The 57,671-nt window shown below is 37.8% G+C and carries 49 protein-coding genes and 2 pseudogenes (1 of these 51 running past the window's edge); 36 read left to right on the top strand and 15 right to left on the bottom strand.

The annotated features are described in order from the left end of the window. The 3 genes from ACFQ3N_RS15440 to ACFQ3N_RS15430 form a co-directional block, all read right to left on the bottom strand. On the bottom strand, positions 1 to 101 hold the beginning of the coding sequence (locus tag ACFQ3N_RS15440) for a sodium/proline symporter (RefSeq protein WP_390363435.1). 1,360 nt of this gene lie to the left of the window's left edge; the window shows 101 of its 1,461 coding nt (coding positions 1–101); the start codon lies at positions 99 to 101; its stop codon lies off the left edge, out of view. A gap of 74 nt (positions 102 to 175) precedes the next feature. Then, entirely contained in the window at positions 176 to 1,138 is a 963-nt protein-coding gene (locus ACFQ3N_RS15435; protein WP_390363434.1) for an ornithine cyclodeaminase family protein, read from the bottom strand. A gap of 36 nt (positions 1,139 to 1,174) precedes the next feature. Continuing rightward, the gene (locus ACFQ3N_RS15430; RefSeq protein ID WP_390363433.1) at positions 1,175 to 2,341 is read right to left on the bottom strand and encodes an NAD(P)/FAD-dependent oxidoreductase; all 1,167 of its coding nucleotides are present in this window, start codon (positions 2,339 to 2,341) and stop codon (positions 1,175 to 1,177) included. Positions 2,342 to 2,516: 175 nt separating this feature from the next. Between ACFQ3N_RS15430 and ACFQ3N_RS15425 the strand changes: the two genes are divergently transcribed. Both ACFQ3N_RS15425 and ACFQ3N_RS15420 read left to right on the top strand, forming a co-directional pair. Continuing rightward, the gene (locus ACFQ3N_RS15425; RefSeq protein ID WP_390363432.1) at positions 2,517 to 3,728 is read left to right on the top strand and encodes a CdaR family transcriptional regulator; all 1,212 of its coding nucleotides are present in this window, start codon (positions 2,517 to 2,519) and stop codon (positions 3,726 to 3,728) included. A 510-nt stretch (positions 3,729 to 4,238) separates the two neighbouring features. Then, entirely contained in the window at positions 4,239 to 4,547 is a 309-nt protein-coding gene (locus tag ACFQ3N_RS15420; RefSeq protein ID WP_390363431.1) for an OsmC family protein, read from the top strand. A gap of 87 nt (positions 4,548 to 4,634) precedes the next feature. On the opposite strand, the gene ACFQ3N_RS15415 is transcribed toward ACFQ3N_RS15420, so the two are convergent. Further along, positions 4,635 to 4,763 carry a hypothetical protein gene (locus ACFQ3N_RS15415; RefSeq protein ID WP_390363430.1) on the bottom strand — a complete coding sequence of 43 codons (129 nt, stop codon included), beginning with the start codon at positions 4,761 to 4,763 and terminating at the stop codon, positions 4,635 to 4,637. A gap of 355 nt (positions 4,764 to 5,118) precedes the next feature. Here ACFQ3N_RS15415 and ACFQ3N_RS15410 point away from each other — a divergent pair, with 355 nt between their 5' ends. The 8 genes and pseudogenes from ACFQ3N_RS15410 (at position 5,119) to phoU (ending at position 12,936) form a co-directional block, all read left to right on the top strand. Next, complete coding sequence (locus ACFQ3N_RS15410) at positions 5,119 to 5,595, top strand: hypothetical protein (RefSeq protein ID WP_390363429.1); 477 nt, start codon at positions 5,119 to 5,121, stop codon at positions 5,593 to 5,595. Positions 5,596 to 5,693: 98 nt separating this feature from the next. Beyond that, entirely contained in the window at positions 5,694 to 6,302 is a 609-nt protein-coding gene (locus tag ACFQ3N_RS15405) for a TetR/AcrR family transcriptional regulator (RefSeq protein ID WP_390363428.1), read from the top strand. A gap of 15 nt (positions 6,303 to 6,317) precedes the next feature. Next, positions 6,318 to 7,085, top strand: a pseudogene (locus tag ACFQ3N_RS15400) (3-hydroxyacyl-CoA dehydrogenase). Positions 7,086 to 7,127: 42 nt separating this feature from the next. Further along, on the top strand, positions 7,128 to 8,273 hold the full coding sequence (locus ACFQ3N_RS15395; RefSeq protein WP_390363427.1) for an acyl-CoA dehydrogenase family protein: 1,146 nt from the start codon (positions 7,128 to 7,130) through the stop codon (positions 8,271 to 8,273). A 403-nt stretch (positions 8,274 to 8,676) separates the two neighbouring features. Next, positions 8,677 to 9,426: an SGNH/GDSL hydrolase family protein gene (locus ACFQ3N_RS15390; RefSeq protein ID WP_390363426.1), complete on the top strand. Its 750-nt coding sequence runs from the start codon at positions 8,677 to 8,679 to the stop codon at positions 9,424 to 9,426. Between the two features lie 130 nt (positions 9,427 to 9,556). After that, positions 9,557 to 10,453, top strand: coding sequence for an AEC family transporter (locus tag ACFQ3N_RS15385; RefSeq protein ID WP_390363425.1), 897 nt, complete (start codon positions 9,557 to 9,559; stop codon positions 10,451 to 10,453). A gap of 995 nt (positions 10,454 to 11,448) precedes the next feature. After that, positions 11,449 to 12,255 carry a phosphate ABC transporter ATP-binding protein PstB gene (gene pstB, locus ACFQ3N_RS15380; RefSeq protein WP_390363462.1) on the top strand — a complete coding sequence of 269 codons (807 nt, stop codon included), beginning with the start codon at positions 11,449 to 11,451 and terminating at the stop codon, positions 12,253 to 12,255. A gap of 21 nt (positions 12,256 to 12,276) precedes the next feature. Further along, positions 12,277 to 12,936, top strand: a complete 660-nt coding sequence (phoU, locus tag ACFQ3N_RS15375; protein WP_390363424.1) for a phosphate signaling complex protein PhoU — start codon at positions 12,277 to 12,279, stop codon at positions 12,934 to 12,936. A gap of 3 nt (positions 12,937 to 12,939) precedes the next feature. On the opposite strand, the gene ytaF is transcribed toward phoU, so the two are convergent. Continuing rightward, entirely contained in the window at positions 12,940 to 13,572 is a 633-nt protein-coding gene (gene ytaF / locus ACFQ3N_RS15370; protein WP_390363423.1) for a sporulation membrane protein YtaF, read from the bottom strand. A gap of 141 nt (positions 13,573 to 13,713) precedes the next feature. Between ytaF and ACFQ3N_RS15365 the strand changes: the two genes are divergently transcribed. The 4 genes from ACFQ3N_RS15365 (at position 13,714) to ACFQ3N_RS15350 (ending at position 20,011) form a co-directional block, all read left to right on the top strand. Next, the gene (locus ACFQ3N_RS15365) at positions 13,714 to 15,885 is read left to right on the top strand and encodes a DNA topoisomerase III (protein ID WP_390363422.1); all 2,172 of its coding nucleotides are present in this window, start codon (positions 13,714 to 13,716) and stop codon (positions 15,883 to 15,885) included. A gap of 381 nt (positions 15,886 to 16,266) precedes the next feature. After that, positions 16,267 to 17,742, top strand: a complete 1,476-nt coding sequence (locus tag ACFQ3N_RS15360) for a Na+/H+ antiporter NhaC family protein (protein ID WP_390363421.1) — start codon at positions 16,267 to 16,269, stop codon at positions 17,740 to 17,742. Between the two features lie 393 nt (positions 17,743 to 18,135). Beyond that, complete coding sequence (locus ACFQ3N_RS15355) at positions 18,136 to 19,509, top strand: FAD-binding oxidoreductase (RefSeq protein WP_390363420.1); 1,374 nt, start codon at positions 18,136 to 18,138, stop codon at positions 19,507 to 19,509. Positions 19,510 to 19,576: 67 nt separating this feature from the next. Beyond that, positions 19,577 to 20,011: a DUF4870 domain-containing protein gene (locus ACFQ3N_RS15350; protein ID WP_390363419.1), complete on the top strand. Its 435-nt coding sequence runs from the start codon at positions 19,577 to 19,579 to the stop codon at positions 20,009 to 20,011. Between the two features lie 48 nt (positions 20,012 to 20,059). Here the strand turns inward: ACFQ3N_RS15350 and ACFQ3N_RS15345 are convergent, their stop codons facing one another. Next, positions 20,060 to 22,090, bottom strand: a complete 2,031-nt coding sequence (locus ACFQ3N_RS15345; protein ID WP_390363418.1) for a LuxR C-terminal-related transcriptional regulator — start codon at positions 22,088 to 22,090, stop codon at positions 20,060 to 20,062. A 170-nt stretch (positions 22,091 to 22,260) separates the two neighbouring features. Between ACFQ3N_RS15345 and ACFQ3N_RS15340 the strand changes: the two genes are divergently transcribed. Together ACFQ3N_RS15340 and ACFQ3N_RS15335 are read left to right on the top strand one after the other, a co-directional pair. After that, positions 22,261 to 22,581, top strand: a complete 321-nt coding sequence (locus ACFQ3N_RS15340) for a CHY zinc finger protein (RefSeq protein WP_390363417.1) — start codon at positions 22,261 to 22,263, stop codon at positions 22,579 to 22,581. A 95-nt stretch (positions 22,582 to 22,676) separates the two neighbouring features. Next, the gene (locus ACFQ3N_RS15335; RefSeq protein WP_390363416.1) at positions 22,677 to 22,916 is read left to right on the top strand and encodes an indolepyruvate ferredoxin oxidoreductase subunit alpha; all 240 of its coding nucleotides are present in this window, start codon (positions 22,677 to 22,679) and stop codon (positions 22,914 to 22,916) included. Between the two features lie 65 nt (positions 22,917 to 22,981). On the opposite strand, the gene ACFQ3N_RS15330 is transcribed toward ACFQ3N_RS15335, so the two are convergent. From ACFQ3N_RS15330 to ACFQ3N_RS15315, 4 genes and pseudogenes are all read right to left on the bottom strand, one after another. Then, on the bottom strand, positions 22,982 to 23,131 hold the full coding sequence (locus ACFQ3N_RS15330) for a hypothetical protein (protein ID WP_390363415.1): 150 nt from the start codon (positions 23,129 to 23,131) through the stop codon (positions 22,982 to 22,984). A gap of 95 nt (positions 23,132 to 23,226) precedes the next feature. After that, positions 23,227 to 25,272 (bottom strand): thioredoxin domain-containing protein, encoded by a 2,046-nt coding sequence (locus ACFQ3N_RS15325; RefSeq protein WP_390363414.1) that lies wholly within the window; start codon positions 25,270 to 25,272, stop codon positions 23,227 to 23,229. A 619-nt stretch (positions 25,273 to 25,891) separates the two neighbouring features. Further along, positions 25,892 to 26,212, bottom strand: a pseudogene (locus ACFQ3N_RS15320) (alpha-amylase family glycosyl hydrolase); the annotation flags it as partial. A 69-nt stretch (positions 26,213 to 26,281) separates the two neighbouring features. Further along, entirely contained in the window at positions 26,282 to 28,039 is a 1,758-nt protein-coding gene (locus tag ACFQ3N_RS15315) for an alpha-glycosidase (RefSeq protein ID WP_390363413.1), read from the bottom strand. A 699-nt stretch (positions 28,040 to 28,738) separates the two neighbouring features. Here ACFQ3N_RS15315 and ACFQ3N_RS15310 point away from each other — a divergent pair. The 5 genes from ACFQ3N_RS15310 to ACFQ3N_RS15290 all read left to right on the top strand — a co-directional run bounded on the left by ACFQ3N_RS15310 (position 28,739) and on the right by ACFQ3N_RS15290 (position 35,705). Beyond that, positions 28,739 to 30,034 carry an extracellular solute-binding protein gene (locus ACFQ3N_RS15310; protein ID WP_390363412.1) on the top strand — a complete coding sequence of 432 codons (1,296 nt, stop codon included), beginning with the start codon at positions 28,739 to 28,741 and terminating at the stop codon, positions 30,032 to 30,034. A gap of 81 nt (positions 30,035 to 30,115) precedes the next feature. After that, positions 30,116 to 31,399, top strand: coding sequence for a sugar ABC transporter permease (locus ACFQ3N_RS15305; RefSeq protein ID WP_390363411.1), 1,284 nt, complete (start codon positions 30,116 to 30,118; stop codon positions 31,397 to 31,399). Between the two features lies 1 nt (position 31,400). Then, a complete protein-coding gene (locus tag ACFQ3N_RS15300) occupies positions 31,401 to 32,243 on the top strand; it encodes a sugar ABC transporter permease (protein WP_390363410.1) in 843 nt (280 codons plus the stop codon). Positions 32,244 to 32,300: 57 nt separating this feature from the next. Continuing rightward, positions 32,301 to 34,655, top strand: a complete 2,355-nt coding sequence (locus ACFQ3N_RS15295) for a glycoside hydrolase family 31 protein (protein ID WP_390363409.1) — start codon at positions 32,301 to 32,303, stop codon at positions 34,653 to 34,655. 24 nt (positions 34,656 to 34,679) lie between these two features. Next, entirely contained in the window at positions 34,680 to 35,705 is a 1,026-nt protein-coding gene (locus ACFQ3N_RS15290; RefSeq protein WP_390363408.1) for a LacI family DNA-binding transcriptional regulator, read from the top strand. Positions 35,706 to 36,000: 295 nt separating this feature from the next. On the opposite strand, the gene ACFQ3N_RS15285 is transcribed toward ACFQ3N_RS15290, so the two are convergent. Continuing rightward, positions 36,001 to 36,993 carry a C39 family peptidase gene (locus tag ACFQ3N_RS15285; RefSeq protein WP_390363407.1) on the bottom strand — a complete coding sequence of 331 codons (993 nt, stop codon included), beginning with the start codon at positions 36,991 to 36,993 and terminating at the stop codon, positions 36,001 to 36,003. 228 nt (positions 36,994 to 37,221) lie between these two features. On the opposite strand from ACFQ3N_RS15285, the gene ACFQ3N_RS15280 reads away from it, so the two are divergent. Beyond that, complete coding sequence (locus ACFQ3N_RS15280) at positions 37,222 to 37,674, top strand: flavodoxin (protein ID WP_390363406.1); 453 nt, start codon at positions 37,222 to 37,224, stop codon at positions 37,672 to 37,674. A 41-nt stretch (positions 37,675 to 37,715) separates the two neighbouring features. Here the strand turns inward: ACFQ3N_RS15280 and ACFQ3N_RS15275 are convergent, their stop codons facing one another. Next, complete coding sequence (locus ACFQ3N_RS15275) at positions 37,716 to 38,231, bottom strand: hypothetical protein (protein WP_390363405.1); 516 nt, start codon at positions 38,229 to 38,231, stop codon at positions 37,716 to 37,718. A 236-nt stretch (positions 38,232 to 38,467) separates the two neighbouring features. On the opposite strand from ACFQ3N_RS15275, the gene ACFQ3N_RS15270 reads away from it, so the two are divergent. The 14 genes from ACFQ3N_RS15270 (at position 38,468) to ACFQ3N_RS15205 (ending at position 53,443) form a co-directional block, all read left to right on the top strand. After that, on the top strand, positions 38,468 to 39,313 hold the full coding sequence (locus ACFQ3N_RS15270) for a MurR/RpiR family transcriptional regulator (protein ID WP_390363404.1): 846 nt from the start codon (positions 38,468 to 38,470) through the stop codon (positions 39,311 to 39,313). Between the two features lie 20 nt (positions 39,314 to 39,333). Continuing rightward, positions 39,334 to 40,389, top strand: a complete 1,056-nt coding sequence (locus ACFQ3N_RS15265; RefSeq protein ID WP_390363461.1) for a serine hydrolase domain-containing protein — start codon at positions 39,334 to 39,336, stop codon at positions 40,387 to 40,389. A gap of 13 nt (positions 40,390 to 40,402) precedes the next feature. Further along, positions 40,403 to 41,962 (top strand): ABC transporter substrate-binding protein, encoded by a 1,560-nt coding sequence (locus ACFQ3N_RS15260; protein ID WP_390363403.1) that lies wholly within the window; start codon positions 40,403 to 40,405, stop codon positions 41,960 to 41,962. Between the two features lie 59 nt (positions 41,963 to 42,021). Then, positions 42,022 to 42,966: an ABC transporter permease gene (locus ACFQ3N_RS15255; RefSeq protein WP_390363402.1), complete on the top strand. Its 945-nt coding sequence runs from the start codon at positions 42,022 to 42,024 to the stop codon at positions 42,964 to 42,966. A 34-nt stretch (positions 42,967 to 43,000) separates the two neighbouring features. Next, positions 43,001 to 43,828 carry an ABC transporter permease gene (locus tag ACFQ3N_RS15250; protein WP_390363401.1) on the top strand — a complete coding sequence of 276 codons (828 nt, stop codon included), beginning with the start codon at positions 43,001 to 43,003 and terminating at the stop codon, positions 43,826 to 43,828. A 21-nt stretch (positions 43,829 to 43,849) separates the two neighbouring features. Further along, a complete protein-coding gene (locus ACFQ3N_RS15245; RefSeq protein WP_390363400.1) occupies positions 43,850 to 45,058 on the top strand; it encodes an anhydro-N-acetylmuramic acid kinase in 1,209 nt (402 codons plus the stop codon). Then, a complete protein-coding gene (locus ACFQ3N_RS15240; RefSeq protein ID WP_390363399.1) occupies positions 45,055 to 46,041 on the top strand; it encodes an ABC transporter ATP-binding protein in 987 nt (328 codons plus the stop codon). The genes ACFQ3N_RS15245 and ACFQ3N_RS15240 overlap by 4 nt, the downstream gene beginning before the upstream one ends. Then, complete coding sequence (locus ACFQ3N_RS15235) at positions 46,038 to 47,021, top strand: ABC transporter ATP-binding protein (RefSeq protein ID WP_390363398.1); 984 nt, start codon at positions 46,038 to 46,040, stop codon at positions 47,019 to 47,021. The genes ACFQ3N_RS15240 and ACFQ3N_RS15235 overlap by 4 nt, the downstream gene beginning before the upstream one ends. 14 nt (positions 47,022 to 47,035) lie before the next feature. Beyond that, positions 47,036 to 48,001, top strand: a complete 966-nt coding sequence (locus ACFQ3N_RS15230; RefSeq protein ID WP_390363397.1) for an N-acetylglucosamine kinase — start codon at positions 47,036 to 47,038, stop codon at positions 47,999 to 48,001. A 12-nt stretch (positions 48,002 to 48,013) separates the two neighbouring features. Beyond that, the gene (locus ACFQ3N_RS15225; protein WP_390363396.1) at positions 48,014 to 48,904 is read left to right on the top strand and encodes a MurR/RpiR family transcriptional regulator; all 891 of its coding nucleotides are present in this window, start codon (positions 48,014 to 48,016) and stop codon (positions 48,902 to 48,904) included. Positions 48,905 to 49,133: 229 nt separating this feature from the next. Next, the gene (gene murQ / locus ACFQ3N_RS15220; RefSeq protein WP_390363395.1) at positions 49,134 to 50,045 is read left to right on the top strand and encodes an N-acetylmuramic acid 6-phosphate etherase; all 912 of its coding nucleotides are present in this window, start codon (positions 49,134 to 49,136) and stop codon (positions 50,043 to 50,045) included. Between the two features lie 157 nt (positions 50,046 to 50,202). Further along, a complete protein-coding gene (locus tag ACFQ3N_RS15215; protein WP_390363394.1) occupies positions 50,203 to 51,588 on the top strand; it encodes an ABC transporter substrate-binding protein in 1,386 nt (461 codons plus the stop codon). A gap of 94 nt (positions 51,589 to 51,682) precedes the next feature. Next, the gene (locus ACFQ3N_RS15210) at positions 51,683 to 52,576 is read left to right on the top strand and encodes a carbohydrate ABC transporter permease (RefSeq protein ID WP_390363393.1); all 894 of its coding nucleotides are present in this window, start codon (positions 51,683 to 51,685) and stop codon (positions 52,574 to 52,576) included. Between the two features lie 24 nt (positions 52,577 to 52,600). Continuing rightward, entirely contained in the window at positions 52,601 to 53,443 is an 843-nt protein-coding gene (locus ACFQ3N_RS15205) for a carbohydrate ABC transporter permease (protein WP_390363392.1), read from the top strand. Between the two features lie 194 nt (positions 53,444 to 53,637). Here ACFQ3N_RS15205 and ACFQ3N_RS15200 read toward each other — a convergent pair whose 3' ends face one another. The 3 genes from ACFQ3N_RS15200 to ACFQ3N_RS15190 all read right to left on the bottom strand — a co-directional run bounded on the left by ACFQ3N_RS15200 (position 53,638) and on the right by ACFQ3N_RS15190 (position 57,652). After that, on the bottom strand, positions 53,638 to 54,906 hold the full coding sequence (locus tag ACFQ3N_RS15200) for an exo-beta-N-acetylmuramidase NamZ family protein (protein ID WP_390363391.1): 1,269 nt from the start codon (positions 54,904 to 54,906) through the stop codon (positions 53,638 to 53,640). Between the two features lie 27 nt (positions 54,907 to 54,933). Continuing rightward, positions 54,934 to 57,021, bottom strand: coding sequence for a glycoside hydrolase family 3 protein (locus ACFQ3N_RS15195; protein WP_390363390.1), 2,088 nt, complete (start codon positions 57,019 to 57,021; stop codon positions 54,934 to 54,936). Positions 57,022 to 57,304: 283 nt separating this feature from the next. After that, complete coding sequence (locus tag ACFQ3N_RS15190; RefSeq protein ID WP_390363389.1) at positions 57,305 to 57,652, bottom strand: hypothetical protein; 348 nt, start codon at positions 57,650 to 57,652, stop codon at positions 57,305 to 57,307. Positions 57,653 to 57,671 lie beyond the last annotated feature (19 nt).

Below are 57,671 nucleotides of genomic sequence, written 5' to 3'. Positions count from 1 at the left end.
AATAGAAAATCTGAGTGTGTCTTACTTTTTCTGCTGAAATAATAACCGATGGCTAAAATAGCTAAACAGTACAGAATAAACTCGATTAGAATAATATTCATATAAACCCTCCTGAATTATTTGTAATCCCTTATAAATTTGCATAACAAATGGGGGCTGGAACAAAGAAGTATTTTTAATTTAGATCGATACCGACCTCCTTTTCAGTTGCAAGTTGATAGATTAGGTTGGCGACGGCAACATCGAATAATGCCATCCCAGTAGATTTAAATACTACGGTCTTGTTATCCTGAAAGTTAAATTCTGATTTTGCTGCTATGTAACTTGCCATTGTGAGAACAGTTTCTTGTGATATCCAGTTATTGCTAAGAGGCGTTGCTATGTCACCTGATTCAGCAATAGCGTCTACTGTGTCGATAAAAATATAATCAGCTGATTGGTAAAGTGAGCGGGGAAACTCTCTCATAGCAGGCTGGAACGAACCGACACCGATAATTAGTCTATTTGCTAATAACTCGGGTTTATCTGGAAGTACAGGAACTTTGGAAGTTGTTGCGGTAATGATAATTTCTGCATGGATTACTGCCTCTTCAGCGGAATCCTTTGGGTGAATACGAATGCTGTCTTCGATCCACTCCCTTAGGGAATTTATGAAAGAAGGAATTTTATCTGCAGAGCGATTGTACAGGTAAATATCTGTGATTTGTCGTTCTGTGCATGCTGCGATTACCTGGTATAATCCTTGAACACCAGTACCGATTATGGCAATTTTTGATGCATCTTTATTAGACAAATGTCGGATTGCAGACCCGCCAATCGCGCCTGTCCGAAAACCGGTGATAAATGAGCCATCCATTAAAGCCATTATTTCACCGTTCTCTTGACTATTTAAGATAACAAGTCCATGCAATACCGGATGGTCGGAATTGTGTGGAAAAGATGTTACTAGTTTTGTTCCGATGGCCTTATCTGTTATACAGGGCATTAATAGCAACGTATTGTCATTATCTTTTACCTGCATACGAGGTGGCATTTGGAACTGGTTAGATTGATAGATTTCATATGATGCATCAATGGCGTCTATGACATCACTCATCGTAACAGCTTCCAGAATATCCTTTTTACCTAAATATAGCATTGTATCCATCCTTCCTGAGTATCTTGTTACTATTTATTAAACTACAGCACCTTCAATAAGCAAATCTTTTTCAGCAAAACGTTCGAATCGTAGAGGTGACAAGTCTAAAGTTTGGTATTTACCTGTGCGGATTAATTCAGAAAGACCTTTCCCGACTGCTGGCGCCTGTTGCATGCCGTGCCCGCTGAAGCCGCATGCCATAAAATAACCTTTAAGATTCGGGTGTTCACCAATAATGGCATTTTGATCTTCTGTGTTGTGACTGTATATGCCAGCCCATCCACTAATAATCTTTGCATACATAAAATTATCGATCCGATTTCCTAGAACAGGCCATAGCTGTTCCATGAAAAAGTCCCGTGACCATCTAAAGCCGATGCCTGGTTCGACTTTTTCGGAAAAACCTGTAATAACACTTTTTCCCTCATGCCGAAAATAAACCCCTGTCGGATCTACTGTAAGCGGCAATTCTTTTGAAAGAGCTTCTGCTATATCAAATTGAATGATCTGTCTTTTTAATGGAATGATGGGTAAGGGACAGTTAATTTTTCTGCTTAACTCAGGCGCCCACGGACCAGCACAGTTGATCACTATGGGTGCATGATATTGATCACCATTTAAAAGCTGTACTCCTGATGCACCTTTTTCATTTTGCAAAATAGTCTGTACTGGTTCATAAATGTATGAGGCACCTAGATGTCTTGCTTTTTTAACATATCCTTGCATAACAGAATAAGGATCAAGGTATCCATCCTCAGCACAATATAATCCACCCTGCAAATCATCTGTATTTAATTCAGGTATAATGTTTAAAAGGTCTTCACATGATAATAATTCAGAAGGAACCCCGTACTGACGCTGTATATTGGATTGCATTTGCAGCTGATTAAGGTTTTCATTTTTAGCCAAAAATAAATACCCTCGTTGCTTAAAATCTATTTCTGCTCTCTCGCCATTTATTGCCATATCCTCAGGGAAGGTTTTATATTGCTGTAAGCTGTAACGGCTGATTTGAATATTAATTGCAGTTGTGAATAATTGCCTAATTCCGCCAGCGCTTCTTGGGGTTGATGAGAATTCATATATGGGATCTTTTTCAAAAATAGTAATTTCACCTGAATAACCATCTTTCAGAAGATTATAGGCAATGCTTGAACCTATCACACTTCCACCAATGATTATGATATCCATTGTCTTTTGCAAATTAACACCCCGCAGTAAATTAATAATTCCTAAGATTTAATTTATTTATACCGTACGTAACTTAGTAATTCTATGGGCATATTACACAAAAATTTATAATTGAGAACGGACTTTTCCAAATAATCTAAATTATGTTAATATAAAAAAGTAAGAGAATATGATGGGGGGTATTGATATGGAAGGGTTTGTTCAATTTGCACAAAACACTGTGAAAGCGGTTTCAGAAATTATTTCTTTTCCTATAAGTGTTAGTAATGAAAAAGGATATATTCTAGGAGATACTGACCCGACCCGATTTGGTACACTGCATAAACCATCAATTGAAGTAATAAATGCAAATGAGGTAATTCTCTTTACCGCAGAGAAAGCGTCCAGAATGGAGAATGTATTGCCAGGAGTAGCTGTACCACTTAATTTTGATGGCAGACCTGTTGGTGTCCTCGGAATCATAGGGGATCCTATTGAAGTTGAATCTTATGCACATTTGGTAAAAAAATACGTTGAGATGATGTGGCAGGAAACACTTCATTTACAAGTTGAAAACCTTGAATCCATGACACTGGAATCGTTTGTACAATATATTCTATTGAACAGATCCGTGAACCAGGAACAGCTTAACCACTACTGTAAATTGCTTCATATTAAGGCAAATTGTAATCGGATCTGCATAACAATTGATATTGGTGATTCCTTCCTAAAGAATGTACAGAATAAGCATCATACAATTGCACCCAACCGATTTAAAAAGGCACTACTGGATTGTGTAGTCCGTGCGTTTGATAATGATCCACAAAACGTTTGTGCTTTTCTTAACACTGAACGAATCGTTTTTTTGAAATATGTTAATGGTGAGGATGGCTATTTTCAGTTCATGGAAGAATTCAGGAATCGAAGCCTGCATTTGCTTGAAATGTTTCAGGTTTATAATATACATAACGCCATTGTTGCATCTGGAAACATAGCGTCTTCTATTGAGGATATGGATCAATCGTATCGTGAGTCTGATTCGATTATTAACTATGGAAACAAATTGGATCTTACACCGAAAATATTAACCTATTACGATTGGGACATTTTGCTTGAAATGCTGCCTAATCACATAGATGCAAAAATGGGGAGGATGTTGGTACAGCGCTTAAGACCGCTTTTACACAATGAGGCGTACCCTGTGCTTAAGCGTGATTTCTTAACGTATTGCATTAACAACATGAACGTCAGTAAAGCTGCAAAAGAATTATTCATACACCGAAATACGTTAATCTATCGATTGAAAAAGATAGACATTATTACTGGACTTGATACAGGGCGGTTTGACCATTGTACGCTTTTGTGTTTTGCTTTGAAAGAAGATGGGAATGTTAGTCAGCAATCAGATTATAAAAATTAATTATGAGATCATTTTTAAATAATTCATTCTTCAACTCATAAATGGTGTGACTTATCATTACTTTGTCTTCAAATAGAACAATGAAATCGGATTTATTGTTTTCATTAAATAAATCATACTTGCTTTCATAGGCAAATAGTCTGGTTCATTTCCTCTGACTTTTTTTGTATTCGAATTGGTCTAGATAATCGATCAATGCATCTATTTTTTCTTAGTACTATTATAGCTGCTTACAGTAGGAGTAGAGAGAGTCAGTCTGGTAATTTTGTTTGTATCTACTTCAAGCGTCTCCGCGAGTTCTTGCGTTTTTCCTTCCATTTGTATCGCATAGGCTGTCAACACGATAATCAAAATAATTAGTACAAAGGTGATTTTTTTCAAATTGTCCACTTCCCATTAGGTTTTCGATTCACCTTTATTATGTTGGATAGTAAATTTTTTTAAATTGATGACTTGAATCAGGTTTGAAAAACTCTGTTAATGTAAGGGATTTAGCTCCATTTATCGTTAATGAACCTGAACGGCTTGTTAGATACCAATGGAGGTCGGAATCCTTTTGAGTACCTGCTTGGCGCATTATCTACATGTACATCGATTATTGTTTCCTATGCCGCAAAAGAGCAGGATTTTGAATACAGTGGATTGGATTTTTCTGCAGATGCTACACTGGACCCGCGTGGATTCAGGGCTATAGAAGATGTGACAACCTACTTTCAAATGGTTAAAATAAATGTCACTGTGAAAACAAATGAAAACGATGATCAGCTTAGGAAATTAAAAGAAACCGTTGAGAAGAGATGCCCTATTTTTAACTATTAAAAGATGCAGTTGTTCAGTTAGAGTCCAATTGGATAAAAAAATAGTGAATAAGAAAAAAACTGATTCGCATCAGGTTTTTCTTTTATATTACTCAAAAGTTCCCTTCACAATCACTTCTTTGTCCTTAATCATCTGTTGTCCTTTTGCAACAACGTGTGCAATTTCAAGTGTATCTTTTTCCAAAATCAGCACATCTGCATCAGAACTTTCCTTCAAACTGCCTTTTGATTCAAAACATAAAGCATCAGCTGTGTTCCGTGTATAAGCGGAAGAACATCCTCAAGTTGTAATCCATGCTCCTTCACAGCAGAAACTACTTGGTTAAACTACGTCTGCTGGCTGGCAACACCTAGGCCAGAAAGCTTTCCATCTGCATCAAATTTGGGTAAACTGCCATTTCCATCAGAAGAGATAGTTAACTGTTCTATATTTCCGCCATTTTCTTTCTAATACGTAAGCCAATCACATGTATCCTCTCCAGCCGTCAGATCAACATAAGCAAAGTGATATTGTAAAATCCGGAATCACCACAGTAATTGGGCTTTTATGGACAGATGGGACAACCAGGCATATGACTTCTTTACTGGCCAAAGCGCGCGGACTGGAGAAAGAGGGTGTTACTATTTACATTTATAACGGGAATTATCATGTCCCAACTCCAACGATTACTTCGTCAGTAAAGGACGACATCATTTTAATTAACAAAGTTATTGGTGCAGGAGAGATTGCAACTTCGGATTCAAGGTCAGCACAGCCCACTGTTCATGAAATAGCAAAGCTCGTTGCCGAAGCCAGAATTGATGACTTGCTGAGCAGTAAGGCTGGTTTCACTCATTTCCATGTTGGACCTGGGGCAGATCGCTTAACAATCTTACATGAGATATTGGAAGAATATGAAATTCCACCTTCTAAAATCTATGCCACACATATTAATAGAAGTAAAGAACTAGTAAATGATGCGATCTCCTTATCAAATAAAGTTAAATGTAATTCTGGTGTTCTGGTTGCATTATTAAACTTTCCTATACTTACGGCAGAGCATAAGTAATTTAAATTATCAAAAAATTAACTTGACATTCAAAAAATAAACTTATAGAATGTATTTAATTAAAAGTAGTAGATTTTAATAGAGGAAGTGAACAACAGTTGTCATTACGTGAAAGAAAGTCAGCAAAGAAAAAAGAGGAAATCATCAGATCAGCCGTTAGTATCTTATCTGAGAAAGGCTATCATGGGACTACTATGGAGGAAATCGCCTCCAAACTGCTCATGACAAAGGGGTCTGTTTACTATTATTTCAAAGATAAACAGGATTTGTTATATCAAATTCAGTTAATGATTTTGCATCAAAGTATTACAAATATGAATGACATTCAAAAACTGGACTTACCCGTGTCAGATATATTAAGAAAAGCAATGATAGTACATATTGAATACTTGATAAGTGAAAAATCTGGTTTTGAACTGATGATTAATCCTGAAGAAATATTTTCTACCAGTCAGTTGGATGAGATCTTCCGCTTGAGAGATGAATATGGGATGTGTTTTGATCAGCTAATTGTACAAGGAATAGATAAGGGTGATTTTGTATCTGTGGATATAAAAATCGTCAGGAACATTATATTAGGTGCGATGAACTGGGTGACACAATGGTATTCGTATGAAGGGAAAATGAATAAGACAGAAATAGCAACAATGATTTCTGAGTACTTAATGCAGATTCTTATTACAGACAAGAGAAAACATACTTCATAAAAGGGGGAAGAAAAGATGGAATTTAAGCATAATACTGCGGTTGTGACAGGTGGAGTATCAGGACTTGGAGAAGCCACTGTTCGTAATTTAGTTTCACAGGGTGCCAAGGTTGCTATCCTGGATTTACAAGAGGAAAAAGGAATTCAGCTCCGTGAGGAACTTGGAAATGACGTTTGTTTTATTTAAACCGATGTTACAGATGAATCAAGTGTGCAATCTGCACTGGATAAAGTAGTAGAAACCTTAGGCAACATTACAATGCTTGTTAATTGTGCAGGTATTGGGGCGGCCAAAAAGACATGGAGTAGAAAAGGGCCACATGACTTAAAGTCTTTTTCAAAAGTGATGGAAGTGAACCTGATTGGAACGTTTAACGTTATTCGATTGACTGTTGCGAAAATGTCTGAAAATCAACCAAATGACAATCAAGAAAGAGAAGTAATTATCAATACAGCATCAGTTGCTGCATTTGAAGGGCAAATTGGCCAGGCGGCATACAGTGCCTCAAAAGGTGGCATTACAGGGATGACTTTACCAATTGCAAGAGATTTGGCAGAACATGGCATCAGAGTGATGACAATTGCCCCTGGTTTATTTGAAACCCCGTTAGTTGCAGGTCTTCCCGACAACGCACGGAATGCATTGGAAAAAATGACACCGTTTCCATCAAGACTCGGATATCCTTATGAATATGCATTGCTAGTTCAGAGCATTATTGAAAATCCTATGTTAAATGGTGAAGCAATCCGCTTAGATGGGGCAATCAGAATGCAACCACGTTAACAAGTCTACATAAAATAAACAAAATCAAACGAGGAGGTCACTATGGAACGGAAAATTCTAAAAGAAGAGCATGATATATTTCGCCGATCCCTAAAGAAATTTTTGGAAAGAGAAGCAGTGCCTTTCATTAGGCAATGGGAAGATGACAAGCAAGTATCAAGGTCATTTTGGAAAAAGGTTGGGGAACAGGGTTACCTTTGTCCCGGGCTTGATGAGAAATATGGGGGAGCCAATGCTGATTTTGGTTTTTCCGTCGTCATCTCAGAAGAGTTTGATAAAGTCAGCGTGGGATTAGTAGGATTTGGACTTCATAGTGATATTGTCATCCCTTATATTGATTCCTATGGCACAGAAGAACAGAAGGAACGCTGGTTGCCTGGAGCTGTAAATGGTGATTTAATTTCAGCGATCGCCATGACAGAACCTGGTACAGGGTCAGACTTGGCTGCCATACAGACAACAGCAGTAAAAGACGGAGACGATTATATCTTAAATGGTGAAAAAACATTTATTTCAAACGGATATTTAGCGGATCTTGTGGTTGTTGTATGTAAAACTGATCCACACGCAACCCCGCCTCATAAAGGGATAAGTCTGATTGTTGTAGAAGCAGGAACCCCTGGATTTTCAAAAGGAAAAAAGCTAAATAAAATCGGACAGCATGCGAGTGATACAACAGAACTTATATTTGATGATGCACGGGTATCAGCACATAACTTACTAGGTGAGGAAGGTAAAGGATTCTACTATTTAATGGATAAATTACAGCAGGAGCGATTGATAGTATCTATTCAGAGTATAGCTTCTGCAGAAACGATGTTGAACCAGACGATTGAGTATGTGAAGCAACGAAAAGCATTTGGTAGAAGTATCAGTAAGTTTCAAAATACACAGTTTAAAATTGCCGAATTAAAAACTGAAATGGAGATCGGCAGGAATTTTGTTGACCGGTTAATCGAAGAACATATGGCAGATAAACGGATTGAAACAGAAGTATCAATGGCTAAATGGTGGACTACTGACTTGGCCAAAAAAGTGGCTGGGGAATGTTTACAATTACACGGAGGCTACGGATATATAGAAGAATATGAGATTGCTAGAAGGTTCCGTGACGTAGCAGTGTCATCCATTTATGCAGGAACCAATGAAATCATGAAACAGATTATCGCAAAAAAGATGGAACTATAAGTTTTTGAAGAGTTCATTGCGTGATCAAATAAAATATCATCTGCAAGTAGTTAAACCAATTATATAATGTTTAAGGTAGTGGGTGCATCGTTATTGTACCTGCTACTTTATTTTAGTCTAGGAAATTATAAAATTAGCAGCTTGTGGATAATTTATTGACTGTGTAAGCCGCGTTCAGCTCCAGCGCCCAGCGACTAGTGGGCTTCCTGATCCTCCTTACGATAAGTCAACATCGAATCGCTACCGCTCTTCGTGTTTCCTTTATCTCATGCGGATAAGTCCAGCCCATACGTCGCTAAACGGGCGCTTGCGCTTTTGTTCTTTCTCCCCGACGAAGATTCGACAGACTTATATGCCTGAACCGTCTATAATGTACGAGATTATAAAAAAGGGAGTGTTTTTTATGAGAATCGTTAAAATGTTGGTATTACTTTTAGTTGTTAGTTTGCTATTTTCCACTTCTACTTTCGCAAAGAGTGGAAACGCTAAGGAGTCGCTTGTATCCCTAGGTGACTCGATTCCATACGGATATAACCTTACTAAGAACGACAATGCCTCTACTTCCAAGTATGCCTTTCCGTATCTGATCGGGGACGATGGTGATGTACGGGTGCGTAACCTTAGTGAGCCAGGTTGGAAAACAGAACAAATGCTATCATCTTTGCAATCCGATCAAAAGTTTCGCCAAGCAGTTCGTCACGCGGATTATATTACCTTGAATATTGGTAATAATGATCTATTGCAAGCTTTAGAAGTTGCTCAATTTAAGAGTGGGGGAGATCCGGTTAAATTTGTGGATTTTTTACAGGAAGAAATTACAGACAGTAACTTGTTTGGAAATATTGGTGAAATTATCATAGAAACTCGTACACTAACTGATGCTCCTATAGTAATTTACAATGTTTATAATCCATTTCAATTAGATGATCCTTTACATTTGATTGGTTCACAAGTACTGCCGGGAATAAATACACAGTTTACAACAATAGCTACTTATTTTAATGCTCAGTATGGGGATGTTGTCTTGGCAGATGCATATTTAGCATTTGGTCAGGAACAAGCGAAATATGTAATTCCTGGAGATATTCATCCAACCATAGAAGGGCAGATCAAACTAGCTGAAATTGGTTTGGATGCGCTAAATCTATACTAAAATAAACACATAGGCACCTATGGTAGGTGCCTTGGTTTTTCTTGCGCTTTTCTAATTCTACCTCAAACTAGAGGAGACAACTGTAAATATGGTAGACTTATAGAATATTTAAGTCACTGGAGTTGTCAATATGCAATTATTTTTTGAAGTTGTTTTACCGATTATCGCTGTGTTTGGCGTAGGGTTTTTATTGCAACGCATTCGAGTTCTTGATGTGAAGTCACTTGCAACTACATCCATCTATATCTTTATGCCAGCATTAGTATTTACATCACTATATGAGTCTTCGTTTAATCAGGGATATACGATTATTATTATATTTGCTTTCTTTCTATTGTTTGCAATGGTTATGGTGAATAAAGTTTTAGCATATATTTTTAAATGGCCACAATCTGTTGAAAGTGGCTCTATTTTAACGACGGCATTCATGAATGGCGGTAATTATGGGGTACCTGTAATGATTTTTAGTCTGGGTGAGGCTGCAATTCCATATGCGGTGTTCTTTATGGTGCTTCAGTCGTTGATCATGAACTTTTTTGGAGTATATTACGCGTCTAGAAGTACGAGTGGATTTGTAAGAGCGTTTAAAACTATTTTTAAAATGCCTGCGACATATGCAGCAATTCTAGCGTTTGTTCTCCAAGCAATCCCATGGGAAATTCCGAGTGCAGCTTATTCTACGTTAACGATGGTTGGGGATGCAGCAATTCCGCTCATGATGGTGATGCTTGGCATGCAACTTGCGTCCATTACATCGTTGAATTTTAATTGGCAGGTCATTTCTTCTGCTGTAGTGACTCGCATGTTGTTGTCTCCGGCGCTTGCCTTTTTATTTATTTGGATCATACCGGTTGATCCGATAATCGGGTCGGTAATCGTTATTGTTGCAGCAATGCCTAGTGCTGCGACGACAACCATGTTTGCGATTGAATTTGACACAGAACCAGATCTGGTTTCGAGTATTACACTCGTAACCACACTTATTAGTATTGTATCTGTAACCGTACTCTTGAATATACTTGCTTAACGTTAGTTTATTAATACACATGTTTTCATTTAAATTTATGTGGGTAAATTTATGTGTACGAATAATTTAAAGAGCTCATGAAAGGGTGAGGTAATGATACGTACGATATTAATGGTGATTGGTGCAATTGTGGTCATTGGTTGGATTATTTCAATGTTATAAATCTAAAATGAACTGCTATTCGAGATGTTAGTCTTGATTAGCAGTTTTTGTTTGCTTAAGGAACTATAAAATGTGGAGCCTGCGAATAATTTATTAACTGTTTTAAGCCACGTCCAGTACAAGCGTGTAGACACTCGAGGCATAAGCAGGTCGTGCCTTTCAAGGTTCCTGTTTAAGAGACTATGTGCCATGTCCAGAACCGACACACTTGACATGGCGTACTTAGCTTGAAGGGACGGATGCAGTTTACGTTGGCAACTGACTGCATGGTTGATTCCGCGGATTTGTCCGGTTATTCCGCGATTAGTATAATAATTCCGCGCTTTTATCGATTATTCCGCATTAATGGACTGGAATTCCGCGCTTTCGTGCGTTTATTCCGTGTTTAGGTCTGTTTGCTTTGGAATTTGCTCCTGTTTCATACTGTTTAATTCATTTGTTAATAGATAATGTACATATTCCATCATTAATCCAAAAGTATGCAGGGGCTCTAATAACAATCCTTTTATGGAAGTATTTTTCCCAGCGAAATTGGATAATTCCTCGATCAGAGGGCTGCTTTCTACTTCTTGTTTAAGAATTATTTGGTTTTCTTGACCATGTTAAGTACTAATTGAGTTACTCAGGTTAGTGACGACTTTATCCTCATTTATTATTGGAATTGCATCAATTTCATTTCCTGTTTAGTAACGATTGCGGGATTTAAAATTTACATAACTTTTACATTCAATTTATTCTTTCTTAATAAATCTTTTGTAACATGAAAATGTAAGGATATATATAAACCCATTCTAGAAATCAATAAGAGTTTAAGGGGAGGGTACACATTGAATATGGTAATGGAAAAGAAAAATGTAGATATACAACCTAATATAAAAAATCCAGAGAAAAGCATATATTCGATTGAAAACTTCAGTTTATGGTATGGCGAGACACAAGCATTACATGAAATTCAACTGGAAATACCGAAAAATAAAGTTACGGCAATAATTGGGCCATCTGGATGCGGAAAGTCAACGTTTATCAAGGCGCTTAATCGGATGGTTGAAATGGTTCTAACTGTAAACATGGAGGGAAGCATTTATTATAATCAAGAAGATATTCTTAACTCGAAATATAAAGTAGAAGAACTACGCACCAAAGTGGGTATGGTATTTCAAAAACCGAATCCATTTCCAAAGTCAATCTATGAAAATGTAGCTTATGGTCCTAAGATACACGGGATTAAAAAGAAAAAAATATTAGACGAAATTGTGGAAAAAAGCCTTCGTGAAGCAGCACTATGGGATGAAGTAAAGGATCGATTGAATGAAAATGCATTTGGATTATCAGGTGGTCAACAGCAGCGCCTTTGTATTGCACGGTGTTTAGCTATTGAACCAGATGTGATCTTGATGGATGAACCAACATCAGCACTGGATCCGATAGCTACATTAAAGGTTGAGGAATTAATTCAGAAATTAAAAGAAGAATACAGCATCATTATTGTTACACACAATATGCAGCAAGCAGCTCGTATTTCTGATAAGACAGCATTTTTTCTTCATGGAGAAGTGGTTGAATTTGAAGACACAAATCAGCTATTCTCGAATCCAGTAGATAAACGAACAGAGGATTATATTACTGGTAGATTCGGATAATAATATAAGGGAGTGAATAGATTGGTAGTTCGTGAAAATTTTGACGAACAATTGGACGACTTAAAGTCCCAGTTGGTTCATCTTGGTAAATTAGCAAATACGGCAGTAGAACGATCGATTCGTGCATTAAATAATCAAGATATTGAACTGGCATTACAAATTATTGATGATGATTATAAGATAAATGTACTTGAAGAAGAAATTAACGAAACAGCAACATGGCTTATTGCTAAAGAGCAACCACTTGCCACAGATCTGCGAAAGTTAATTACAACCTTAAAAATAACAACCGATATTGAACGAATAGGTGACCTTGCTGTTAATATTGCAAAGTCAGTGATTCGAATTGGTGAAAAGCAGTTAATGATTCCAGTGGATAGAATACCTGAGATGGTGGATATTACACAACAGATGATAGAAAAGTCGTTACTTGCGTATTATGAGGAGGATATTCATAAAGCGAAAGAAGTCGCAGACACAGATGATCATGTAGACCAAATGTATGGTAGTTTGATTAAGGAATTGCTGGAATATATGACGCAAAATCCGCAACACATTTCACAAGTAACACAGTTAGCATTCATATGCAGATATTTGGAACGAATTGCTGATCATACGACGAATATATCTGAAGGTATTATTTATTTGGTAAAAGGAAAGCGATTTGACTTGAACCAATAAGACTTACAACATGTTTATGATGCCAAGGGCGATCAGCAATAATGGGGGTAGGAAAGTCATTTGTTCCATTTGTTTACTTTTGGATAAAATAATTCCTGTGTTTATTCCGTAATACAGAAATATGCCGCTCATTAAGGCGATTGAAATGGCTGTTAGTAATGGTGTGTAACCAAGCATTGCTGCACCTAGACCAGCTGCGAATGCATCCAATGCAAGTGCAAAGCCAAGGATAAGTGCTTCGCTTATAGAGATGGTTCCAGAGTGGTCTAAGTCTGCTTGCTGTGGTTCTTTTATAACTGTTTTTATCTGAGTCAATCTTTTGGTTTCCTGGTGAGCGTGTTTAACATGATCCTCTACAGATTGTAATTTCGATCGAATTACATTAAATAGGCAAAAAATACCTAATGCAATTAAAATACTACCGCCAATTACATTAGCCATACCCTCAGAGATAATGCTACTGAGTAACTCCCCAATCGTCATGGAAGCAAGAACCGTCAATCCAGAACAAAGCATAATAATGAAGAGCGCGTTAAATGGTACTCGTATTTTCCTCATGCCATAGGTGATACCAACCCCAAAACTGTCTAAACTTACCGCAATTACTAAAATAAAAAATCCCGTATAAAAAAGCATACCGACCAATCCTTTATATATATTTCTAAATTATTGTATGGATAAGTGAGTGAGATGTGCTTGTGTTGGCCTAATGCTATGAAGTAGAAAATATGGTAAAGTAGTCCTAGATGTTTTTTAACTACAGAGAGGATTTTTTTTATGAGTAAAACCGTTGTATTAGCAGAGAAACCATCTGTCGGTAGAGATATTGCAAGGGTGTTAAATTGTACCAAGAAAGGCAATGGCTATATCGAGGGTTCTAATTATATTGTGACATGGGCGCTAGGGCATTTAGTTACACTAGCTGACCCAGAAGTATATGAAGATAAATATAAAACGTGGCGCTTAGACGATTTGCCTATGCTGCCAGGCCATTTAAAACTGGTTGTTATTAAAAAAACAGGTAAGCAATTTAATATAGTAAAAACGCAATTAAATCGAAATGATGTTAATCAAGTGGTTATTGCTACTGATGCAGGCCGTGAGGGGGAACTAGTAGCACGATGGATTCTGGAAAAGGCTCGTGTGAAAAAAACTGTGAAACGACTTTGGATTTCCTCTGTTACGGATAAAGCAATACGTGATGGTTTCAAACAGCTGAAGCCTGGTGGGAAGTATGAAAATTTATATTTATCAGCCGTCGCCCGCTCTGAAGCGGATTGGTATGTAGGGTTGAATGCAACAAGAGCACTGACAACTAAATTTAACGCACAACTCTCAACTGGTCGTGTACAAACACCAACACTTGCCATGATTGCAGCAAGAGAAAAGGAAATACAGCAATTCCAATCCCGTAAGTTTTATGGAATTCAAGCAAAGACAGCTAAAGGATTCTCCCTGACATGGCAAGATGCGAAGAATAATAGTCGGATATTTTCTAAGGATAAAGCTGATGCACTATTATCGCAGCTGAAAAATAAACCGGCAAAAGTCGTAAATGTTGAGAAAACATATAAAAAGAAACATGCTCCTCAATTGTATGATTTAACAGAGCTACAACGTGATGCGAATAAAATCTTTGGTTTTTCAGGAAAACAGACGTTATCCCTGATGCAAAAGCTTTACGAACAACATAAAGTTTTAACCTATCCACGTACAGATTCAAGGGTAATTTCAACGGATATCGTGCCAACATTAAAAGATCGTGTTAAGGCTTGTGGAGTTGATCAGTATGCGCGTTTTGCTGGAAAAGTGGTCAAACGTGATATGAAGCTTCCGAAATCAGTTGTTGATGATACAAAAGTATCCGATCACCACGCGATTATACCTACAGAACAATCAGTGATGTTAAGTGAGTTGAATGATAAAGAACGCAAGATTTATGATTTAGTTGTGAAGCGATTCTTAGCTGTATTGTCTGATCCGCATGAGTTTGAGCAGACTACATTGACAGCGCAAATCGAACATGAACGTTTTGTAACAAAAGGTAAAATAGTTAAGAAACAAGGGTGGAAGGAAATTTACGATAATCGCTTTGATGATTCGGAAGATAGTGGCGATCAACGTTTACCGGCTGTAGAAAAAGGAGATACATTTTCTGACGTGCGTGTTTCCATGACTCAGGGTGAAACGAAGCCACCTGAACGTTTTACCGAAGGCGCACTGCTGCAGGCGATGGAAAATCCAGTGCGTTATATGAGCTCTGAGGAGAAGCATTTAGCTAATACCATTAATCAAACAGGTGGACTCGGTACTGTAGCAACACGTGCTGATATTATTGAAAAGCTGTTCAATAATATGTATATGGAAATGAAAGGAAAGCATATTTTCTTAACCTCGACAGGCAGGCAATTGCTCGACTTAGTTCCGGAAGATTTACAGTCACCTGCTTTGACAGCGGAATGGGAGCAAAAGCTCGGTCAAATTGCAGAAGGAAAACTAAACAAAGATCGATTCATTTCCGAAATGAAAGGCTATGCAAAAGATGTCGTACAAGAAATAAAAAACAGTGACGAGAAATTTAAACATGATAATATGACTGGAACCAAATGTCCGGATTGTGGAAAACTTATGCTGGAAATCAAAAATAAACACGGAAAAATGCTGGTTTGTCAGGATCGTTCATGTGGTCATAAAAAAAATATAGCAAAACAAACGAACGCACGCTGTCCGAATTGCCATAAACGCCTCGAGCTTCGTGGTGAAGGAGAAGGGCAAATGTTTATGTGTAAATGTGGACACAGGGAAAAGCTATCTACATTTAATGCACGGAAGGATCGTGAGAAAAAGCATAAAGTGTCGAAAAAAGATGTGAATAAATATTTGAAGAAACAAGATGATGGTTTTAAAAATAACGCCTTGGCAGATGCATTGTCGAAGTTGAAGGAATAGTTAATGTAGATATAAGAACAAAAGCGTAAGCGCCCTTACAGGCTAAGTTCGCCACGTCCTTGAAAAAGAAAAGAACTTTTTCTTCGTGGGGTGTTTCGCTGTCGTAGCATTCCTTATCTTGTGCGCTCATAGCTGGACACGGCTTACACAGTCAATCAATTACCCACAGGGTTCAAATTTTATAATATTGAAGAAGTGGTTTTGGGTAATCCGAACCACTTCTTTATTACTTTAAAATGTAATTGTGTATATTTTATGACAATAAAATTATTTTTGTGATAAACTGTTAGACAAGAATAGACATTTTATTAAATCAATACGTTTTATTCGATTCAGGAGCATTTTTAAATTGGTGAATTTATACAAACTAGGAGGGAGAAAATGTCTGAAAATGAAGAATTAGAAAGGGCAACCGGAGAAAAAGAGATCACTAGGTTAGATTTTAGGTTAGGTGCCTTCGGGGCAGCAGTCCCATTAGTCTTTTTCGTGGTGTGGGCTATTACAATAAGTGTTCTTCAGTTATCGTCTGAAATTGGTCTAGTAATGGGGGCAGTTATTGGACTAACACTTGGTTTGTTGTTTTGTAAAAGTAAGTGGGCTGATTACGCACAAGGATTATTTGATGGATTGGCTCAACCGGTTGGGGTTATTGCAATGGTGGCATGGTTCTATGCTGGCATGTTCGCTCAAGTACTTCAGGTTGGTGGATTAGTCGAAGGACTTGTGTGGATTGGTGCAATTACTGGATTAACTGGTGGGTTATTTGTGGCATTGACCTTTTTACTAGCAGCTACTTTTTCGACAGCAGTTGGTACTGGTTATGGTACGACAGTAGCTTTTTGTACGCTTATGTTTCCAGCAGGTATAGCAGTTGGGGCAGACCCGGTTATCATGTTCGCAGCAATTCTAGCTGGTGCGGTGTTTGGTGATAACTTAGCACCTGTTTCTGACACGACAATTGTTTCTGCTACAACACAGGATGCAGATGTGCCAGGCGTTGTTCGTAGTCGTTTCAAATATGCTGTTGTGGCTGCAATTCCTTCAACAATACTATTTGCAATATTCGGTGGCGGTGGATCAGCACAGGCTGATCAGGCTGTATTGGATGAAATGATCGCATCAACAAGCCCAGGTGGTTTGATTATGCTGCTGCCATTTGTGTTAGTACTTATATTAGCATTATCAGGACACCATTTAATTACGTCATTAACGTGGGGGATTATTTCTGCGATACCACTTATTGTCTTTTTAAACCTAGGAACATTGGGAGATATCATCCGTTTCAACCCAGAATCTGATGCGATTGTGGAAGGTGCATTAATTAACGGGATTACAGGCTATGTTAACATGGCAATTCTTATTCTGTTAATTGTTGCTGCTGCCCATTTATTAAAACTGGGTGGTACTATGGAAGCAATTACGAAGGGGCTTGTTAAATGGATTAGAAGTTCCATTCGTAAGGCAGAGTTTGCAATCTGGGGAATAGTTGCTTTACTAAATAGCGCAATTACCATTAACACAGCGGCTGAAATTGCTGCAGCACCATTCGTTAGAGAGCTAGGTGAAAAGTATAAAATACATCGTTACAGACGGGCGAATATGCTTGATGCAGTAACATCGGCTCTAGGGTATATCTTCCCGTGGGGAGCACCAGTATTATTAGGGTGGTCAACCATCAGAACCATGCAGGAAACGTATACGTGGTTACCGATCGTTGAGCCAACAGCCGTATTTCCATTCGTTTTCCAAGGTTGGTTCCTCGTAATCGTTATGCTTATTGCAGCACTTACTGGATGGGGATTACGTTATGAAGGGAAAAATGGAGAAGAGTTAAAAGAGGCTCCTACTAAGGATTAAATTAAATTGAATTGAATATAAGAATTACATGTAGGGATGAAGAGCGTTTTTATAACGCTCTTCATCTTTTGTTAATGGTTTAGAAAACTATAAAATCAGGATTCTGTAAATAATTTATTGACTGTGTGAAAGCTCCCCTGAAAAGCATCGCACGAAGAAAAAGTGCTTTTCTTTTTCAAGGACGTGGCGAACTTACCTGTAAGGGCGCTTGCACTTTTGTCCTTTCTTTTTACACAAAAATTTCCTGGAATTTAAGTCCAAACTGATTCACCTGGGATGTTAAGGTCAAAAATATATACTCAAGTATACATTACAGAAATGCAGAGCTATGATACGATTCTATTACCTTTAAAGTACATAGTACCGGATATAAATGTTTGGAGGGCTCGGTAAATGGAAGAAAAGTTACAAACTGGCCATATTATTTTACCAGATCATGAGCTTTATGAAGAGAAAAGAAAGGTATGGAACGGATTAATTAATCGATATCCTGCTGCAATATTCGAGTGTAAGTCCGAAGAGGATGTTGTGTCGGCTGTTATCTATGCCCAAAAAAAGAATCTAGAAATATCGGTTCGCGGAGGTGGCCATCATCTTGCGGGAACTGCTGTGTGCGATGATGGGGTAATGATCGATTTGTCCAGCATGAATGCAGTTGCCGTAGACGCGAAAAGGGGATTCGTAGAAGTAGAGGGTGGAGCAACACTTGCGGATGTTGATGCTGAAACGCAACATTATGGATTAGCTACACCGACTGGAACTGTATCAAAAACTGGAATTGCAGGATTGGCACTCGGTGGTGGCTTTGGGTATTTACGCGGCAAGTATGGATTGACTTCTGACAATATTATTTCTGTCAGGATGGTAACAGCTGCAGGGGACGTAATTTATGCAGATAAGGATGAGCACCCTGAACTTTTCTGGGCAGTCCGTGGTGGCGGTGGAAACTTTGGTGTCGTAACAAGTTTTATATTTCAGCTTCATGCAGTTGGTCCGGAAGTATTAGCAATTGATGTCATGTATGATTATAAGGATACGAAACAAATTATACGAAATTTAGAAGAGTATATGGAAGATGCACCAGATGAAGTTTCTGTAAACCTGGCAATTATTCAACTTCCTCCAGCCCCTATTCTACCAGAACATCTTCATAACAAACGGGTCGTTACTATTTCAGGTATGTATAGTGGTAATCCAGAAAAAGGGGAGGAAGTTGTAAAGCCGCTACGTAATTTGGCGGAGCCCTTAATAGATTCTACAGGTGTTATGCCATATACTGCACTGCAAAAGAAACTAGATCCCATGGTACCAACAGGGTTACCAGTGGATGGTACGTCATTATTTTTTAAAGAACTAGATGATCAAGTATTAAATATACTTATAAAAGGCATTGATGATTCCAAGTTACCTATGGTAATGGTACAACTTTGGGCTTTACATGGTGAGGCAAATAGGGTCTCATCTCACCATACGGCTTTTGCAGTTAGAGATGCACGTTTTCTCCTCATCATTGATGGAGAAGTTCCGAAAGATGGTTCTAGCGAAGATTTAGGGTGGATAGATGCTATGTACGAGAAGTTGTTACCATATTCTTATGTAAAGTCTTCTTATTTGAACGGTGTAAAACCAGAAGAGCAAATAACGAAAAACACTTACGCTGAAAATTATAAAAAGTTATCAGAGATTAAAGAAAGATATGATCCTGACAACTTATTTTGTCATAATCATAATATTGAACCAAGTAATTTTAAGAAAGCGAATAACTGATACTTTTTCCCCATACTTTATAAAAGGTAACTAAAGTAACAGAAAACTTTTTAAGGAGGTGTTTATTATGCCAGAAGAAATAAATGCAGAGGATGCAAATGAAGAAGTGGTGGAAGAACAAACAGAAGAACAACCACAAGAGGAATTACAGGAAGAACAACCACAAGAGGAATTACAGGAAGAGCAACCACAAGAGGAAACCGCAGATGTGAAAGAAAATAAGGGTATGGCTATCTTAGCTTATATTATTTTTTTCATACCGCTTCTTGCTGCAAAGGATTCAAAATTTGCTATGTACCATGCGAATCAGGGACTTGTTCTATTTCTAACTGCGATGGCAGTCTATATTGTTGGGACAATAATTCCAATTATTGGGTGGTTATTAATCTTGCCAATTGGAAGTTTGTTAATGCTAGTGCTTGCTGTAATTGGGATTATCAATGCAGCAAATGGAAAAACGAAGCAGTTACCTATGATTGGGAAAATCCAAATTTTAAAATAAGAATAAAAGGGAAGACAGGTACTACCTGCCTTCCTTCCCAAAAAGCATTTATGTCAACTCCAAAATTCGTTTGATTAACTGTGATCTGTTTTTTACATTGACCTTTTTGAAAATACGGGTAATATGTTTTTTAACCGTAATTTCAGCAACATACAATTCCTCTGCTATTGCCGCATTACTTTTTTCATCAACAATCAGTTTGACAATGTCTTCTTCTCTGTCTGTAAGCGAGAAGGTCTTTGTAATTAACTCCATATCATTATTTGTTTCCATATCACCAGTTAATTGTTTTAAATAGGAAGCAAGTTTTGCACCTCGAACATCCAATATATACGTTGGGGAAGGATTATTTTTTCCGTAGTCATAATGAGTAGCATTAGGAACCTGCTCAAATCCAAAATTCTGCAATAATTCTTGGAAAAAAGGCAATGGATTTGATACGATAATTCTTTCACCCGACAGTAATAATGGAAAAAGACTATATAACAAAAAGGATCTCGCAGCTGTGTCAGTCGGATCTAGATAATCTAACATTCGGATGAACCATCCCGCATTTGTATTTTCTGAAACGGAATAAGCTCTTTTTTCTTTAGGACTTAACCTGCTGAAATATGCTCTGGAAACAGGTTCGTGTATTAAGTGTTCTAATGTATTTTCATTAATAGGTACTATAATCGATAGACCGATAGTTTTATTTTGGTTGTTTTTTAATAAATGAGATCCTTTGTAACCAATTTTTTTAAGATAAGTATCATTGATTAGTTCTAATTCCCTCTGATTATGTTCAGAAGATGCATAAAATCGATAGGATTGATTGGACTGCCTATTATAAAATTGTGCTTCACTATCTGAGGCATCTTTTTTCCTGTCTTCAAAAAATTGTGTTACCTCCTCGAAATTATATGCTGCAATTGGTTCTAGGTACATTGATATATCAATCGTGTCTTGAAAGAATACGGATTGTATAAATTCGTCTCCAAGATGATAGAAAATGGCAGCTATATCATCTGCAGAACGTGTTAAAAGTGTTCTACGATAAAAATATGCAACACTTCGTTGGTTTAATAGATGGTAGCGTTCAGGATTCCGGTGCTTCAATTCAATTCTGATGGCGTCTCTTATTAGATCATGCATGGACCATCCATTTTTTAATGTTTTTACAAAGGACAGGCCAGTAAGTACTTGGAATGTTTTTAAATCGACATCCTTTTTTAAAATGGATGAAATACTTGATTGGTCAAAGCTGTGTAATACGGCAGCAGCTTCAATGATCGTATGCAAATCAGTATATTGTAATTCATTCAACCACCGGTGTGTAAGTTCTTTTAGTATATGTGGTGTTTGTTCTGATAATCGCTCATTAGCATTTTTAGATTGTTGCTTTTGTTCAGTCAGCGCTGCTAGTGAAAGTGCTAATGGATGTCCATTGGTGAAGTTCCACATCGTATTAACTAATTCTTCATTTTCAATGCCATAGTAATCCAGGTATTCACGAGTTTGGGATAACGTGAAGTCTTCTAGTTCGATTTGCTTTGTGAGTTTTCGCCAAGCAGGTGATTCTATCCATTCACCAGTTAAAGGCTTTCGACCTGCAAGAATGACAAATAAAGTCTGAGGCATGTAAGCTAAGAAAACCTGACGAAACCAGCGGTCAAGATCCTCCATATATTCGTATGTATCAATTGCAATTATAATTCGACGATTTGCTGCAAATTCTGTAAGTGTATGAAGGAGGTTTCGCAACGTATACTCTTTTATATATAGTTGCATTTGAGTACTTGTTTCGATCAGGGTTATGATGTGTTCGGTAAATCCTTCTGGTGTATGTGGGAAATCTCTGCTATCCAATGTTAAAAAAAGTACTTGTTCTTTCTTGGCAACACGGCTGTATTCATGAATCAAATATGTTTTACCAATACCACCTGCCCCATATATATACAGTACTTTTACTTCAGGTTCACTTTGTAGATATTGTGAGAATAAATTAATTTCTTTTTTTCTGCCTACAAAAAACTCTCCCTCTACTTTCTGGATCACATCATTTAAGTTTTCGATCTTTTTGTTTGTATTTAAAGTCACTAAATAACCCCCTCCACAATCATTTGTTTGAAAAGTCCAATTATTATAAATATATAGACTTAAAGACCCTATGTCAATTGACTTTTGCAAAGTTTTAGGATAAACCATGTAGTTAGAAGTAAATAAATCCTTTATAATAAGAGATAGACTTTAGTTGAAGGAGTATTTCAATGAACAGACATGCTGTTACAGGAGCTATTGATAGCGAAACACGCTGCGAACATTACCATGAAGAAAATGATCGAATCGCGATAAAGTTTTATTGCTGTATGGCGTATTTCCCGTGCTATTTATGCCATCAAACGCACGGCTGTGGACAAAAGCGAGTATGGCCAAAAGAAGCGTTTAATCAATATGCATTACTATGTGGTGGATGTGGCGTGGAACTGACAATAAATGAATATTTGAATAGTCATTATTCGTGTCCTTCGTGCAATGCTGCTTTTAATCCTGGTTGTTCATTACATGCACATCTGTATTTTGCAAGGTAAAGCTCTAAGGTTACACTGTTTACAGGAACTTGCAATGTCATGTATCATGAAATAGAAGCGCTATTTTATCTAGCAAATTAGGAGGTATACGATAGATGGCTTTTGTTATTCTAGATCCATGTGGGCCAGAGAAATCTGCAGAATGTGTAAGTGTCTGCCCTGTTGATTGTATTGAAGAGGGAAAGGATCAGTTTTACATAGATCCGGACATTTGTATTGATTGTGGTGCATGTAAGGCAGTTTGCCCAGTGGACGCAATTGAGGAAGAGTATGATTTGTCGCCTGATCAGGAAGTCTTTTTAGAGAAGGCAGAAAAGTTTTTTGCTGACAAATAGCAAAACATATATATATGAAATCCCCGCTACGATCTTAGTTACCTTAGCGGGGATTCTTTTATAGTTTAGCTATCTGGCTTTTTCCCATCGTCCGGAGCAGCTATTTTACTAGCAATCCAGCGCTTTGCTGTCGTTTCATCAATCTCATAAACTTTCCCTTCACGCAGTAATTCACCGTGATAGGCTGTTTGTACATTCATTTTTATTGTCAGCATGGTTGGCTCGCACCCCTTTGTAATGATGTAACTAATTATAGCACAGGCGTTATTTCAGAAAAAATGGAACTTTCTACTTAAAGAATCATCTAGAATTATTTTCCCGTAATCATTTGTAGTGCTTTATCTATATCTGTCGTCGGTTGTTGACAGGAAAAGTTTTCACAAACATAAACGGTTGTTTCCTGATCAATCTGCTTATATTCAGCTGCGAAAGGGGAGATGTTTTTAAAATTTTCAGCGTTATTGCTGGCAAGCAAGGTTATATGGGGTAAGAATTCCTCTTGTAGTCTACTGATGAAACTATTATCATTCCCCAATACTACTACTTCTTTGGTTGGATGTTCAGTCAACAACAGGCTTTGGATGAAAAAAGTACTTGCTGAGGGAACCTGCTTTATATCTGCATAAAAAGTGCGATACATTTCCTCAAGTTTATCAAGATAAGATGTTTCACCTGTAGCATTTCCAAATCGAGCTAGTATTACTGATGCTACGCTGTTTCCCGATGGGATCGCACCGTCGTAAATTTCTTTTTCCCGTGATAAAAGTTGCTCACTGTCACTTCCAGTAAAATAAAAACCACCTTGGTCATTATCCCAGAATAAATCAATCATGCTATCCAACAGATTTCGGCCTTTCTCTAAAAAGGCTAAATCAAACGTTGAATCATATAAATCAATATATGCCCACAGGAGAAATGCGTAGTCATCCAGATAAGCATTATATTTCACTTCTCCGTCACGAAATCGTGCCATCAGCCGGTCATTTTCAAACAAGTTATCCTCAATAAAGGACAATGCTTGCTGAGCCGCTTCTGTATACTTCGGATTGGCAAATACCTTACCAGCTTTCGCTAATGCTGTGATCATCATAGCGTTCCAAGCTGTTAAAACTTTATCATCAACATGCGGATAGATACGTTTTTCGCGCTCGGTTAACAATATTGAACGAGCTTTTTCCATTTCTTTTTGTAATACATCAGTGGAAATAGTATGTTCTTGAGCCACTGTTTCTAAATTTGATTTAATGAGATTCGGAATATTTTTCCCTTCAAAATTCCCTTCAGGCGTAATATCATACATGGCCGTGTAAAGTTTTCCAAGATCTTCTCCAAGAATAGCCATGACCTCATCGTAGTTCCATACATAATATTTCCCTTCAACACCCTCTGAATCAGCGTCAATCGCAGAGAAAAAAGCACCTTCAGGACTTGTCATTTCTCGTTTCACAAACGTAATAATCTGCTCACTTATTTGTTTGTAAAGTGCGTTTTTCGTTATTTGATAGCATTCCGTATAAACAATTAACAGCATCGCGTTATCATAGAGCATCTTTTCAAAGTGTGGCACCAGCCATTTTTGGTCGGTGGAATAACGGGAAAATCCAAATCCGACATGGTCATAAATACCTCCAGATGCCATGGATTGAAGTGTGCTTTCCACCATTTTGAGAGCCGCAGTTTTACCAGTAAAATGATACTGCTTTAGTAGAAAAAGGAGATTTTGTGGTTGTGGGAATTTTGGTGCATCGCCAAACCCACCATATGAAAAGTCAAAGCTCTTTCCTAAATGCTTAAATGCCTCGTCAATAATATCCTTTGACAGTCGGGTGCTGCTTTTAGCTTGTACAGCCCTTTGCAATGCATCCGTCACACTTTGGGTTACTTCGTTAATATGGTCTGGATCAGTTTTATACTTTTTATGGAGTTGTGTGATGACTTCCATAAATCCTGGCATACCATATTTACTTTTTTTCGGAAAATAGGTACCAGCGTAATAAGGAATTTTATCCGGTGTCATAAAAACGGATAATGGCCAGCCGCCATGTCCAGTCATCATCTGGCACACCTTCATATACACGGAATCGACATCTGGCCGTTCCTCCCGATCAACTTTTATCGATATATAATGCTCGTTTAAGTATGTAGCGACTTCTTCATCTTCAAATGATTCATGTGCCATGACATGGCACCAATGGCAAGTGCTATAACCTATTGACAAAAATATAGGTTTATCTTCTTTTTTGGCTTTATCGAATGCTTCCTCACTCCATGGGTACCAGTCAACAGGGTTATGAGCGTGTTGTTGCAGATATGGAGATTTTTCATTTATTAAATGGTTTGTATTTGGATCGGTCATGTTTTCAGCTCCTCTAAGCTTAGTTTTAGACACGGTGTATTTACTATACGTATTTAAGTAAGAGGATACTAGTTGGGGGAGGGGATGTCTAATAGAGAGGGTGTGTAAAGTGAAATTGAACTCGGGGCACATGCACCGCAACTCGGGAGAGAGCAATCAACTCCATTCACCAACCAAAAGTGCTTAGCGAATCGATGTTGACTTACCTAGGAGAACTTGACATAAACAGTAGCAAATTCCAAAGCAAATAGGCCTAAATGCGGAATAAATGAACGAAAGCACGGAATTCCAGTACATTAACGCGGAATAACTGACAAAAGTACGGAATTATTATATAAATCGCGGAATAACAGGACAAATCCGCTGAATTAACTTGTGTAGGCAGTCGGTAGTGTGAACAAAAGCGCATCTATCCTTTGTAAGCTAAGTACGTCATGTCGAGTGTGCCGGTTCTGGATGTGGTACACAGTCTATTAAACAGGAACAAAAGCGCAAGCACCTTGTGTCTAGTCTCCTTACGCCGGACGTGGCTTAAACAGTTAAACTATTCGCATGCTTCTAATTCCTAAGCTAACAAAAAAACAAGAGATCCAAATTAGGATCCCTTGTTTTCATCTCAACTGTCGATGGATTTAAGTGATTCAGCAAACCAATTGTGCTCATCTGATGTATGATTGATGACGAGATCCATGATTAACTTCATATTACGTACATGAATTTCGTTCAATATACGATCCCAATCTTCCATCGTTCGAAATTCAGACATGGCAGCCTGGTAATCACTAATATCATAACCATTGTCATCATTGGAGGATCCATAGACAGGGGAGAGTCAGATCACATCAATCCCCAGATCCTTTAGGTAATCGAGTTTTTCAATAATCTCGTTGATATCGCCAATACCATCCTGGTTACTGTCGTTAAAACTGCGTGGATAAATTTAATAGATGACACTTTCTTTCCACCATTGTCAGTTCATTAGTTCCCCTCTTAACCTTTTAGCTATTTTCTAATAAGCTTTAATAATGAAGAAGTCGTTTGCGCCCAATTCAATTTTGATCGAGTTCTTAATCGGTGTAATGGTTTCATTTGTCCATACGTTTTTGGCATACGTACCATAAACATCTGGAATCGAGACGGTAATTGGTTTCTCGGATGGATTTATGGCAACATAAACAACTTCATTTTCATATGATTTGGAATAGACGAGATGGTTTGTTTCTATTCCAGATTCCATAAATCTGAATTTCCCTCTACTTCCAAATGCTGCTTCTGTTTTACGGAAATGAATTAACTTTTTAATAAAGGATTTTAATTGTAAATCTTGTTTACTTTTATCCCAAATCATACATTTTCTACAACCTGGATCATCTCCGCCGGTCATTCCAATTTCATCTCCATAATAGACACATGGAGTTCCTTTAAAAGAAAATTGTAGTACGTATAACAATTTTGCTTTTCGACTATCTTCGTTACATAGCGTAAGTACACGTGCAGTATCATGACTTCCCAACAGATTAAAGGCAACTTCATTAACATTTTCAGGATAGGAGCAAAGAACTTTGGTCATCTGATTTTTAAACTCATTGGCAGTGATTGTTCCTGTTGCGAGATAATCGAGAGCAGCAAGTGTAAAAGGATAATTCATCACAGCATCAAATTGATCTCCTTGTAACCAAGGCATGGAGTCGTGCCAAATTTCTCCCAGGATGTATACATCTGATTTAATTGTCTTTACTTTTTTTCTAAAATCTCTCCAAAATTGATGGTCAACTTCGTTAGCAACATCAAGCCTCCAACCATCGATATCAAACTCTTCGATCCAATAGGAAGTAACATCAAGTAAATATTGTTTTACTTCAGGGTTTTCAGTGTTTAATTTTGGCATATGAGGTGTGAATGCAAACGAATCAAAATTAGGTCTTGGTTCTGTTTGAACTGGAAATTCTCTGATGTGAAACCAATCTTTGTATTGCGAGCTTTTACCATTCTTTAAAACATCTTGAAATTGTGGGAAGTAATATCCGCTATGATTAAAAACAGCATCAAGCATCACCCGAATTCCTCTTTCATGACACTTCTTAATAAGTTCCTTAAATGTCTCTTTATCACCAAATTGTGGATCAATCTCCATATAATCAATAGTATCGTATTTATGGTTAGAGTATGCTTTGAATATAGGTGTGAAATAAATGCCAGTTATACCTATATCCTCTAGATAATCAAGGTGTTCCATAACACCTTCAAAATCACCACCGAAATGATTATCATATGAAGGATCAACACTTCCCCATTCAAGTGTTCCTTCTGGGTCATTTTCAGTGTTTCCGTTTGCAAAGCGTTCGGGGAAAATCTGATACCAAACCGTATTTTTAACCCACTCAGGTGCTTGAAATACATCAATAGAGTTCAAAAACGGGAAACAAAAATAAAGTTTAACATCAGAAGGCGCAACGTTATAAAATCCCGTTTCCGTATAAACAATCTTTTCTTCTTCATTAGTAAGTTCAAACCCGTAACGTAACCGTCTATATGGAGGAGATATTTCTACAAGCCAATAATCAAAAAGTTCATCAGATGCTTGAAGATACATATCCTTTTTATGCACTTGCCACTTATTCTCCGACCAATCATAAGGGTCTCCGTGTATAAGGGTTACCTGCTCCATATCATTTCTCTTCGTTTGCAGACGGATGTGTAACGTTTTCTCATCATAGGCATAAGCAAAATTGTTTTTCGGACGGTGATAAATCGATTCTTTTATCAATGATTTCGCTCCTTTTTCATAGTTTAGGGAATTATAAAATCTGACCCCTGCGGATAATTTAATGACTGTGTAAGCCACGTCCAGCTCCAGCGCCCAGCGACTATTGGGCATCCTGATCCTCCTTACGATAAGTCAACATCGATTCGCTTACGCTCTTCGTGTTTCCTTTAAGATGAACTTGACTTATTGCCAATAATGGCAAAAGTTAAAGTGAATCTTATACTCTGGAGTGAATCTCATGCGGATATAAGGAAGATCGACTAACTTCGCCGCTATGCGCGGCAACGTCGATCCACCCGCGATGCACGGGCACAGCCCATACGTCGCTAAACGGGCACTTGCGCTTTTGTTTTCAAAATAGTAATCTTTAATCTTCATCATACCATGGACGAAAGCAATAAAGATAAGAGTCCTTGATAGGAAACTATAATTATATGCAATCGATTGCGCAAATAAAACCAATTACCTAAAGTTATTCTAGTCTTGCTAAATAAAAAAACATAAGAAGTGGTAATCTAGCCTATAAAATGTAAGCGTTTTATATGCAATAATCATAACACATAAAAAATAATCTTGTAATCTATTATTTTTTATTGTGTTTGGGTTTTTATTGTGTATAATAGTAACTAGTAGTTGTGCAATCGTTTTCACAGATAAAATGAAAACGCATTCAGTAAGCTAAAATTAGGAGGGGAAAAGATGAAAAAGTGGATTGTATTGTTACTTTCGTCACTATTTATAGTTGGAGTTATGGTGGCTTGTTCACCTGATAGGGAAGCCAATGAAACAGAGGAAACGGATAACGGAACAGAAGAGTCTGACAACGAAAATGCTGAAGAAGAAAAGCCTGAAAAACTGGTGATTTGGGAAGATAAAGATAAGGGTGTTGGCTTGGATGCAGCTATTGCTAGTTTTGAAGAAGAGTACGGTATCCCTGTTGAATATAAAGAATTGGACATGGCTACAGAAATTCGGGAGCAAATCCGTTTAGATGGACCATCAGGTCAAGGGCCAGATGTAATAACTTTACCCCATGATCAAATAGGGCAAGTAGTAACAGAGGGAATAATTGCTCCATTAGATGTGGATGAATCTGTAACAGCTATTTATACTGAATCATCTTTGCAAGCTCAAAATTATGATGGAAAATTGTATGGTTTGCCAAAAGCAACAGAAACGCCGGTTTTTATATATAATAAAGAATTGATGTCAGAACCAGTTGAAACATATGATGAGCTATTTGAGTTTTCGAAGGAATTCTCTGGTACTGAACAATATGGTTTTCTTGCTTTGTGGGATAATTTTTACTTTGGTAATTCAGTAATGTCAGGTTATGGTGGCTATGTATTTGGTAGTGAAAATGATGTCCCTAATCCACAAGATCTAGGTGTGAATAATGAAGGTGCTGTTGAGGGTGCAAGGTATATTCAAAAATGGTATGAAGAAATTTTCCCTTCAGGCATAATTGGTGAAAGTGGTGGATCTGCAAAAGATGGTCTATTTCAAGATGGAGATGTTGCTTCTGTGATGGACGGTCCATGGGCATTTCAAACACTTAATGAAATTGGCATGGATTATGGTGTAACACCACTTCCTAAACTTCCAAACGGAGAATACCCAGAGACTTTTATGGGTGTTAAAGGATGGCACTTATCTAGCTTTTCTAATAACGAAGAATGGGCAACTGTATTAATAGAATGGATTGCAAACGAAGAAAACGCTAAGATACGTTTTGAAGAAACAAGTGAAATACCACCTGTGAAATCATTAATTGATGATCCTATTATTGCTGATAATGAGGGAGCGCAGGCTGTTGCAATTCAATCGCAACGAGCAGTTCCAATGCCAAACATACCAGAGATGGCAGAGGTTTGGGAGCCGATGGCACAAGCATTACAATTAATAGCGACTGGAGAATCAGAACCCCAGGAAGCATTAGATGAAGCGCAATCAACTATCTTATCACAAATTGAATTGAACCACTCTGGCGAATAAAAGTTTAACAGTGTAGGCAGTACCTCGATCTTTCGAGGTACTGCCTACCGTTCATAAGGTGATAGAGGGGGGAGGTTAGTCATGAAAGAAATGAAAAAGAAAACGAAGCAGAGAAAAGTGGCTTTGACTTTATCTATTGTTCCTGGTCTTGGTCAAATATACAATAAACAATTCATAAAAGGGTTCATATTTCTTGTTTTAACAGGTGCGTTCTTTATTGCTTTTGGTGATTTACTTCGTTTTGGCTTTTGGGGATTAGTTACATTGGGCATTGATCCCCAATACGATCATTCTATATTTTTATTAGTAGAAGGGATTATCACGGTAATTGTTACCATTTTATTTTTGGGTATTTATATATTTAATCTGTTTGATGCCTACAGAACTGGGCGAAAACGTGATAATTCTGAAAAAGTAAATAATCTACGAGAACAATACCATTCGTTGATTGATAATGGATTTCCGTATTTAATGATGTCACCAGGATTTCTATTACTAATTTTTGTTGTTATTTTTCCAATTTTGTTTGTGGTATTGCTTGCATTTACTAATTATGATTTATACCACACTCCTCCCGCCTCATTAGTTGATTGGGTTGGGTTTAAGAATTTTGTAGATATATTTGAAATACCAATATGGCGTGAAACATTCTTTAATGTACTTGCATGGACTATTGTTTGGACATTTGGTGCTACTACACTACAAGTCGCTTTAGGTATAACACTAGCCGTAATTATGAATCAACCTGATTTAAAGTTTAAAAAAACAATACGGACAATTTTTATATTGCCCTGGGCAGTTCCGGCGTTTGTTTCTATTTTAGTTTTTGCTGGAATGTTTAATGAAACATTCGGAACAATAAATGAGGATATTTTAGCTTTTATTGGAATTGATCATATACCATGGATGACTAACGCAATGTTTACAAGACTTGCCTTAATTTTCATTCAAACATGGTTAGGTTTTCCTTTTATATTTGCTATGACAACTGGAGTATTACAGTCTATACCAAATGAATTATACGAAGCAGCAAATGTTGATGGTGCAACTATTGTTCAGAAGTTTAAAACAATCACATTACCACTTGTTCTTTTTGCAACTGCACCAATTCTGATCACACAGTACACGTTTAACTTTAATAATTTTAATGTAATATTCCTTTTTAATGGTGGTGGACCTGCTATGGCGCAGCAAAATGCAGGTGGAACAGATATATTAATTTCATGGATCTATTCGTTAACGATGACATCTGCACAATATGGAAAAGCAGCAGCGATTACCATGATCCTTTCACTAATTGTTATTTCGGTTGCTCTATGGCAGTTTAGAAGAACAAAATCATTCCAAGAAGAGGATATGATGTAATATGAATACAAAAAGACATAAAATTGTTCGTTTAACTCTATCTTATTTTGTGATTATAACGATGATAGCTATTATTCTATATCCAGTTCTATGGATTGTTGGTTCATCATTTAATCCTGGAAATAGTTTGTCAGGGTCATCTATGTTTCCAAAAGAAGCTACTTTAAAACATTATAAAGAGTTATTTGATTTGCAAAGTAGTGACTATTTAATATGGTACTGGAACACATTAAAAATTTGTATAGTAACGATGGCTCTATCCGTAACGCTTGTTAGTTTTACTGCTTACTCATTTTCAAGATATCGTTTTGTAGGTAGAAAAAATGGATTAATGACCTTTTTAATTTTACAAATGATACCTAACTTTGCTGCATTAATAGCAATCTATGTATTAGCTGCACTCACTAATTTGCTAGATACACATTTAGCTTTGATTTTAGTGTACACTGGCGGTGCTATTCCGATGAACACCTATTTAATGAAGGGATATTTAGATACAATTCCTAGAGAGTTGGATGAATCGGCACGTATGGATGGAGCAGGACATTTGCGTATTTTCTGGCAAGTCATTATGCCACTTGCAAAGCCAATTATCGCTGTAGTTGCGTTATTTACCTTTATTACGCCATTTACGGATTTTATCCTAGCTAGAATTTTACTTCGCTCAGAAGAAAACTACACACTGGCTGTAGGACTCTATCAAATAGTTGCTAAGCAATTTGGAAACGAATTCACTTTATTTGCAGCGGGATCTGTATTGATTGCTATTCCGATTTCGATTTTATTTTTAGCATTGCAAAGGTATTTCGTGACAGGTCTGACTGCTGGCGGAATAAAAGGATGATTTTAATTATAAATTATACGTTTAACATATGAACAAGTTAAAACAGGAGGCACACCAATGCATGAAGATACTAGCTTTGCCATTCATCCCGGAAAAGTACAGCAAACTAATGCGAGTAGTTTCCGAGATATTGGTAACTTAATTACTCATAAAAAAAATGAAAGTACCTACTATTTTCAATGTGATAACTGCGAAGTTGCTATGAGTTTTTATACAGAGTCCATTGTTCGTATTGTGATGAATCATGAATCAAAACCAAGATTACAAGATTCAAAGGCTGTTATAGCAACACCTAAAACTGTAAGCTTAACGGAACATGCGACATCTGAACAGCTTTCATTTAAAACTAGTAAGCTAGAGGTTTACGTAAACAAGCAGCCATTTCGCATCACGATTAATGATCAAAATGGAAATGTACTATTACATGAAGGTGACAGGGGAATGGCCTTTAATGAAAAAGGGGAAGTGATTTCATATAAAGCAATGTGTGAGACCGATCACTTTTACGGGTTTGGTGAAAAATCCGGTTTTCTGGATAAGCGTGGTGAAAAATATGAAATGTGGAATTCAGACGTTTACGCACCACATAACCCGGAAACTGATCCTCTTTATGAATCTATTCCTTATTTTATGACATTACGTGAAGGACGCGCGCATGGGGTATTCTTTGATAATACGTTTCGAACTGTATTCGATATGAAATCAGAAGAAGATGGTTATGCGTTTAGTGCAGAAGGTGGTCAGCTTGACTACTATGTACTGGGAGGTCCAGATCCAAAATCTGTTTTAGAGCAATACACGTATATCACTGGAAGAATGCCACTCCCACCGAAATGGTCGTTAGGGTATCACCAATCACGTTACAGCTATGAATCAGAAGCAGAAGTACGTGAACTTGCTCAAAATTTTGTGGAACGTGAAATTCCTGTGGATGTGATTCACTTGGATATACATTACATGAATGGATATCGTGTATTTACGTTTGATAAGGAAAAATTTCCAAATCCTGAAAAAATGATAGCAGATTTACGTGATATGGGTATTCGAATTGTGCCGATAGTTGACCCAGGTGTGAAGAGGGATCCTGAGTACTCTATTTATCAGGAGGGTATTCGACAGGATCAGTTTTGTAAATATATCGAAGGAGATGTTTACTTCGGCGACGTTTGGCCTGGGGAGAGCGGTTTCCCGGATTTTACCGATGAAAAGGTACGTAAGTGGTGGGCTGACAAACACACTTTTTATACAGATATTGGAATTGAAGGTATTTGGAATGATATGAATGAACCAGCAGTATTTAATGAAACAAAGACGATGGATGTGGAAGTTATCCATCAAAATGATGGGAACCCCAAAACCCATCGTGAACTTCACAATGTTTACGGATTACTGATGGGACAATCCACTTATGATGGCATGAAAGAACAACTTCACGGAAAACGTCCATTTCTGTTAACACGTGCTGGGTATGCGGGAATCCAGCGTTACGCTTCTGTATGGACTGGCGATAACCGTAGCTTTTGGGAGCATTTAGCCATGTCGTTACCAATGTGTATGAATCTGGGGCTTTCTGGTGTTGCTTTCACCGGTCCTGATGTCGGTGGTTTTGCTCATGACACAAGTGCTGAATTGCTTGTACGTTGGACACAGGTAGGTGCGTTCACGCCATATTTCAGAAACCACTCAGCGATGGGAACGTTATACCAGGAGCCATGGCAATTTGGTGAAAAAAATGAAGCGATTATAAAAAAATATATAAACATGCGCTACGAATGGATGCCTCAGCTATATTCATTGTTTTATCAGGCTAGTGTGAAAGGACTCCCGGTGATGCGTCCATTGTTAATGGAATTCCCGGAAGATGTGAAGACGTATAATTTACATGATCAATTTATGATTGGTGATAATGTTATTATAGCGCCAATATTAGCACCTTGTATTACCAATCGTGCTGTCTATTTACCAGCTGGTGAATGGGTGGACATTGTAACTGAAAAAGTATATGAAGGTAACCATACGCATCTTGTTCATGCTGCATTAGACCAATTACCGATTTTTGTGAAAAAAGGAACGGCAATTGTGCGAGGTAATACGTTATCATCAAATGCAGATAAAACACCAAAACGTATGAACATGGATATATATGCAAGTTTAAAGGATGAGATATATCGCTTTACCTTTTATGATGACGATGGAGAAACTTTTGCATATGAAAATGGTACGTTTATCAAGCTGGATATAGAAATAGCTTCCACTCCAGATGCTATCAAGGTAACAGTAGTTGACCAAAATGGTAAGTTTGTGCCAACATATGAGCAGATAAATGTAAGAATTCTTGGTTTACATGAAAATCAACGTGTTATAATTAATGGAGAAGTAAGTCGTGAAGAACCTGTTATTTTATTAAAGTAGCAAAAAAAGTAGAGGGTGAAGAGAATGGTAACTATTAAAGACGTAGCAAAGGCAACAGGTGTGTCGCCCTCCACTGTATCCAGAGTTATTGCAGATAATCCAAGGATCAGTTTAGATACGAAGAAAAAAGTGCGTAAGGCAATGAAAACACTGGGTTATCATCCCAATATCAATGCCAGAAATTTAGCTGTGAAATCAACTAAATCAATCGGCGTAATTATGCCCTCCTCAGCGAACAAAGCATTGCAAAACCCTTTCTTTCCTGAAATTTTGCGCGGAATTGGGTCAGTTATCCATGATGTGCAATATTCGATGTCATTGTCTACCGGAGAAACAGAGGAAGAGATTTTTGAAGAAGTTCAACGAATGGTTTACGGGAGTTATGTTGATGGTGTTATTCTGTTGTATTCTCGTGTGAATGATAGAGTTACCAGTTTTTTGAGAGAAAGAGACTTTCCTTTTGTTGTAGTCGGTAAACCGTATGATGATATTAATGAGGTTACACATGTAGATAACGACAATTATAAAGCTGGACAAGAAATAACAAAGCACTTAATCGAACTTGGTCATAAAAAAATTGCTTTTATTGGTGGATCAAAGGATTTGTTCGTTACAATGGATCGTGAAGCAGGTTATGAAGCGGTATTAAATGAAGCGGGCTTGGAGAACTGTGAGGATTATAAAGTTCATACAGAGTTTTTAAAGTCGGGTGGACGAGAAGCGGTGGAGCGATTGCTTTTTCTGGATACACCTCCAACAGGAATGGTTGTGAGTGATGACCTTATGAGTCTTGGTGTACTGAGTACGTTAGAGGAATTAGGTTATTCCGTACCAAAAGATATCTCACTTGTCAGTTTTAATAACGTTTATCTATCCGAAATTACACGCCCGGCATTAACAACTGTGGATGTTCAAATTCATACACTTGGTGCTCAATCAGCTAAAGCATTAATCGAGAAAACACAGAATAAATCAGAACCTGCCAAGCGGATTATCATTCCGCATAAAATTGTTTATAGAGATTCAGTCAGTAGAAGAGGAACCTTGTAAAAAGGGTTCTTCTTTTGATTTAAGTAGTACAAAATACTTCGACATCGAAACATCGCACGCAGAAAAAGCGAACTTCTTTTTCAAGGACGTGCTAGTGCTGATGATGCCACAGGATAAGGAGAGCGCCAATGAAAAACATTGCACGCAGAAAAAACGTTTTTCTTTTTAACACTGGCGACTGTGTTCACAAGTTGATTCCGCGGTTTTGCCCGGTTATTCCGCGTTTCTTATAGTTATTCCGCGATTTTTTCAGTTATTCCACATTAATGTACTGGAATTCCGCGGTTTCGTGCATTTATTCCGCGTTTAGGTCTGTTTGCTTTGGAATTTGCTCCTGTTTCACACTGTTTAATTCATTTGTTAAGAGATATTGTACATATTCCATCACTAATCCAAAAGTATGCAGGGGCTCTAATAGCAATCCTTTTATGGAAGTATTTTCTTCCGCGAAATTGGATAATTCCTCGATCAGATGGTTGCTTTTTACTTCTTGTTTAAGAATTACTTGACCCTGAGTACCAATTGAGTTACTCAGGGTAGTGACGACTTTATCCTCATTTTTTATCGGAATTGCGTCAAGTTCATTGTTCTGATCAGTAATCATTGTGGGGATTGACCTATTTACATCTAACGTGACAGCGCGTTTTCCCATGGAAGCCCAATTATATTCAAATAATTCCCGGTCGTAATATTCTTCTCCACCTGTGTATGGGTCATTTACAATGATATCTTCTTCATTTATCCCTGTTATGACAACTGCATGTTCGTAGCGGTTCCATTCAATTTGGTTCCCTTCATCATCAGTCCATGTCTTGCTATGGAAAGTTCTTTTTTGTTCAATCGTAGTCCAGGCCATAACTGGTTTTCCAGATCGAACTATGTCTAGTAGAGGCTCAAAATCCTGACCTGTTAGATTGATTCCTTTGTCAGGCAGAAATGTATCTATTGTTTGTAAGATTGGTTCTTCAAATACACCAAAAGTACCTTCCTCATCAGAATACGGATCTCCAACAAATTCCTCGTGTGGATTGGCACCGACCCACTCTCCATCTACTAAACTAACTTTATCACCTTTAGGTAATTGGTTCACTACATCATATTTATCTACCGGTAATCCGGCCCAACCTAAGAGCATAGCTAGTGATGTTGACTCACAACCAGCTGGCAATTCAGGAAATTGATTATATACAGGTACGCCTTCAATTTTTAGTCCCAAAGCATGTGCTTCCATGCTTCCAATAAAGAAAACTAGGAGACAAGCAATTATTATATATAATTTTTTTCTCATAATTTTCTACACCCCAATGTATGTAGCGTTTCTTCTTTGTTCATCTATATGATAGTTTATGAGAAAAGATGTTTATTTGCGTCTATTTGTCATATGAATGCTGTGAATTGCATAGGTCACATTTCATACACAATTTGTAATCTTTATTCGCCTTATTAATTGAAAACCATTCTCAATATCCGGTACAATTATAGTAAGAAATGTTGTTGTCATCGGAGGAATAATGCTATGAGTAAGATATTAATGCTTTATGCAAGTACAACAGGAAACACGGAATTGATGGCTGAAGCTATGGTGGATTATCTTGAACAGGAACAACATGAAGTCGTAACGAAAACGTTTGATTTTGACCCAATAGATGTAGAAGAACTGTTAGAGTATGATGGTATCTTGGTTGGCACGTATTCATGGGATGATGGTGCAATTCCGTATGAAGTAGAAGACTTCTATGACGAAGTAGAGGATGTAACTATAACAGGGAAGCCAATTGGCGTATTTGGTTCTGCGGATTCATTTTACGATACGTATGGTGGAGCAATTGATCTGATGGGGAAAAGACTGGAAGAATTAGGTGCTAAGGTAATTCCAACTAGGTTAAAGGTGGACCTTGAGCCAGATGCAAAGGATGTTGTCCAATGTCAGGCATTTGCTGCGATGTTGACTAAAATGATAGACGAGTAACATAAACGAAGGCTGTGCTTACTGCACAGCCTTCGTTTATGCTATTCTTGAATTTTTAATACTGATAGGGTAACGACGGTTTCATTTTCTGCTTCAACAAGTGCATAAATAGTAATGGCCTCTTCAGCATTTTTCATCGTTAATGAAAAAATTTCTTCGCTTTTCATTTCAGATTGGCTCTCATAGCCATTTTCATCCATAAAATTAATATAGAGTTCTTCCACACCTTGTAAATCTGATTTTTCCATACTATATACAACCGTTGTACCTTCCCCTTCATTTTCTTTATAAGTTGTTGAACTTATTAATTGATGATCGTCAGGGAACGGGATGTAAGATGGGAAGTCCTCAGGAAGTTCCATAGATTGATCAATCGAGAATTCTTCTCCGTCGTTATTTTCAGCTGAAAACGTAAATCCTTCTTCCTCATTACCACCAACTGATATACTTTCACCATCTTCACCAAATGGGATAGAAATACCGTCGTCAAAACATCCGCTTAATAAGAACATCGTTAAAGATAAGGGTATAATTAGTAATATTTTTCTTTTATACATCGTTCACCCTCCAACTAATTTTTCAGGTAATATTTCGTTCTATTAAAAGTTTACGTTGTGGACGAGCTACTTGGAAAGTATACTTGAGGATAGTTTTTTTAAAACTGTTACAACTTAGGAAAATGACTAAATTACCATTGACAGACAAAAGTAATTAACTTAAAATGTAGCTTAACTACATAAATAATATGTTTTTTAGAAGTAAAACTTCCTTAAAAACGAAAAGGATGAAACCAATGTATAATGGGATGGAACGGATTCGACAGGGGATTTCCTCGTTAAGACCTTCTGAACAGAAAGTTGCTCAGTATATTGTGAATAACCCAAAGGATATATTGGATATGCCTATTGCCTTACTTGCAAAGAATACAATTACCAGTGAGGCTACCATCATTCGCATGTGTCGATCATTACATATTAAAGGGTTTAGAGAACTGAAATTGAGTATTTCCGCATCCATCAATCAGGATGTTATGGGCACGGATCGATATGAGGATATTTCTGCTGATGCAGATTTATCACAAATTATTAATTTTGTTTCACACAATAATTTTCGCTCCATCAAAAGTACGTTGTCTTTGATTGATGAGGAGACTATTGGCGAATCTATAAGTCTATTAGATAATGCCCGCAAAATCATTGTAATAGGAGTAGGGGCATCGGCAATAGTTGCGTTAGATTTTGAACAGAAATGTAAGCGGATTAATAAATGGTGTGAAGCGTTGACCGATAGTCATACACAACTTACATCAGCTGTACATTTAACTCCAAAAGATGTGGTCATTGCGATCTCTTATTCAGGGGAAACGAAAGAGATTATTGATACCGTTAAAATAGCAAAGCAAAATCAGGCTAGTATTATATCGTTGACTGGATACGGAACAAACACCGTCCAAAACCTTTCGACGATAAATTTGTACGCTTCACCACTGGAAAAGAGTATAAGAAGTGGAGCTACTGCATCTAGAATTGCTCAATTAAATATAATAGATATCCTGTTTACAGGACTTGCTTCTTTAAACTTTGAACTATCGGTAGATTTATTAGATAAGACAAGGGAAGCAATTCAGAGCAGGGATTAATAATGGAGTGATACATAGTGATGTTTAACAATATCGATTCTATTTTTAAAAAATATATGTCAGAGGATTTCTTTACAGGAGGAGTTTGTTCTATTTCGGTTAATGGTAAAAACGTATTTCACCGGGCTTATGGGGTATCAAATATAAACGATAAAAATCCCTGTGAACAAGAAACCGTTTTTGATCTTGCAAGTTTAACAAAACTAGTGACCTCTACGATTATTTTAAAAATGAATAATGAAAACGTTTTATCATTGTCTTCAAGGCTGGAAGACTGCCTGCCGCAAACGAAACGAAATAAATTATTAGCACCAATTACCATTAAGCAGCTTTTAACCCATAGTAGTGGTTTGAAAGCATGGCATTCTTTTTACTCCCATATACCTGGAGATACCGTGTTTAACATACTGAACCATATAGAAATTACTCACAATAAAGGGAATGAAGTAGTTTATAGTGACTTGAATTTCATTCTACTAGGTGAAGTTATCAAGCATCGTTATCATGACAGTTTACAAGGGGTAGTTCAAAAGCAATTAGTAGAACCACTTGGTTTAAAGACGCTTACTTATAATCCGAGTGATCAGGAAAATATTGCAGCAACCGAATTTGGAAATAGAATTGAGAAAAAAATGTGCAGGGAACGAAATTTTTATTTTACCAACTGGAGAGATGAAGAAGTTCCGATGATTGGTGAAGTAAATGATGGCAATGCGTATTACTTTTTTGGTGGAGAATCTGGTCATGCTGGAATCTTTTCTAACGTAAAAGATATTGTAGCGTTAGGTGAATTGTACGTGAAAGGGGGAGTCCATAACGGAAAAGAACTAATTTCTAAAGAATTAATAGAAGAGTCTTTGACAGTACAAGTAGGCAAGAGGGGATTAGGCTGGGAAGTATCAGATATTTACCCAGAAGGATTTGGTCATACAGGATTTACTGGAACAGCATTATGGGTTGAGCCAAAGCGAAAACTAACTGTAGGATTATTAACCAATCGTTTAAACGTTGCCGCTCCAAAAAATGTTAACCCATTTAGAAAAGAAGTTTTTAATGATATTTTAAAGGATATATAAAGGGGGAGTTATTATGTTTAAAAAGAAGTTTTTATTTATTCTAATACTGATTATTGCTGTTATAGCAACTGCATGCTCAGATGATAGTGAAACATCAGGTGATAACGATAGTAATAGCGATAATGATAGTGAATCAAATGTAGAGCAAGTACTTAAGATTGCAAATGATCAGGAACCAGCAGGATTGGACCCACACACTACACCTGCACATTCATCTGTTAGAGTTTACTCTAAAGTATATGAAGGGCTAGTAACGTTTGATGAGAATATGGAAGTTGTCGGACAATTAGCTGAAGACTGGGAGCAGCCAGACGATTCAACCTATATTTTTAACCTAGTGGAAGGTGTTACGTTCCACAATGGGGAAGAAATGACTGCTGAAGATGTGCTATATAGCTTTGAACGTATATTAGATGAAGCAACTGCATCACATATCGCTTCTTATTTTTCAGATGTAACCAATATAGAAGTAATGGGTGACTATCAAATTAAATTTGAATTAGAGGAACCTAATGCGACATTTTTAACGAATTTAACAAACTCAAGTGCAGCTATTGTATCTCAACAAGTTGTGGAAGAAAATGGTGACCTGCAACAGGTAGCTGTAGGAACAGGACCATTTGTTTTTGAAGAATGGGTACCAGATAATAGTGTAACACTGTCAAAATATGAAGATTACTATGTAGAAGATGTCCCGAAACTTGACCGAGTAGAATATTACACCATGAAGGAAGAATCATCCAGATTATCGGCGATTCGTACTGGTGAAATAGATATGACAACCTTAACTGCCAAGTCTTCCGAATTACTAGATGGTGAAGAAGAAATAAACATTATGGATTATCAATCACTAGAATATAGTTACGTCGGTTTTAATACAGACAAAGAACCATTTAATGACGAAAGGGTTAGACAGGCACTAAGTATGGCAACAGATCGCGAGAGTATTGTAGATATCGTTTGGGATGGTGACGCACTTGTCTCTGGCCCGATCGCTCCTGCTATGGGTGACTGGTCTATCGATGTAGAACAAGAAGCAATATACCAACGCAATATAGATGAAGCGAAACAACTGCTTGCTGATGCTGGTTATCCTGATGGATTTTCTACTGTTATCACGACAGCATCAACCTACGCTGACATGGTAGATACAGCTCAACTCCTGCAGCAACAATGGAAAGAAATTGGTGTGGAAGCAGAAATTGAACAAATCGAGTGGGGCGACTATATTGATACATGGTCAAATACGTCTGCTGATATTTTAATAGGAAGAAATGGCTCCGGTACAGATCCGGATCGTGCCATGAATTATTTCTTTAACACGGAAGGTTCAGCGAATGTTTGGAATTTCTCAAATGAAAATTATGATGAAATGGTTGCTAAAGGAAAACGTACTATTGACCAAGCAGAACGAAAACAAGTGTATGTAGAAGCACAAGAGGAATTGCTTCAGTTATCACCTAACCTATTCTTAGTTTCTCCTAAGAACTATGTAGCGGTAAGAGATGGTGTAGAAGGCTTCACGCCATATGCCCATAATGGTGAAGATATAGATAACGTTTATAAAAAATAATAATGGAAGTGCTGCTTTTTAGCAGCACTCTTCTATTCTCTTATTAAGGGTGAATAACGATGTTTACATATATTATGAGAAGAATTTTGATGTTATTTCCAGTGCTGTTCGGAGTATCTGTATTTATTTTTGTCGTCATGCGTGTCGTCCCTGGTGATGTGGCGCAGACCATTTTAGGAACAGATGCAACACCTGCAGCATTGGAACAACTTCGAAATAGGTTTGGATTAAATTTACCGCTGCATGAACAGTATTTTAATTGGATCGGTGGAGTTCTGACCGGTGACTTTGGTGAATCGATGCGAACCGGAAAAGAAGTTTTGCCAGATATTCTAAATCGTTTTAAATTAACATTTGAATTAACAATGCTATCGGCGTTTATTTCATGGATTATAGCAATACCTTTAGGGATTGTAGCTGCCATGAAACGTAATAGTAAAACCGATTTTGGTGTACGTATTATCTCGCTTTTAGGTGTCTCAGTACCAAACTTTGCTCTAGCAACGGTGCTTATTTTAGTTTTGGCATTAGCATTCTCCTATAGTACGCCTGTTGGTTATGTTGGTTTTTTTGAAAATCCAGTACGAAATTTGGAGATTATGATTATCCCAGCGATCGTGTTAGGTACATCGATGGCGGGTGCTGTCATGCGGATGACGCGTTCATCAATTTTAGAAATTTTACGACAAGACTTTATTCGTACGATACGGGCTAAAGGGGCAAAAGAGAGAATAGTTATTTTCCAGCACGCTCTTAAAAATGCGATGATTCCGATCCTTACCATTATTGGGTTACAAATAGGAACACTCCTTGGCGGAACGGTAATTATTGAACAAATATTCTCATTACCTGGCCTAGGACAACTCGTGCTAACTGCTATAACACAACGTGATTTTATGGTGGTACAAGGAGCAGTCCTGTTTATAGCGTTCGTATTCGTCATGATAAATTTACTAGTTGATATTCTTTATTCTTATTTAGATCCAAGAATAAGTTACAAATAAGTTGCGAGATAAAGAATATAGAAAGAGTGATCCAATGAGAAAGTTTCTGAAACGATTAATACATGATAAAGTAGGGTTAATAGGATCTGTTGGTGTGCTATTGGTTGTTATTATTGGTCTGTTAGCACCAATTATTGCCCCATTTAGTCCGGAGCAAATGTTTACAGAACATACGATGGAAGGTCCAAGTGGACAATTTATTTTTGGGACAGATGAGTTTGGTCGTGATATATTTTCAAGAATTATTTATGGTACTCAAGTTTCGTTGCAGGTTGGGTTAATTGCAGTTGGCATAGGCGCAACATGCGGTCTCATTTTTGGCTTAATTGCTGGTTATTTTCAAGGTAAAGCCGATCAAATTATTATGCGGATTATGGATGTGTTCTTTGCATTTCCTGATATCCTGTTAGCATTAACGATTGTTGCTGTACTTGGACCAAGCTTAACCAATACGATGGTCGCAATTGGAATCGTATTTACTCCAGTGTTCACAAGGATTGTGCGCGGAACGGTTATTAGTGTTAAAGAGAACGAATATATTACGAATGCTGTAGCGATTGGTGTTTCACCGATCAACATTATTTTAAAACATATTACCCCTAATATTATGGCGCCATTTATCGTACAAATTACATTAGGACTCTCAGGTGCTATCTTAACGGAAGCAGCTCTAAGTTTCTTAGGACTTGGTGTTCAGCCACCAGACCCATCTTGGGGTGTGATGCTAAATTCAAGTCGTGCCTATATGGAATTTGCACCTTGGACGATTTTGTTCCCAGCCGGGGCTATTGTGTTTACGATATTCTGTTTTAATTTATTTGGTGATAGTTTACGAGATTTATTAGATCCAAAACTAAAGTAAGATATTATGGAGGTGAATAAGATGACGAAAACAGTGGGTATAGGATTAATGTCTGGTACGTCGCTTGATGGAATAGATGCGGTACTTGTTGAAATAGATGGAATGGATGAAAATGTAGTCGTTAGAATGATCGATTCGATTACCAGAAGCTATTCTAAAGAAATAAGAGAAGAATTATTACAATTATGCGATCCATCTAGTGCCAATTTACAAAAGATATGTTCTGCCAATATGTTTCTAGGAAAAGAATTCGGTAGTGTTGTTAATGAACTTCTGGAAAAAGCAAACCTAGTAAAAGAGGATGTTCATTTCATTAGCTCACATGGACAAACGATTTATCACCAGCCGTTTAACGGGGAAAATCAAGTTGATGTAGCAAGTACGTTACAAATAGGGGATCTATCAACCCTGTCAGAATCTACTGGCATAGCGGTTGTTGGTGATTTCCGTACGGCAGATATGGCTGCAGGTGGCCAAGGTGCACCACTCGTTTCCTTTGTTGATTATTTGTTATTTAATAATCCTAACAGTTCTCGTGCCATCCAAAATATTGGTGGGATTGGAAATGTTACCTATGTACCGAAGAACAGTCCTAGTGATGTAACGCAATCGTTTGATACAGGACCTGGTAACATGGTGATCGATGAAATTGTTTTCCGAGTAACAGACGGGGAACGTCATTATGACAAGGACGGGGAAATGGCTTATCAGGGCCAGATCCATCAAGATTTGTTAACCAAACTAATCAGTCATGAATACTTCCAGATTGAACCACCAAAAACAACAGGTCGGGAGCTATTTGGGAAACAATTTGTGGATGACATTTTTAACGAATATAATCAGTTATCACCAGTTGACTTAGTTGCGACGGTGACGGAATGGACAGCGGTCTCAATCGCACATAGCTATAAACAATTCTTAGTGGATAAAGGCTATGAAATTAATGAAGTAATCGTAGGTGGTGGGGGTAGTTATAATCCATTTCTAATCGAACGATTAAAGCATCATCTACCTGAGATGACTATATATACACATGAACACTTTCATATATCAAGTGATTTAAAAGAAGCTATGGCGTTTGCGGTATTAGGGTATCAATGTATTTTAGGCAAGTATAACCAAATCCCTTCAGCAACAGGTGCACAAAAGCAAGTAATTATGGGGAAAATTGCGTATACACAACCTGATGCCCTCAAACGGATAGATGACTTGAGGAGCGTTTTACAATGACTACACTATTAGATATTAACGACCTATCAATTGATGTGGAAATCGATAAACAAACATTTAACGTTGTAAATAATTTAAATTTATCCATTAAAAAGAAACAAAAATATGGGATTGTTGGGGAATCAGGTAGTGGTAAAAGTTTAACATCTCTATCGATTTTAAGCTTGTTACCTGATGTATTACGGGTAAGTAATGGAAACATTGTACTTGATAAGACCACCGATTTAACGAAGCTATCCAAAAAAGAGATGTTGAACATTCGTGGTAATGAAATTTCCATGATTTTTCAGGAGCCGATGACAGCATTGGATCCATTATTTACAATTGAGCACCAAATCTCAGAGGTACTGCGCTTCCACGGGAGATATACCAAGAAACAAATGCAGGAAATGATCATTGATATTCTTGATAAAGTTGGATTTGCTCAACCAAAGAAATTGCTGAAGAGCTATCCGCATCAGCTTTCTGGTGGGATGCGTCAACGGGTCATGATTGCCATGGCATTAATATGCAAACCGAAACTATTAATTGCTGATGAACCAACAACTGCATTAGATGTGACCATTCAAGCGCAAATCCTTGATTTAATGAATGGGTTAACAGAGGATTATGATACATCTATTCTGTTAATCACACACGATCTTGGCGTAATAGCGGAGACTTGTGAACGGGTTGCGGTTATGTATGCTGGAACGTTAGTAGAAGAAACGACGGTTAAAGAATTGTTTAGAAATCCGACACATCCATACTCAGTAGGTTTACTGGATTCTGTTCGATCATTAGGTGATAAGTCACAGAAATTGTACTCTATACCAGGTAATGTTCCTACACCGACAGAGTTAAATGAATCAGGGTGTCGCTTTGCTTCTAGATGTCCACATGTTATGGATATATGTCTGGCTCATGATCCGCCACTATTTCCGATTGATGAAGATCATACAAGTAAATGCTGGTTGTATAAAGATGGAGGGGAGAAAGAATGAGCACAGATCATGTCTTATTAAAGGTTAACAATTTAAAAAAGCACTTCCCTCAAAAATCAGGTATTTTTAAAAAAACAAAGAACTATGTTCGTGCTGTAGATGGAATTAGTTTCGAGATTAAAGAAGAAGAAACGTTCTCACTTGTTGGTGAGAGTGGGTGTGGTAAATCCACTACTGGCCGTTCCATTTTACGATTACATGAGCCTACATCTGGAGAAATTCTATATGATGGGCAGGATATTCTGGAATTTTCAAAAGGGGATTTCCGAAAACTTCGTAAGGATTTACAGATGATTTTCCAGGATCCATACAGCTCGTTAAATCCTCGGATGACAGTGAAGAAATTATTGATGGAGCCACTGCTCACACATCATGTCTGTACGAAAGAGGAAGCAGAAAGTCGGATCTTGGATATTGCCCAAAAGGTAGGACTGTCAAAAGAGCAGATCAATCGTCATCCTCATGAATTTAGTGGAGGGCAACGGCAACGAATTGGTATTGCCAGGGCACTAATTTTAAATCCAAAGGTTGTTATTTTGGATGAAGCAGTATCGGCGTTGGATGTTTCGATACAAGCACAAATCCTCAATCTACTCATTGATCTTCAAAAGGATTTAAAGCTCACGTATCTTTTCATTTCACATGACTTAAATGTAGTGAGACATGTTAGTGATCGTGTAGGTGTTATGTACCTCGGGCAAATGATGGAAATGGCTCCAACAGATGAGCTGTACAGTAACCCATTGCATCCCTACACAGAATCCCTGCTCTCAGCGATCCCTTCGAGTGATCCGTTTAAGAAGAAAGAGCGCATTATTTTACAAGGGGATGTACCGGACCCAGCAAATCCGCCGTCGGGATGTCCGTTTAGATTAAGATGTCCACATGCGCATGAACGTTGTGTGGTCGAAAATCCTAAGTATCAAGAAGTAAAAGATGATCACTGGGTGGCATGTCATTTGTATGATAACAACGAGTAAGGGATGGTAAAAATATGGGCTACGTAATGGGTATTGATGGTGGAGGGACGAAAACGATTGCGATGATTGCAGACATGGATGGGAATGTTGTGGCAGTTGCCAAAGCAGGGGCTACTAATCCAAATGTATTGTCTCGGCAAGCTATTAAGCAAACGTTTCATAACATGCTGGATGATTTAAAAAAACAGGCATCATCATCATTTGAACGTGTAGACACACTCTTTGCAGGCATATCAGGGGCAGGAAGTGAACGATCACAACAAAATTTAAAAAAGATACTAAAGGAGGTAGCGCCACATATACCAGCTATTGGTGTTGAACCTGATACGATTAATGCATTATATTCAGGGACATATGGTGAACCAGGGATCGTTCAAATAGCAGGAACCGGATCGATTACGTATGGTATTAATAGTCAAGATGTCCATGAACGTGTTGGAGGCTGGGGATACCTGTTTGGTGATGAAGGAAGTGGCTATGACATTGGAAGACGTGGTGTCATTGCTGCACTAAAGGCCTATGACGGACGTGGTGCGGATACGATGTTACTAAACATGATGTACCAATATTTTGATGTAACTAATCCCCGTGATTTAATTGAGACTATTTATGCCAAAGAGACACCTAAAAATGAAATATCACCACTTTCCAAAATTGTATTGGAAGCATATCAGCAGCATGATGCGGTAGCGAAGGATCTATTAATCGACGTGGTCGATGAACTAAGCAATAGTATTAAGACGTTGTATAAAAAATTGTTTGCTGACCAAGAAGGTGTAACAGTAGTATTATGCGGTGGTATTTTTAGTGAAAAAGAAATTTTACCTTCTTTAATTATTAATAAATTACAACAGTGTGATACGATAAAGATAGTTTTACCAAAAATGTCTCCTGTTGGGGGAGCATTAATTGGAGCATATATGATGCGAAATCGTGTTCCAAGTCAAACAGTAATCGATCATATCGTTAAATCAATGTAGAAGGTGATAATGGTGTCTCATGTTAAAGGTGGACTTGTAATTTTAAAAGAAATGTTTAATAGCTTGCCACCATCGGAGAAAAAAATAGCAACGTATATATTGAATAATCCAGAGGAATCCATATTATTAACCGCATTAACGTTAGCCGAAAAGAGTCAAACGAGCAGTGCTGCGGTGATTCGTTTATGTAAATCACTTGGGTTTAATGGTTTTCAAGAGCTGAAAATCCGTGTGGCGGGTGATTTACAGGCAAAAGTTGTTAAAGGTTACCGGGATATTGAACCAAATGAAGAATATAGAAACATCATTGATAAGGTAACGTCTAACACCATTCAAACACTTAAAGAAACCGTAGACATTATGAGTGAAGAGAGTTTGAAGGAAGCTGTTAACAAGCTTGGGAAGGCTAAATCAATCGTGTTTATCGGATTTGGGGCATCCTATATTGCAGCAAAGGATGCAGAACAGAAGTTTATTCGGATTGACAAAAATGCACAGTCTTTTTCAGATGTGCACATGGCAGCAACAGCCATTGCCAATAAAGGCCCAGAAGATGTTGTTGTGGGGGTTACTTTTTCAGGAAATACAAAGGAAGTTGTCAATTTATTAGAACTGGCCAAACAAAAAGACTCAACGACAATTAGTATTACTAAATACGGACGATCAGCTGTTACGCCTTTTTCTGATATACAACTACATACCTCAGCAGCAAGGGAGGCGACGTTTAGAAGCGGGGCAACGTCATCCAGGATTGCACAACTCCATGTAATTGATATTCTGTTGATGTGTTTAGCATCTGAGGAGTATGAGGATACGATTAAGCATTTAGACGAAACAAGAGAAGCCGTGTCATTTTTAAGAGATGGTGTAAAAGAGAAGAAGCGCTATATCCTTAAAAAATGATCGATAGCGATTCATAATCGGCTAGGTTTGTACAAATTGAAATTTTATTACTACTTTTTAACGATTCATTGACAAAATAGTTCAGTATGACTATAATGAAGCTAACTACATGAAAGCGCTTTTACATACAAATGAGGTTGATATGTCGCTTTCATTAGCGATTACTACTAATCTATCGAATCTGTTAAAAAGAAATACGACATTGTAAGGTTAGGAGATTAACATGCTAATGGAATTATCGAATTTAGTTACAGAGCAGAGAAACGAAAATAGTATGAATATGGATCAAATGTCAACGATAGAAATTTTAAAAACGATTAATGACGAGGATCAAAAAGTAGCAAAAGCAGTGGAGGCAGTGTTGCCTCAAGTGGATACTGCGATAGAGCATATTTACAAAGCCTTGGCGAAGGGTGGCCGACTCTTTTACGTTGGAGCTGGAACAAGCGGTCGACTAGGCGTAATAGATGCTTCTGAATGTCCACCAACATTTATGACACCACCAGATATGGTGCAAACCGTAATGGCGGGTGGAAATGGTGCATTCTTTAATGCTGCAGAAGGATCTGAGGATGATGAGGCACAAGGTGAAGTAGATTTAAAAGCTAGAAACTTCACAAAAGACGATGTCGTAATCGGAATAACAGCAAGTGGCAGAACACCTTATCCGATTGGTGCACTAAAATATGCTCGAGAAATGGGAGCGTATACCGTGTCATTATCTTGTAACGAAAATTCATTGATTAGCAGTTTTGCAGACTGTGAGATAGAGGTAATAGTCGGTCCGGAAGTGTTAACAGGATCAACCCGTATGAAAGCAGCTACATCACATAAAATGATTCTTAATATGATCAGCACGACAACGATGATCAAATTAGGCAAAGTACATGAAAATCTTATGGTCGATGTACATGCAAGCAATTATAAATTAATGGAACGTGCAAAGCGAACTATTATGGAGATCACAAATGCAGCGTATGAGGAAGCAGAACGAGTGCTTCATATAACTGGAAATGAAGTAAAACCGGCCATTGTTATGATTGAAGCCGGAGCTACATTAGAAGAAGCCAAACATGCTATCGCCGAAAGTAAAGGTTATGTGCGAGAAGCAATTGATTATGTAGTGGATAGGAAAATATAAAACATTCTTATCTAGGTGCAACTTAGGCTTTCTGCGATAAGCCAGGTTTTCTAAAGGTAATCATATTTTCAGAAACCCCATTAATAGTTAATAGGTTACATGAACTATTAATGCGTTTCATATATATTAATTAAAAAACAAAAAGGGGGCAAATAGGTTGAAAAATTTACTTAAAGGTCGTTTATTCTTTCTTATGGTAGCGATTTTAATGCTTGCATTAGTCGTAGCTTGTTCATCAGATGATGCTGATTCAGATGATGGTGCAACAGATGATGACAGTGGTACCGAGGATACATCATCAGATGATGATGGAAGTAGTGAAGGAGATGGAGGAATTTCAGGAGATCTTGAAATTCAATACTTCGTAGGTGGTTATGGTGATTCTTGGTGGAAAGAAGTTATTGCTGATTTTCAAGCAGAATATCCAGATGTAAATATTATTGAACATGCTGGTCCGAACATTAATGATGAAATGCGTACGCGTTGGGTATCTGAGGATCCACCTGATGTTGTATACATTGATGGTGCTGGATCAAGTGAAACTCAAATGGTAGAAGATGGACAGTTAATGAATCTATCAGAATGGGTTGAAGGTGTTGAACTGGAAAATGGTGATAAATTAGTAGATAGCTTCATCGTTGAACCAGGTAAGTTTGATGGCGAAATTTACTCACTACCACTTGTTTTTGATACATGGGGAACTTGGTATAACAAAAATCTAGTAGGGGAAAACGGCAGCTATGACGTTCCGACTGATTTTGAAAGCTTTATGAGCTCTATGCAGGAAATTAAAGATGGAGAAGGAATTGATCCGTTTGTAACAACTGGTCAACACCCATATTACTTCCTACGTGGAATGCTTTACCCCGCATTTGGTGCAGCTGGTGGCGATGAGTTACTTGCTGATTTGATTACTGGTCAAGAAGGTGCATGGACTAGTGATGTAGTACTTGAAATTATGCAACGTGTAGAAAGAATGCAGACAGAAGGTATGATTGATTCTGGTGTTGGTGCATTAAACCATACCCAATCACAAATGAATTTCCTACTTGGTAACAATGCATTTATTCCAGTAGGGTTCTGGTTACCAAATGAAATGGCAAATGATACTCCTGAAGACTTCGAATTTGGGTTTATTCCATCTCCTATGCAAGGTGAAGGAGAGCCATATGCGGTTGTTCCAGATTTACGTCCATTAGCAATTGCTGAACAGGCTGAGAATCCTGAAGCAGCAAAAGCATTTGTAGAGTTTGCTTTCACAAGAGAATATGCAATGTCATTCTCTGAGCATACTGGAGCAATTATGAATATCACTGGTGTGGATCTAACTGAAAATGAAAACGTTCCTGGTTATTTAATCGATGCAAACGCAATGATCAATGATCCAGAACAAGTTCAAATTTATGAAAAACCACATCCAATGAGTTCTGATTTGGAAACACCTATCAGTAACTCACTAATATCCTTAATGCTTGGTAATATTACAGCAGAGGAATTTGTGGAAGAAGCGGAAGCAGCAGCAGCTGAATATCGCGGAGAATAAGTAAGTCATGTAAGTCGGTATGGAATGTAAAGGCAATTTACGCCGCCTTTATGTTCCATACTATTTATTTCACAAGTATAGAAAGAGTGATTGGATGGTACAGTCTAAAAAACAAAAATATATATTTCTAGCTTTTTGTTTGGTTCCGACCTTTATTATGTTTGCCATTTTTACCCTTTATCCATTGTTTAGTGGTTTGTACTATTCCTTTTTTGATTGGTCCGGGTCGTCACAGAATAAAGAGTTTGTTGGACTAAGCAACTACATAAAATTGATTAATGATTCCATCATCCCCGATACCATTGTCCATGATTACTTCCTTGTTGCAACAAAGGTTATTGGTATTATGATTCTAGCCATGTTTTTTGCTGTTGCTTTGACACAATTAAAGATTAAAGAGGCTCCATTTTACCGCATTGTATTTTTCTTCCCAAATATTATGTCCGTTGTGGTTATCGGGATTTTGTGGACGTTTATCTACAATCCGAGCCTAGGGCTAGTTAACTCAGGGCTTGAATTTATTGGTTTGGAGAGCTTGACTAGACCATGGTTAGGTGATGAAACCTGGGCACTACCTAGTCTTGTTTTACCATCTATCTGGGCTGGTATTGGTTTATTCATGCTTATGTTAATGGGTGGTATTGCAAATGTCTCAAAAAGCTATTATGAAGCAGCCGAAATTGATGGCGCAAATGAGTGGCAGCAATTTTGGAAGGTGACATTACCGCTTGTGTGGCCGCAAATAAAAATTTCCGTCCTTTATATTGTTATCACTACATTAAATGGTTCCTTTATCATTGTTCAAGTCATGACAGGGGGAGGACCAAATAACGCCACACATGTTATGGGGTCCTATCTCTATCAGCAAGCATTTGTACAATACAACTTTGGTTATGGAGCCACAATTGGTGTAATGATTTTAATTCTTTCATTAATAACCGTGTTGATCTTACAGTTATTTATGCGAAGAGACAAGGTTGAGTATTAATGAAAACAGGAGGAGGGAAATAACGTGAAACGTAGTGTAGGTGAGATATTAGGACGAACTGGAATACGAATTCCATTAGTCTTATGGTCAATCGCAGTGTTATATCCGATCTTTTGGATGTTCCTAGGTTCGTTTAAATCGAATGCCGAGATATATGCTAATCCCTGGGGTATTCCAGAATCATTCAGCTTTCAAAATTTCGTCAGTGCATGGTCGAATTATAATATTGATACAAGCGTTTTTAATAGTTTAATTGTTACAGTAGTAGGAGCGTTTCTAACGTTGGCACTAGCCATCCCAACTGCTTATGCAATTGAGCGATTAAAGTTCCGCGGCAGTAACTTTCTATTCACATTGTATGTATCTGCTATGATGATCCCAATGGTGTTAGGATGGATTCCATTATTCTTCCTATTAATGGATTTTGGACTCCTAGATAATATCTTTGGTTTGGCAATCGTATATGCAATCAGTCAGTTGCCGTTTACGATATTTGTGTTAACCAGTTTTATGAGCACCATTCCAAAGTCACTCGAGGAATCGGCAGCAATGGACGGCATGTCCCCATACGGAGTGTTACTAAAAATCATCACTCCATTAAGCATGTCGGGTATCATTACTGTAACGATTATGAATGCGATTCAGTTTTGGAATGAGTACTTTATGGCATTAATCTTTTTACAAAGCGAAGGGAACTACACCTTAGCCTTGGCAATTGATTTCATTAGTAGTGAAGCACAATATACCAATGCCTGGGGAACGCTGTTTGCCAGTCTAGTAATTGCGATCGTGCCTGTTATTATTCTGTATGCTATTTTCCAGCAAAGAATTTCAAAAGGTATGACAGAAGGTGCTATAAAGGGTTAAAAGCCAAAGTTTTGTGAGAAGTGGCCGAAGTTTCATACATACTGGCCAAAGTTTTCGGTAAACTGGCCAAAGATTAGTATGAAGAAGCCAAAGTTCACAACAATTTAGAATAGGGCAGGGTGCTCCGGCTGAGGAGCATCCTGTTTTTAATTCAAAAAGCGACAGCCACTATTCCAAGGCTGTCGCTTTTCCTATTAATATACTAAATAGTTTTCACGAACATTTTTAAACTCTTCCAGTTCGCCTCCCCATTCTTCTTTCATGCTTTCTACTGATTCGCCATTTTCAATTGCTTCCCGTATCCAGCCGTTACCGATTAGGTTATCAAAGAAGGATACGCCTGCGCTATTTTCAGCACGGAATGCGAAGTCTTCTGGGTACATATCATGAAGTGTCTTCACGATGTGTAGTCCAGTTTCCACAGGATGGAACGACTGTTTGTGATCAACATGAATCTGTACACCGTTACTTAATGTAGCGCTATGTTTTGAAAAGGACGGTGTAAAGGAAGCAGCTCTAAATGATACTCCTGGTAAATTTAGATCGTTTAACGCTGCTGCAAATTCAGTACTGTTTACATATGGTGCTCCAATTAATTCAAATGGTTTAGTTGTGCCGCGACCTTCTGAAAGGTTTGTTCCTTCTATTAATGCTGCACCTGGATAAACCATTGCTGTATCAAACGTTGGCATGTTAGGTGATGGCAATACAAATTCTAGAGGTGTGTCATCATAGTACATGTTGCGTTTCCAGCCATTCATTTCAACTACAGTCAAATCTGCACCGATATCAAATTCTTTATTAAATAACTTAGCCAACTCACCAACGGTCATACCGTGTCGAAGCGGAATCGGATAGTTGCCTACAAATGAGGCATAATCAGGATCAAGTACAGGACCTTCCACCTTAGCACCGCTTAACGGATTTGGACGGTCAAGTACCATGAACTCAATATCGTTTTCTTGTGCTGCTTCCATTGCATATGCCATGGTGTAAATATACGTGTAAAATCGTGTTCCAACGTCTTGGATATCAAATAAAAGTACATCTACATTCTCAAGCATTTCAGGTGTTGGCTTTCTAGTCTGTCCATATAAACTATAGACAGGCAATCCTGTTGTTTCATCAATATAATATTCTACGTAATCACCAGCCTGCGCATTACCACGGACACCATGTTCTGGGCCGTATAATGAAGTTAAATCAACATCTGGGTCATTGTGCAGGCGGTCAACAATACTGTTGAGTTCCTTATCCACACCAGTAGGATTTGTGATAAGGCCCACACGCTTGCCTTCAATTAAATCTTTTTGTTCATCCAGTAAAACTTCAACACCTAACTGGAATTGTTTATCTTTTCCTTTAGCTTTTCCGTTATTGTTGCTATTATCTGCGAAAGCGGCCACGGTTAGTGAACCAGCCACAAAAACGAGTGCTAGACATGCTAAAATTAGTTTTTTCATGATATATACGCTCCTTTTAAAATATATTTAGTAGGATAGACCATGATCATAATCAAATAATACACTTTCACCATCTGCACCTGGAATGGTTACTGGTAAAAGTCCTGATGGATTATTTTCACCAAATAGTGTTGCTGCTGTAGCGTCAAAGCTTGCTTCTCTAAATCCGTATTGAGCTAAATATCCATCAATTTCCGGAAATGCCATAATGTCGTACGGGTTACGGATCCCAACACCAATGACAGGCACATCCAATTCTTCAATCAGTTGATTGACCATCTGCATTTGTGGACTACTTTCTGATCGTCCGTTGACGTTGTACGTATACGTTCCAACAACAACTGCATTTGCATCCTCTAGTTCTGCCAATTGATCATCAGTCAATGGACCAGAAGCAGTTACAAGGTCTGTATTTTCGTGATAAGAACTTACAGATTCGTACAAGCTGCTGATAAAGGTGTTCCCAACGACTGCAAGTTTATCTTCATTCGTAAACTTGAAAGGAAGGGCATCCTTATTTTGTACGAGTGTAATCGATTGATTAGCAGCTTCTTGTTCTACCTGTTTATGTTCTTGGGCTCCAACTACTTCCTCAGCGTTAGCTACCATTTCATCTACGGAAGGTGGATTCTCAGATTTAATTACCCCGCGATTAATTTTTAATGTTAAAATTCGTTCCACTGATTCTTCAATGCGCTCTTCACTTATTTCTCCTGTTGCGACTGCATCACGTAAGCCATCAGCCACTTCTTCTAAACCTACAGGCATTAAAATGATGTCTGTACCTGCTTTAACAGAACGGATAACGGCATCGACAGATCCAAAATGATCGGTAATAGCGTTCATGTTTAACGCGTCGGTGATAATGACACCATCATAGCCCATTTCTTCACGCATTAACCCAGTAAGCACTTTATAGGATAGTGTTGCTGGTAAAGAAATTTCTGTGCCATCTTTTTTCGAAATAACTTTTGTATCATCTATCTTTGGAAACGTGACATGTGCTGTCATGATCGCATCAATTCCAGCGTCCATTGCTTGCTGGAACGGATAGAGCTCCACATCCATTAAGCGATCCTTATCATGTGGTACTTCTGGTAATCCAAGGTGGGAGTCAACTGCTGTATCCCCGTGACCAGGGAAATGTTTTGCAGTTGCTGCAACTCCAGTACTTTGTAGACCTTGTGTATAAGCAATCCCTAAATCTGCTACTAAATCAGGGGATTCTCCAAATGAGCGAACACCGATTACCGGGTTGTCCGGATTGTTATTGACATCCATAACAGGCGCCAGATTCATATTGATGCCAAGTGAGTTTAACTCCTGGCCAATTGCTTCACCGACATCATGTGTAATGTCAGTAGAGCGAGTAGCTCCAAGTGCCATGTTTCCTGGCATGTCTGTTCCTGATTGAAGACGTGTGACAATGCCACCTTCTTGGTCAATCGTCATCAGCAGTCCATATTTTTCAGCTGCCTCTTGATAGGCTGCTACTAATCTAGTAGTTTGCTCAGTTGTAACCACATTTTCACGGAATAATATAACACCGCCGAGATGATAATCATCGATCACCTGTTCTATTTCAGGTAGCATTTCTGTGACATTTTCACCATCCCAGTTTCTGAAATCTGGCATGAGCATTTGTCCAATTTTTTCATTTAACGTCATCCCATCTATGGCACTTTCAATAACGTTGTAACGCGCATCATCTTCTTTTACGGTGGCCGGATCTTCATGCGGCTTGTTGTGTACAGCGATACGGTCTGTAAAATTTCCGTTTGTAACACTGATAAATGAACGGCCATTTTGACCTGTAAAGGTAACAACACCATTTTCATCAACAGTAGCTACATTCTCATTGTTTGAGTCCCAAGTAAGATTTTCAGAGACGGTTTTAAAGTGTCCGTCATCATACACGTTTAGTGCATTTAAATTTACTTGGTTATCCTCTACTTCTGTATTAGCTTGTGGAATATTATCAAACAAGATAAGGTCATCCACATTCTCATCCTCCGCTGCCTCAGCCGTGTTACTAGAGAAGTTAAATGGACTGATGATTAAGCTTAAAATGGCTGCTAGAATAAATGGTGTTTTTATTTTGCGAATAGCTTTCATGTTTCTCCTCCTTATATATGTTTTTTAATAAGGCTGTTTTTGCTTTTTCAACTGCATAGTTGATAAAGAATGCGACGCAACTTACCGCTCTGGAAATACACTTCGCTCACCTTAGGGTGGCTGGTGAGCTTCTTCATGCTGACGCATTTTTAGAATCTCACCTATGCCTGTCCTGCGGGCACAGCACGTACCTGAAGAACCCCGCAGCGTAAAATCAACCTGCCAATTACGTCGCATTTTATATCTATTCTCTCAAAAGCAACAAACTTTATAAAAACAGCCTTTAATAATCACGTTTGATCCATTCATCACTGAACAAATCCAGTTGTTGTCCTTCTAGTTCAACATTTGTCACATACCAGCCACGACCATTTGTGTAGGCATCTGTGTCATAGCGGAAGCGGATATGTGTTGTGCTTGCTGGAATTTGTATTTCTTTTGAGTTCCAATCGACACTGCTACCTGTAAAGGGTTCTGTAACTGTATTCCAGTTTTCCCCGTCGCTGGAGACTTCGACGAATCCATAATCGTAGTTGGACTCAATTCGATGCCATGTATCAAAGGAAAGTGTTGTGTCTTTTTCAAAAGATAAGAAAGTATATAATTTTACCCCTACAATGGTGTCTTTCACTGTGGTATTTTAAATGTAT

Origin of the sequence: Virgibacillus byunsanensis (assembly GCF_042675965.1) — a bacterium.
GTDB classification, from domain to species: domain Bacteria; phylum Bacillota; class Bacilli; order Bacillales; family Amphibacillaceae; genus Virgibacillus_R; species Virgibacillus_R byunsanensis.
Note: the sequence above shows the minus strand (reverse complement) of the source record. Positions and strands in the feature narration are given on the sequence as shown.

Excerpts from the sequence above, each read along its gene's own strand:
- ACFQ3N_RS15230 (WP_390363397.1), top strand. The coding sequence starts at position 47,036 with ATGGGCTACGTAATGGGTATTGATGGTGGAGGGACGAAAACGATTGCG.
- ACFQ3N_RS15305 (WP_390363411.1), top strand. The coding sequence starts at position 30,116 with ATGAAAGAAATGAAAAAGAAAACGAAGCAGAGAAAAGTGGCTTTGACT.
- ACFQ3N_RS15350 (WP_390363419.1), top strand. The coding sequence starts at position 19,577 with ATGCCAGAAGAAATAAATGCAGAGGATGCAAATGAAGAAGTGGTGGAA.
- ACFQ3N_RS15395 (WP_390363427.1), top strand. The coding sequence starts at position 7,128 with ATGGAACGGAAAATTCTAAAAGAAGAGCATGATATATTTCGCCGATCC.
- ACFQ3N_RS15275 (WP_390363405.1), bottom strand. The coding sequence starts at position 38,231 with ATGTATAAAAGAAAAATATTACTAATTATACCCTTATCTTTAACGATG.
- ACFQ3N_RS15360 (WP_390363421.1), top strand. The coding sequence starts at position 16,267 with ATGTCTGAAAATGAAGAATTAGAAAGGGCAACCGGAGAAAAAGAGATC.
- ACFQ3N_RS15325 (WP_390363414.1), bottom strand. The coding sequence starts at position 25,272 with ATGACCGATCCAAATACAAACCATTTAATAAATGAAAAATCTCCATAT.
- ACFQ3N_RS15335 (WP_390363416.1), top strand. The coding sequence starts at position 22,677 with ATGGCTTTTGTTATTCTAGATCCATGTGGGCCAGAGAAATCTGCAGAA.
- ACFQ3N_RS15310 (WP_390363412.1), top strand. The coding sequence starts at position 28,739 with ATGAAAAAGTGGATTGTATTGTTACTTTCGTCACTATTTATAGTTGGA.
- ACFQ3N_RS15365 (WP_390363422.1), top strand. The coding sequence starts at position 13,714 with ATGAGTAAAACCGTTGTATTAGCAGAGAAACCATCTGTCGGTAGAGAT.
- ACFQ3N_RS15285 (WP_390363407.1), bottom strand. The coding sequence starts at position 36,993 with ATGAGAAAAAAATTATATATAATAATTGCTTGTCTCCTAGTTTTCTTT.
- ACFQ3N_RS15210 (WP_390363393.1), top strand. The coding sequence starts at position 51,683 with ATGGTACAGTCTAAAAAACAAAAATATATATTTCTAGCTTTTTGTTTG.
- ACFQ3N_RS15270 (WP_390363404.1), top strand. The coding sequence starts at position 38,468 with ATGTATAATGGGATGGAACGGATTCGACAGGGGATTTCCTCGTTAAGA.
- ACFQ3N_RS15240 (WP_390363399.1), top strand. The coding sequence starts at position 45,055 with ATGACTACACTATTAGATATTAACGACCTATCAATTGATGTGGAAATC.
- pstB (WP_390363462.1), top strand. The coding sequence starts at position 11,449 with ATGGTAATGGAAAAGAAAAATGTAGATATACAACCTAATATAAAAAAT.
- ACFQ3N_RS15265 (WP_390363461.1), top strand. The coding sequence starts at position 39,334 with ATGTTTAACAATATCGATTCTATTTTTAAAAAATATATGTCAGAGGAT.
- ACFQ3N_RS15355 (WP_390363420.1), top strand. The coding sequence starts at position 18,136 with ATGGAAGAAAAGTTACAAACTGGCCATATTATTTTACCAGATCATGAG.
- ACFQ3N_RS15255 (WP_390363402.1), top strand. The coding sequence starts at position 42,022 with ATGTTTACATATATTATGAGAAGAATTTTGATGTTATTTCCAGTGCTG.
- ACFQ3N_RS15245 (WP_390363400.1), top strand. The coding sequence starts at position 43,850 with ATGACGAAAACAGTGGGTATAGGATTAATGTCTGGTACGTCGCTTGAT.
- ACFQ3N_RS15290 (WP_390363408.1), top strand. The coding sequence starts at position 34,680 with ATGGTAACTATTAAAGACGTAGCAAAGGCAACAGGTGTGTCGCCCTCC.
- ACFQ3N_RS15260 (WP_390363403.1), top strand. The coding sequence starts at position 40,403 with ATGTTTAAAAAGAAGTTTTTATTTATTCTAATACTGATTATTGCTGTT.
- ACFQ3N_RS15385 (WP_390363425.1), top strand. The coding sequence starts at position 9,557 with ATGCAATTATTTTTTGAAGTTGTTTTACCGATTATCGCTGTGTTTGGC.
- murQ (WP_390363395.1), top strand. The coding sequence starts at position 49,134 with ATGGAATTATCGAATTTAGTTACAGAGCAGAGAAACGAAAATAGTATG.
- ACFQ3N_RS15390 (WP_390363426.1), top strand. The coding sequence starts at position 8,677 with ATGAGAATCGTTAAAATGTTGGTATTACTTTTAGTTGTTAGTTTGCTA.
- ACFQ3N_RS15425 (WP_390363432.1), top strand. The coding sequence starts at position 2,517 with ATGGAAGGGTTTGTTCAATTTGCACAAAACACTGTGAAAGCGGTTTCA.
- ACFQ3N_RS15295 (WP_390363409.1), top strand. The coding sequence starts at position 32,301 with ATGCATGAAGATACTAGCTTTGCCATTCATCCCGGAAAAGTACAGCAA.
- ACFQ3N_RS15280 (WP_390363406.1), top strand. The coding sequence starts at position 37,222 with ATGAGTAAGATATTAATGCTTTATGCAAGTACAACAGGAAACACGGAA.
- ACFQ3N_RS15235 (WP_390363398.1), top strand. The coding sequence starts at position 46,038 with ATGAGCACAGATCATGTCTTATTAAAGGTTAACAATTTAAAAAAGCAC.
- ACFQ3N_RS15420 (WP_390363431.1), top strand. The coding sequence starts at position 4,239 with ATGAACCTGAACGGCTTGTTAGATACCAATGGAGGTCGGAATCCTTTT.
- ACFQ3N_RS15330 (WP_390363415.1), bottom strand. The coding sequence starts at position 23,131 with ATGCTGACAATAAAAATGAATGTACAAACAGCCTATCACGGTGAATTA.
- ACFQ3N_RS15195 (WP_390363390.1), bottom strand. The coding sequence starts at position 57,021 with ATGAAAGCTATTCGCAAAATAAAAACACCATTTATTCTAGCAGCCATT.
- ACFQ3N_RS15250 (WP_390363401.1), top strand. The coding sequence starts at position 43,001 with ATGAGAAAGTTTCTGAAACGATTAATACATGATAAAGTAGGGTTAATA.
- ACFQ3N_RS15300 (WP_390363410.1), top strand. The coding sequence starts at position 31,401 with ATGAATACAAAAAGACATAAAATTGTTCGTTTAACTCTATCTTATTTT.
- ACFQ3N_RS15200 (WP_390363391.1), bottom strand. The coding sequence starts at position 54,906 with ATGAAAAAACTAATTTTAGCATGTCTAGCACTCGTTTTTGTGGCTGGT.
- ACFQ3N_RS15435 (WP_390363434.1), bottom strand. The coding sequence starts at position 1,138 with ATGCTATATTTAGGTAAAAAGGATATTCTGGAAGCTGTTACGATGAGT.
- ytaF (WP_390363423.1), bottom strand. The coding sequence starts at position 13,572 with ATGCTTTTTTATACGGGATTTTTTATTTTAGTAATTGCGGTAAGTTTA.
- ACFQ3N_RS15340 (WP_390363417.1), top strand. The coding sequence starts at position 22,261 with ATGAACAGACATGCTGTTACAGGAGCTATTGATAGCGAAACACGCTGC.
- ACFQ3N_RS15410 (WP_390363429.1), top strand. The coding sequence starts at position 5,119 with ATGACTTCTTTACTGGCCAAAGCGCGCGGACTGGAGAAAGAGGGTGTT.